Origin of the sequence: Streptomyces sp. NBC_00016 (assembly GCF_045040885.1) — a bacterium.
GTDB classification, from domain to species: domain Bacteria; phylum Actinomycetota; class Actinomycetes; order Streptomycetales; family Streptomycetaceae; genus Streptomyces; species Streptomyces coriariae.
Map to the genome: position 1 here is coordinate 6,924,906 of NZ_CP108304.1, position 56,715 is coordinate 6,981,620.

Sequence of the window (56,715 nt, forward strand, 5' to 3'; positions counted from 1 at the left end):
CGTAGCGACAAGGGCCTGCTTGTGGAAGGAACTCGTACCGAGCCAGGCTTCGACGAGTTGCACCTCTACATCGGGCATGAAACGCATCGAACACACAGCTCGCGCGATGTTTGCGCCAGCCAGACTCGCGGAAGCAATCGCTGCGCGTCCTAGTGTTCCCACGACGCTCATCAGAAGATCGCCGGGCTGGACGATGCTTCTGGCGTATTGCGCTGACAATTCACTCGGAATATTGCGCAACCCATCGGCCCGCCCCTCCAAATCAAGGAGGTCATTTACCCGGATGAACGGGACACCGTCGTCTGTAAAAACCGGGACCAGGACGCCGTAGCGCGGACGCACAGAGAATAGGTATTTGAGCCGAGTCTGAGTCCCGGATCGCGCCTCCCGGAACGAAAGGTCCAGCATCGCCCGTTCACGCTCTGCCAGGAGGCTCAACTGCGCGGACCGAGACGAATCCAAACCATCGATGCGAGAGGTTTCGGCGTCGAGGAAATCGGCGATTCGTTGCTGCTCTTCTCTGGCCGGGAGGGCGACCGGCAGGTTGCCGATATCGACCGCGTTGATGGCCGGATAGCTCACTCCTACTGATCTGGCAACTACTTCATCAATGAAGGTCTGAGATCGGCAGTAATGGGCTAGGAATCGGCTGTCGATCTGTGTACCGGCCTCCAGTACGGCGAACCCGGTTGAGAAGACGAGGGGTGCGGTGGTCTTTGGTACAGCAGCGATAGCGCGTAGGTAGGTGCGAACCGTTGATACAACAACAGCACCGGCTGGCGCAAGTCGGCGAGCTCGTGATGGGGAAGAACTAAAACTCACCTCCTCGTCAGGAATTGTTATGCGTCCGAGACTGTCGACTGCGCCGATATCGACGTAGCGAAATCGGAAGTTCGGCTCCGTGCTTTCGGGGAGCACGTTCCGGTTAATTTGAGCAACATCCTTAATCCTGGGTGAAGTCACTCCGTCACCTCTCCCAGCAGCGCCTGAATCTCGCCCTCCAGAGCCTTCAACTCCGCGTCGATCTCCCCCAACGGCCGCGACGGCTTATACACGTAGAAATGTCGCGTGAACGGAATCTCGTATCCCACCTTCGTCTTACTCTTGTCGATCCACGCGTCCGGGACATGCGGCAACACCTCCCGCCGCAGGTATTCGTCCACGTCCTCCTCCAGCGGCACGTTCTCGTAGTCCCGCAGCTCCGGATCGGGTTCCTTCTCGCCCTTGATGTACTGGACCTCACCCCCCGGATCCCGGACGCCGACAGCCTCCCGCAACGCCTTGCTGAACGGCGCGCCCGTCGGCCACAACCGGCCGGCCGCGACGACCGCGTCCTTGAGGTCGATCCACGCGTCGGACTTCGTCGTCCAGGACTTGCCGACCAGCGGGCGCAGCGCCTCCGCGAATGCCTCCGCATCCGTGGCCCGTGTGATCGGCTTCGACTCGGTGAGGGCCGTCAGCGTCTCCTCCGTCACCTCGAAGCGGAGCTTCAGCGGCCGTTCGACGGTGATCCGGTGGTAGCCGAAGTCCTCGTTGCGGAAGACCTTGATCTTCCCGGCCCGGTCGGCCAGGTCGTGGCCGCCGCCCTTCTTCGCCGCGTCGACGACCGCCAGCGCCTCCGTGTAGAGCCGTGTGATCTCGGAGATGTGCTGATCGCCCAGTTCCTTGCGCTTGTCGCCGAGCGACTTTCGCATCTTGCGCCAGTAGTCGCGCGCGTCCAGCAGGACGACCTTGCCGCGCCGGTCCCTGGACTTGCGGTTGCTGAGCACCCAGAAGTACGTGGAGATACCGGTGTTGTAGAAGAGCTGGTCGGGCAGGGCGACGATGCCCTCCAGCCAGTCGTTCTCCAGGATCCACTGCCGAATCTTGGACTCACCCGACTCCGCCGCCCCCGTGAACAGCGGGGAGCCGTTGAAGACGATCGCGATGCGGCTGCCGCCCGCCCCCGACGCGTCCACCGGCTTCATCTTCGAGATCATGTGCTGGAGGAAGAGCAGCGATCCGTCGTTGATGCGCGGCAGGCCGGCCCCGAACCGCCCACTGTCACCGAGGCGTTCGTGTTCGTCCTCGACCGCGTCCTTGACCTTCTTCCACTCCACGCCGAACGGCGGGTTGGCCAGCAGGTAGTCGAAGGTGGCGCCGGCGTGCCCGTCGTCGCTGAAGGAGTTGCCGAACTTGATGTTCTCCGGGTCCTGGCCCTTGATCATCATGTCCGACCGGCAGATGGCCCAGGACTCGGGGTTGAGTTCCTGGCCGAAGACCTTGACCGTGGCGTCCCGGTTGTGGGCGGTGATGTGCTCCTCGGCCGCGCTGAGCATGCCGCCGGTGCCGCAGGCCGGGTCCATGACCGTGCGGACGGTGCCCGGCAGGGCCAGCGCGTCGGTGTCCGGTGCGACGAGCAGGTTGACCATCAGCCGGATGACTTCCCGCGGTGTGAAGTGCTCACCGGCCGTCTCGTTGGACTGCTCGGCGAAGCGCCGGATCAGTTCCTCGAAGATGTAGCCCATCTGGTGGTTGGTGACGATCTCGATCGGCTTGCCGTTGTCGCCGAGCACGAGTTCGCCGTCTTCGTCCCTCTTCACCGGCCGGAGGTCGAGGTCGGCGAACCGTCCGATCACCTGGTACAGCAGGTCCGCCGCGGCCAGTCGCTTGATCTGCTGGGCGAAGTCGTACCGCTCCAGGACCTCCCGCGCGTTGGGGGAGAAGGCGCCGTAGTACTCGTTGAGGTACTTCGCCGCGTGCGAGGCGTCGCCCGCGATGGCCTTCAGTGTGTAGGTGCTGGTGTTGTAGAAGCTGTGGCCGGACGCCTTGCGCAGGAAGCGGTCGGGGTTGATGTCCTCGTTCGCGTAGCGGGCGGCGACCTCCAGGACCTTGTCCTTGGTCGGAGCCAGGACGCACTCCAGGCGCCGCAGCACGGTGAACGGCAGGATCACCTTGCCGTAGTCGGACTGTTTGTAGTCGCCGCGCAGGAGGTCGGCGACCGACCACGCGTGGTTCGCCAGTTCCGTGTGCTTACTGCTGTTCAACACTGTCCTTCCGGAGTTTCGCCGTCCTCGAAGGACGGAGAGGTCAAGTCTGGCCGCTCACGGCGGCGGGCCGAAGGTTTCACGCCGATCCGTGGCCGTTCGGCAACAGCGCGCCGCCGGTGAGTCCGGTGCCGAGGAGACGTGTGACGTCCTCGGCGGCCTGGTCGGCACGACGTGCGGCGGTGCGCAGTTCGTGCAGGTGGCGGAACGCCGCGCCGTAGCGCTGCTGTTCGGCGAGCGGGAGCAGGGGAACGCGGAGTCGTCGGGGGTCCACCCGAACGATGGATGTACCGGTGGCTGCGGCGTTGACGTTCTGTTCCGCTGCCAGGAACCCGGCCAGGAACCAGGGGTCGAGACGGCGTTGATCCGGACGGAAGAGCAGCAGATGGGGCCCCAGGAAACAGCCTGACTCGTCCGGCTCGACGACCCGGGCCACGGTGCTGTGTCCTACGCGGAGCGTCTCCGTGAGCAGCACGTCTTTTTCCTGAATCGAGGGGAGGGGGGCATCGGCGGGCAGGTCCGCTTTCGTTCCGGAGGCGGGTCGGTTCTTCACGACATCCGTGGCTGTGAGCGTCGGCCTTCCGCCGCGTTCTGGTTCGGGCTGCGACAGCGGTTCGACGCTACGAGTCCGGCGGCTCGCGGGCGCGGTGCGAAGCAGAGTGAGAGCGCCGCCGCGAAGAAGATCCGCGACCGTCGCTGTACGCCAGTCGCGGGGGCGGTCGTCGGCCGGTGGGCAGTCGCCGTCGGCGCTGAGGTCGGTCAGATCCTGCGCGGCTCGGCGGAGTCGGCCGTACGACTCCGATGCCTGCCGGGCCAGCAGGGCAGGGCGTAGAGCTTGCCGGGAAGCCGTTCGGATGTGGCGGGCCGGGGTCAGGTCCACGGCCTCGGTGAGGAGGTCCGTGATCGGCACGGCGCCCGTGATGCCCGGGACGCCTGTGAAGCCGTCCCGGTCGGCGAGGTAAGGCCGCCACGCTGAGAGCACGGTGTTGTGGATGGCCGTCCAGTCGAGGTCCCGGTTCTCGGCGGCGGCGGCGTCGACGAGTAGAACCGTCCCCGGAGGTTCGGCCTGCGGATCCGGCCGTTCGAGCACCCACAGGTGCAGGCCGATGTGGAGCGGGGTGGCCGCGCCTTGGGGAAGTGAGACGACCGCGCGGAGGGCTCCGTCGCGTACGAGCTGCGCCCGGATACGTCGGCCGGCTGTGCGTTCCGCGACGGCGGGCGGCATGAGGAGCACGGCACGGCCGCCGGGCGCGAGGTGCGCCAGGGAGTGCTGGACCCAGGCGAGTTCGGGCTCGCCCTTGGGCGGCACGCCGTACGCCCAGCGTTGGTCGTAGGCCAGATCCTCGTGCCCCCAGTCACGGACGCCGTACGGCGGATTGCACAGGACGGCAGTCGTCGTGAGGCCCTTGAAGGCGTCGGAGCGCAGGCTGTCCCCGGTACGTACGGAGATCACCGCCTCGGGGGCGCTCAGCCGGAGTCTCGCGGCGGCCTGGGCGGCCTGGGCGACCAGGATGTCCTGGCCGCGCAGTTCGGTCGCCCCGGCGGATGCCGCCGCGGCGAGCAGCGAGCCGGTGCCGCACGCGGGATCGAGAACGCTCGCGGGGAAGTCGTCGCCCGTGCTGTTGATCAGAAGCCGGGCCATGAGGTCGGCCAGGGAGCGCGGCGTGCGGTAAGTGCCTGTGCCCCCGGCGTCCTCCAGCAGACGTTCGGCCAGGACGTCCGTCGCCGCCTCGGCACCGTCCGCGGCGACGCTTCGCAGCAAGGCCCTGAGCGGCCCGGCCGCGTCGGCGCCGTATGCGAAGCCTGCGAATCCGGGAACGTCATCCGCCTTGTCGGCCGTCACCGCTCGGGCCCATTGCAGCAGCGCGTCGTCACGCAGTTCGGGGAGGGCTTCGCGTTTCCTCCGTTCCAGTCGGGCGGCTGCGAGCACCGCAGGGAGCAGGTGGAGGGCCAGGTCCGCGTCGCCGGGGTGGGCGCGCAGCGCGGTGCGGAGTTCGTCCGCCGGCGTGTCCTCGGGGAGTTGGCCACGGGCCGAGAGCCAGGCGCGTACGGCGTCGACGTCGTAGGTGGGGCTGGTGTCCGTGCCTCCGGCCGGGGCGGGAAAGTCCGCGTGCCGACGGCGCCAGTTGCTCACCGTGGCGCGGGTGACCCCGGCCAGCCGGGAGATGTCGGCGGCGGTCACGAGGGCACTGGCCTGCTGGTTCATGGGCTCCTGCCGGTGACGTAGGGGCGGGCTGGACGGTCCCACTCTATACCAGCGCCTCACTGTTGCGAGGTGTTTGACAGTGCTTTCAGTTGAAGATGTACTGGGAGTGCTTTCACCCGGCCTCCCGGCTTCCCCGGGACTCCCGGGCATCCCTCTGCCCACAACACCTTCGAACGGATCAGAACCATGGCAACCAGGACCTCCAGTCCCTCCAGCACCTCCAAGCGCACCCTGTACCGGCTCACGGGCGTCGCTCCCACGGTCGACGCGATGTTCGACGTTCTTGACCCCGAGCAGCTTGAAGCTGTCGACGCGGAACTGCAGTTCCCGGAGGAGCACCTGGGGGTTCCGGCACTGTTGGTCTCGGGCAGCTTCGAGCAGTCCGAGGCGAGTTGGTGCGGCGAGATCAACCGCACGACCGGGTGCGAGGTGTCGCGGCCGGTGAACCGGTCGGCGGGGCTGCTGATGCTCGCGGTCGACGGCGAGGTGTACGCCATCGGCTACGACCAGGGGTTCCGCCTGGTGCCCGACAGTGTCAAGGACCGGCGGTTCGGACTGAGCTTCGTGATCCGCAGGGTGGACCCCGCCCAGATCCGCGACCTGGTCGCCCATACGCCGGGCGGCGGCCGGACCGACATCACCCTCGTGCCGGGCGGCACTCCGGTCTGGAGCCTGGGTGTCCAGGAGCACGCGCAGATCGTGCGTCGGCTGGGCGGTCGGCTGGAGCGGATGCAGCTCACGATCGGTCGGGACAACCGTACGAAGGTCTCCAGCGTCGAGGGCGGCACCGGGCTGCGGATGCGGCTCGGCGTCGACCCCGCGGACCTGGTCGCGGACATCAGGGCCATCGCCCGTGTTCTCCGGGAAGAGGACCCGAGTCAGGCACTGGAATTCGTCGAGCACATCGTCCCGGTCAAGGACGGCGACCTCGTCACGCGGCTGGAGGAGCAGCTCGACGACATGCTCGGCGAGCCGCCTGACGGACGTATCGCGGTCGCCGTCCCGTCCGACCACTGGGACGACTACGCCGCCGCCCAGGCGTTCGCCACCAAGGTGCACAGTCCGGAGGTGTACCTCACCGACGACTTCAGCCTGGAGTACGTCCTCAACCGGGCCCGCGTGCAGAGACCCGGAACGCGCTTCGCCGCGCTCCGGGACGGCACGGTCACCCTCCACTCGCACACCCGGGCGGAGAAGGGCGACGCCATCCGGACCTCGCACGTGCTGCGCTGGATCGAAGTGGAGGTGGCGCTCGGCGCCCGTCGGTTCTTCCTACTGGACGGGCAGTGGTACGAGATTGGCGAGGCGTACCTGGCGGCGATCCGTTCGCAGGTCGAGCGGCTCATCACCGATTCGCCCTCGGTCGAACTGCCGGCCTGGGTGCTCGGGGACAAGGAGCGGGACTACAACGAGTCGGTGCCCGACCTGCGGCCCGGTTACGTCTGCTTCGACCGCGACAACGTTCGGACGGCGCTGCACCGGGGCAACGGCGTGGAGATCTGCGACCTCCTGAGCCCGGACAACGTCCTCGTCATGGTGAAGCGGGCCAAGGGGTCCGACGCGCTGAGCCACCTGTTCGGCCAGGCCGTGGTCGCCGTGCAGACCCTGCTGCACTCGCCGGAGGCCATGGACGGGTTCGCTCGCAAGGTGGCTGCGGCCCGACCGGGCAGGGGGTTGCCGGAAGGCTTCCGGCCTTCGAAGGTCACTTTCGCGATCCTGCTGAAGAACGGAACCGACCTCACCGCCGACACGCTCTTCCCGTTCTCTCAGGTCACCCTCGTGCAGACGGCCAAGCTTCTTGAGGCGTGGGGCGTCGTGGTCGAGGTCACCGGGATCCAGGCTGTGACGGCGACTCCAAGCCGGGTGGGAATCCGCCGCCTGGCCGCGTAGCAAGACCGCATACCACATCCATGGGTAACTAAGATCCCCCGCACCCTGTGGCGGACCGACGGTCTTCCTCTACACGAGGACGTACCCCCACCCGCACGAGTCACTTGTCGGCGTGCTGATTGCCTGCATCAACTCCCAGGCACGGCTGGTGTTCAACACCGGACGCGAGGGGCTGCTCCCGTCCTTCTTCGGGTATGCCCATCCCGCACGCCGTACAACGCGATCGTCACCTTCACCGCCCGGTGCTGCCGCTGTACTACCGCAGGTATAGCCCGTAGGAGTGCGCTCGCCGTCCTGGTCCCCCTCTACTACCTTGCGAAGCCCAGCCTGCCCGCCGTACAGCTGGTTCCCGTACGCGGCGGCGACGGCCGCCGGTCGTCGGCGAGCGTGCGGAAGTGCCCCTGCGCGCCCAGGACCCCTCAGGAAACCGCCGCCTCCAGATACTGCCCCAGGTACCGGAACGCCCCGTCTGTCGCTCGGAACTCGAACATCGCGTCGTGGTTGTAGCCGTACCCCTGCTCGTACTTGACCGTCCTGGTGATGCCGGAGTACGTGATCTCGGGCATCCGGCGGGCGATCGCGCCCCGTTCCGTCACCGGCGAGCCGTCCTTGGTGCAGGCCTCGGCCAGGAACATGACGGCGTCGTAGGCCTCCGCCGCGTACCAGCCGGGGGCGGTGCCGTACCGGGTGCGGTAGGCCTTGGTGAAGGCGCGGGCCGAGGGGCGGACCGTCGGGTCGGTGAAGGAGGTGGCGAAGACCCAGTCGGTCGCGGCTGCGCCGGCCGAGGTGAGGAACTGTGGAGCGAAGGCGCGTTCCGTCGCCATCCGGGTGCCGGTGAACCCGGCGGTGCTCAGTGCCGACGCGAGTCCGGCGGTCCGGGCCGCGTCGCCGGTGAAGAGGACGGCGTCCGCGCGGGCGGACATCACCGCGGCGGCGAGCGACGCGTAGTCGATCTTCCCGGCGGCGACACGGGTCACCGTGGCGTCCCGGCCGGCCTGCTCCAGTGCGCTTTTGATCTGTTCGCACAGGGTCCAGGCGAAGTCGCCCTGTGCCCGGTCGTCCACGAGGAACACCTTGCGGGCGTCGACGTGGTTGCTGAGGTAACGGACGCAGGGGACGGCGAGCAGCCCGTCCGTGACGCGCAGCGCCGCATGGGAGTGGAAGAGATTCGTGCCGATCTTCGAGCTCTGGGTGTCGACGCCCACCGAGACGGACACGACGGGCATCACCGCCTTGGTGTACGTGACCTCGCTCGCGAGGAAACAGGCGTCGGTGGTGGGTCCCAGCACGGCGAGCACGTCGGCGTCCTTCGTGAGCCGGACGGCCAGCTCGTCGGCTCGTTTCGTGTCGCCGCCGTCGTCGTACGTCCGCAGTTTCAGTCGGAAGGGGTGGCCGCTCCTGGCGTTGATCTGCTCGACGGCCAGCCGGGCCCCGCCGAGTTCGGCGTTCCCGCGCTCCTTCCGGGCTCCGGTCAGATCGCCGTGGAACGCCACGACCAGTTCGGGACGCGGTCCCGCCCCGGAGGAAGGGGCCGCACCCGTCTTCTGCCGGGTGTTCCACCACCAGGCCCCGCCACCGCCCGCCGCGAGGACTCCCGCCGTCGAGCCGAGGCGCAGGAAGCCGCGGCGGCCGACGGTGCGGGCGGGGGACGGCGTGGCCGTGACGGCCGTCATCGTCGCGGCCTCCGGCGACACCGTCTGCACTGTGCTCGCAGGCGCGGACACCTGGGTCGGCTCGATCGTGCCGAGGGTGAGCACGGCGGCGGCCCGGTCGTTGATCAGCCGGGTGACCGGCGCGGGCAGCCAGTCCGACCGCCCGGCGGCGTCGGCCGCCGTTCCTTCCCCGAGCGCCTCACGCAGTCGGGCGAGGCTCGGGCGGCCGGGCGGATCCTTGTGCAGGCAGGCTCTCAGCAGGGGCGTCAGACCGTCCGGGAGCGCCGCCGGATCCGGCTCCTCGTAGACCGTGCGCAGCAGCATGCCGGCCGCCCCGCCGCCGCCGAACGGCCGCACCCCGGTCGCGGCGAACGCGAGCACGCACCCCAGCGAGAACACATCGCTGGGTGGGCCGATCTCGCCGCCCCGGGCCCGTGCCTGCTCGGGGGAGAGGAAGCCGGGCGAGCCGACGATCACACCGCTGGAGGTGAGCGCCGTGGCCTCCGGCGCGCGGGCGATGCCGAAGTCGATGAGCCGCGGCCCGTCCGGGGCCAGCAGGACGTTCCCCGGCTTCACGTCGCGGTGCACGAGACCGGCCCCGTGCACCGCGTCGAGCGCCTCGGCGAGCCGCACGCCCAGCACCCGCACGGAGGGGAGCGACAGCGGTCCGAAGGTGTCCACCGCCTCGGCGAGCGAGGGCCCCGGCACGTACGAGGTCGCCAGCCACGGTGTCTCCGCGTCGGCGTCCGCGTCCAGCAACGGGACCACCCACGGGCTGCGCACCTGCCGCGCGGCCTCGATCTCGCGGCGGAAACGGGTCCGGAAACCGCTCTCGTCGGCGTACGAGGACCGCACCGTCTTCACCGCGGCGATCGCTCCGCCCGGTGCACGGGCCAGGAAGACCACGCCCATGCCGCCGGCGCCCAGCCGCCGCAGCAGACGGTAGCGGCCGATCCGGGACGAGTCGCCGGTGCGCAGCGGCTCCATCAGACGGTGATCGGCGCGGGGCCGCCGTACACGAAGTCGCCCTGCTCGACCCGCCAGAGGAAGCCGCCGGTGCCGTCGATGACGATCTGACCGGTGTTCTGGAAGGCGAACGCCTTCGTGATGCCCTCGTACGTCCCCGCCCGCACGGCCGCGAGCAGGTTCTCCCGGGTGCGGCTCTTCGACGGCAGCCCCGACAGAGCCTTCAGCAGCATCCCGGTCACGTCGTAGGCCTCCGCCGCGTACCGGGGCGGCGCCTCCTCGAAGCGCTCGCGGTAGGCGGCGGCGAACTTCTTCGCCTCGGGTTTGACGGTGGCGTCGATGACCGGAGCCACCATCACCCAGCCCTCGGCCGCCTCCTGAGCCTCGGTCAGGAACCGCCCGTCGAGCAGCGCCGGGCCGGACACGCGAGCTCCCTGGAAGGCGCGTTCGCGCAGTGTCGCGGCGATCAGCGCCCCCCGGTCGGGCAGACCGGCGAAGAACACGGAGTCGGCGCCGGCGGAGAGCACCGCGTCCACCGCGCTGCCGAAGTCGCGGCGCATCGCGCTGACCACCTCCGGCACGGACGGCTGCTGTGCGTTGCCGAGCATATTGCTGAGGGAAGTGCTCAGATCCGTTCCGTAGTTTCCGGCCGGGCGGTCGACGACGATGCCGATCTTGCGTGATCGCGCGGTGCCGCGCAGGTAGTTGCTGACGTAGACGGGCAGTACCGCGTCGGGCAGCCGTGCGTGCAGGAACGAGCGGAAACCCTGGATGGAGAGGGCGGTAGAGCCGGGGGACACGCCGACGACCGGCAACAGCCCGGCGTCGTACTTCGCGAGCGACGTCTGCGCCGTGGCGTCGGTGGTCGGGCCGACGACGGCGAGGACCGCCGGATCGTCCGTGAGTTCCGCGGCGAGCCGGGCCGAGACCGCCGGATCGCCCCCGTCGTCGACGGCCCTGACCTTCACGTTGAACGGGGCGTCGCCGCGCGCGTTGAACTCCGCGACGGCCAGCCGCAGTCCGCGCTCCTGGGCCCGGCCCGTCTCCGCGTGCGGGCCGCTGAGGTCACCGTGCAGTGCGACGGTGTGCACCGGGCGGCGCGAGGACGCGGCGGCGGCAGGGCTGTCGTCTCCCGAGTCGCCGTCCCGGGCGACTGCCCACCAGGCCCCGCCCGCGCCCGCCGCCAGCGCCACGGCCCCACCGGCGAGCAGGAGGAAACGGCGCCGGCCGGCCGGGCGGGCGTCCTGCGGCTGCGGCGACTCGGACGTCTCACGCGTGTCGGGCTCGGCCGGCCCGGCAGCGGCAGGCGTGTCGGTCGGCGCCAGCGTGTGCTCGATGTCCGGCAGTGCGAGCGCGGCGGCCGAGCGCTCGGCGATCAACCGGGTGACCGGTTCGGGCAGCCACCCGGCCGCCGCCTCGTCCCGCGGAGTGCTGTCGGCCGACAGTTCCCGCACCAGTTCCGCGGCGTCCGGCCGCCGGGCCGGATCCTTTTCCAGGCAGCGGCCCAGCACCTCCAGCAGGCCCGCGGGCACCCCGTCGAGATCCGCCGGATCGTGCACGGCCCGGTACAACAGGGCGCCGACCGCTCCGCTGCCGAACGGCGCCCGGCCGGTCGCCGCGTACGCCAGGACGCACCCGAGGGAGAACACGTCGCTCGCCGGCCCGACGCCGCCGTCCCCACCCCGCCCCTCGGCCTGCTCGGGCGACAGATAGCCGGGCGTGCCGACCACCATCCCGGTAGCCGTGAGTGTCGTGTCCTCCGGCGCCCGGGCTATGCCGAAGTCGATGAGCCGGGGTCCGTCGTGGGCGATCAGCACGTTGCCGGGCTTGAGGTCCCGGTGCACCAGCCCCGCCCGGTGCACCTCGGCCAGCGCCTCGGCCAGCCGGGCGCCGAGCAGCCGCAGCCCGTGCTCCGCCAGGGGGCCGTACGCGGCCACGGCCTCGCCCAGTGACGGGCCGGGTACGAACGCGGTCGCCAGCCACGGTGCCTCGGCGTCCGCGTCGGCGTCCACCAGCGGCACCGCCCAGGGGCTGTCGACCTGCCGGGCGACCTCGACCTCGCGGCGGAACCGCTCCTTGAAGCCCGGCTCCTCGGCGTACTCGGCGAGCAGCACCTTCAGCGCCACCAGGGCTCCGCCCGGCGTGCGGGCCAGGTACACCACGCCCATGCCCCCGGCGCCGAGCCGCCCGAGCAGGCGATGGTCCGCGATACGCGCGGGATCGGACGAACGCAGCGGCTCCATCAGTTCTGCCCTCCCAGCTCGTACTCCACGCGGTTGAGCATCGTGGCGTTGGCGTGCGCCGCGTACGTGTTCAGCTCGGTGTTCGAGTAGCCCTTGGCGCCCTTCACCGACACCGCCACGGTCACCGTGCCGAGCCGGGTGACATACCAGTAGTACGTCTGCTCGCCGGTCCCGTTGACATACGAACCGATCTCCACGACCTGGTCGTCGGCGTAGTTGTTGGTGCCCTGGCCGTACGGAGTGCCGGTCGACATGAGCCCGGATATCCACTCGTCGGTACGGACCTGCTGCTCCCGGCAGCGCAACGGCTCCTCCAGCGTGCTGGCCAGCCGCTCGTCGGCGTCCCTCACCGTGGCGTGCACGGTGACCGCCGCGGTCACCTTGATCTCGCCCTTGCCCGCGGTGCCGGGAAGCTCGCTGTAGCGGGACAGCGAGGCCAGGACGCTCTGAGGGAGCGCCTGCCGTTCCCACCGGCACTGTTCGTCGAGGACGGCGGCGGTGCCGGGGGTGCTCGCGGCCGGCTGCTGGGCCCGGAAGCCCGCGCCCCACGCTTCCGGTTCCAGCGCGACGGCCGCTGCCAGCGCCTCGCCCTGCGGCTTCGTCTTCGGCACCTGAGCGGGGTCCGCCTGGAACGGCGTCAGTGCCGTCGCGTCACCACCCGTCGAGGAGGAGGACGAGGGCGAGCCGGACGCGGCCGGAGCCGCGGACCGAGAGGATGCCGAAGGGCTCGGCTCGGCCGCCTTGCCGTCGTCCCCGGAACCGCAGCCGCCCAGCACCACGGCCACCGCGGCCGCCGACGCCATGACCCGCCACGGCCAAGCCGCCCTGCCTCTACCAGCGTTGTCGTCCATCCACGCCCCTCCGCCTACGGCCCCCGCCTCGCGTGCGGTGATCGTACAGAGGGACGCGGGGAGCGGGCGGGCGGTTCGAAGAACAGGGGAGCTGCCGGAATCAGCGAACGTCGGCCCCGGCGCCCGCGCTTCCCGACGACCGCTCCGCCACCCGCGCCAGATGCCCCGCGAACACCCCCTCCGCCTCCGGCGTCAGCGTGCGCAGCGCCACCAGTGCCGTGATGGCCACGTCGCACAGCTCGCCCTGCACGTCCTCCCACGTGTGGGTGACGCCCTTGCGGGGGTTCTGGCCGGTCGCGCCGATGACCGCCTGCGCGACCTCGCCGACCTCCTCCGACAGTTTCAGCACGCGCAGCAGCAGGCCCTCGTGGCCGCCGTGCGCCGCGTCGGCGTCCAGCCAGCTCCACAGGGCGTCGACGGTCGTCCAGAGATCGGGAGGACCGGCGGATTCGGTGGGCCCGGTGGCCCGGGGCTGAGTGTCCATCAGCGAAGCCTGCCAGGCCACGTCCGCTCCCGGGGCCGTGTCCGGCAGCGGCACCCGGCACCCGGCACCCTGCCCCCGGCACCCGCCTCCCCCGGCACCCGCCTCCCCCCGGGGGGTGGGGGCTACTCCTCGAACAGCGCCTCCTGCTCGCCCTCCTCCTGCCTGCGCAGCCGCTTGTTCCGCATGCCGATGACCACCGCCGTGACCGCCGCCGTCGCGCCGAGCGCCGCCGGGACCATCCAGCCGCGGTCGACCGTGTGGCCGAGGGCGTGGTCGAGGGAGAGGCGGCCCGGGCCGGTGATGGCGAGGCCCGCGGCGGCCAGGCCCAGGGAGGCCGCGTGCTCGTAGCCGCCGCTCATCGCGAAGAAGCCGTTGGGGACGTGCACCGCGGACGCGCCCGCCATCGCGCCGGCCGCTGCCGCGCCCGCCGCCGGGGTGGCCAGGCCCAGCGCCAGCAGTGTGCCGCCGCCGGCCTCCGCCAGGCCCGCCGCCGTCGCACTGGCCTTGCCGGGGGCGTAGCCGACGGACTCCATGAACTGGCCGGTCCCCTCCAGGCCGTGCCCGCCGAACCAGCCGAACAGCTTCTGCGCGCCGTGGGCCGCCAGCACTCCGCCGGTGCCGAGCCGGAGCAGCAGCAGTCCCAGATCACGACGGTCGTAACAGGTCACGGTGACTCCCTGAGCAGAGAACGGCGGACGTGGAAGGTGACGGAGAAGATGAGGAGCGGAAACAGGAGCAGGAGCAGAAACAGCCCCCTCCGCGTTTCCACCGTCGCACCACTCACACCCGTCCGGCCCGTCCTGGGCGCCGTTCGGGTGGCGGGGCCCGGACCGCGATGTGAGGGTGGCCCGTATGGCGATCCAGATCGACAGACTCAGCGACCCGGCCGTGCGGGCCTTCGTCGCCGCCGTCAACGCCCATGACGAGGAGGCGTTCCGCAGCCTGCTCACCCCCGACGCGACCATGGCGGACGACGGCTCCGACCGTGATCTCGTCCAGTGGGCCGACCGGGAGATCTTCTCCTCCCACGGCCACATGGACGTCACCAAGGAGTCGGCCGGGGGGCGCGCCCTCATCGCCGACTACCGCAACGACACCTGGGGCGAGATGCGCACCAGGTGGAGTTTCGTCGTCGAGGACGACGGCCGGATCTCCCGTTTCGAGACCGGTCAGGCCTGAGCCCCGTCCCTGCCGGCGGGCAGGCCGAAGGGCCGTTCACCGCCGGGCGGGCGGTCAACGGCCCTTCGCGTCAAGGGTGTTCACTTGCGGTGGTCACCAGGAGCGGGCGACCGCCTGCTCCGTCAGGGTGAGCTGACCCGCCTTGATGGTGGCCAGGCGCGGGGCCCGGCGGGCGATCGACGAGTCGTGGGTGACCATGATGAACGTCAGCCCGTACTCGTGCCACAGCCCTTCGAGGACCTCCATGATCTCGTCGCGCATGCCCTCGTCGAGGTTGCCGGTGGGCTCGTCGGCGAGCAGCACCTTCGGCTTCTTGACCAGCGCGCGGGCGATCGCCACGCGCTGCTGCTGGCCGCCGGAGAGTTCCGCCGGGGCGTGTGTGAGGCGCTCGCCCAGGCCGACCGAGCGCAGGGCCTCCGCCGCGCGCTCGCGCCGCTCCGCGGGCTTCACCCCGAGCGGGACGAGCGCCGTCTCGACGTTCTCCTGCGCGGTCAGCGTCGGGATGAGGTTGAACGACTGGAAGATGATGCCGATCTTCTCGGCGCGCAGCCGGGTCAGCTTCGCCTCGCTGATCCGCGCGAGGTCGACGCCGTCCAGCTCGACGCTGCCCTCGGTCGGGCGGTCGAGGCCGCCGATCATCTGGAGCAGCGTCGACTTGCCGCCGCCCGTGGGGCCCTGGATGACGAGCTGGTCGCCCTCCGCGATCGTGAGGTCGATGCCGCGCAGCGCCTCGACCGTCTCCTTGCCGCGCGTGTAGCGCTTGGTGACGCCGGTGAGGTTGTACATGGGATCTCCGGGTTCTCCGTGTTCTCCGTGAGGGATGTGACGACTGGTCGGGGCGCGGGTCAGGAGACGCTGCGCAGGGCGTCCGCCGGGCGCATCCGGGAGGCGCGCCAGCCGCCCATCGCGCCGGCGATCAGACCGCCGGCGACCGCCAGGCCCACCGCGAGAGCGATCGTGGTGACGGAGACGGGGGCCGAGAGGGCGATCTCCATCGTGTTCGACGCGGACTGCTGACCGGGACCGCCGCCGCCGGGGCCGCCGCCCATGCCGCCACCGCCACCGCCGCCGGTGTTGCCGAGCTCGGCGGTCAGCTTCGGGCTGATCGCCGTCACGGTGTACGCGGCCGCCAGGCCCAGGCCTATGCCGAGGGCGCCGCCGAGGAGACCGTTGACCATGGACTCGCCGACGACCTGCCGGGTCACCCGGCGGCTCGGCCAGCCGAGCGCCTTCAGGGTGCCGAACTCGCGCACCCGGCGGGACACGGCCGAGGAGGTGAGCAGCGCGGCCACCAGGAACGCGGCGACGAGGACGGCGATCGACAGCCACTTGCCGACGCTGGTCGCCAGGTTGGAGGCGGTGGAGAGGGAACCGGAGACCGTCTCGGCCAGGTCGGCGGAGGTGGTGACCGTCGTACCGGAGATGTTCTTCGTGATCGTCGCCTTGACGGTGTCGATCTGCTTGGAGTCGGTCGCCTTGACGTAGATCGTGGTGACCTGGTCCGCCGCGTCGGCGAGGGTCTGCGCCTGCTTCAGCGGCAGGTAGACGTCCGTGGTGGAGTCACTGCTGTCGGGGGTGGCGATACCGATGATCTTGTACTTGGTGCTGGAGATCGTCAGCGTCGAACCGACCTTGTACGAGTTCTCCTTGGCGTACGACTTGCTGACGACGGCGACCTTGGCGTTCGCCTGCGCCGAGGTGAACGTCACGCCCGAGGAGATCTTCGAGCTCGCCAGCGGGCCGAGGTCCTGGTTGGTGACGTCGACACCGGCCACGGAGTACGAGTTGACGTCGAAGGAGGCGCCGCCGCCCTGGACCTGCGGGGCCGCGGTGGACCCGCCGCCGCTGCCGCCGCCGGGGCCGCCCTGGCCGCCGTTGCCGCTGGTTCCGCTGGAGCTCTGCGCCTTGCCCTGGGTGAAGGAACCGTCGACCTTGGTGACGTTCAGGGTGAGGGCGCCGACCGCGGCCGCCACGCCCTTCTGGTCGGCGACCTGCGTGACGAGCGCGGCCTTCAGGGCCTGACCGCCCTGCGTCGAGACCCGGTCCGAGCTCTGCTGCGTGTCGTCGTCGTCCTCGCCCTTGGCGTCGAACTCGAATCTGGGGCCGCCGGAACTGTTGGCCGTGGGCGCCGTTCGGGCCTTGGTGACGGTCATGTCGGTGCCGAGACCGTACAGCGACTGAAGGACCTTGTCCTGAGCCTGTGTCATGCCGGCCGACACCGAGTTGACGGTGATGACCAGCGCGATTCCGAGCGCCAGACCCAGTGCGATGACCAGGGCGGCCTTCTTGCGCCGGCCCAGTTCACGCTTGAGATAGATGCCAAACATCCCGTTCCCTAAGGTTCTTGGCGCCCTCTGTGGGCGCGGCCACAACCTAGGGAGAAACCTTTGAGTCATCCTGAGTAAAAGATGTGTAAGGACTGAGAATGCGGAGCGCCGGATCAGAATTCCTTGAGACAGCTGATTCCTAGGCTGTGGAGGGGCTTTTCCCAGGTGACAGCGGTTGGCTGGGGATTTCCTTTTTCCTCGAATCCCCTTGTACGGTCCCGCAGTGCACGCATTCTCGCGCCCTTCCCCGCGCCTGTCCCGGCGCTCCCTGCTGGCCCTCGCGGCCACCGCGGCCACCGCGCCACTGACCGCCGCACCGCTCGCGGCGACACCGGCCGCGGCCGCCTCCGACGTGGTGGTCGGCGGCGCGCGGCTCGTCGCCGACGGTGTTCAGGTGAACGGGGGCGGCGCCCTGCCGAAGAAGCTCACCGCCCGGGCCTGGCTGCTCGCCGACCAGGACAGCGGCGAGGTGCTCGCCTCCTATCGCGCGCATCTGCGGGTCGCGCCCGCCTCCACGCTGAAGATGCTGTTCGCGGACACCCTGCTGGACAGGTTCGAGCGCACCGAGCGCTACCGGGTGACCGACGCGGACCTGGCCGGCATCCCGTCCGGCTCCAGCCTCGTCGGCGTCGAGGCCGGGGTCACCTACACCGTCGAGCAGTTGTGGCAGGGCGTGTTCCTGCGCTCGGGCAACGACGCCGTGCAGGTGCTCGCCCGGATGAACGGCGGGGTCGCGAAGACGGTCGCCGAGATGCAGGCGAGAGCGGTCGACCTCCAGGCGCTGGACACCCATGTCGTCAGCCCCGACGGCTACGACCACGACGGCCAGCTGTCCTCCGCCTACGACCTCGCCCTCTTCGCCCGGCACGGGCTGCGCGGCGCCGACTTCCGCGCCTACTGCGGCACCAGGACCGCCGAGTTCCCGGCCGGCGGCGGGAAGACCCTCCGGATCGAGAACACCGACCGGCTGCTGTCGGGCACGTACGGGGTGACGCCGTATCCGGGCCTGATCGGCGTGAAGAACGGCTTCACCAGCAACGCCGGCAACACTTTCACCGGCGCCGCGACCCGCGCGGGGCGCACCCTCGTCGTCACCGTGCTGCATCCGAAGAGCGGCCACAACGCCGTCTACGAGGAGACCGCCGCGCTGCTCGACTGGGGCTTCGCACAAGGGAGTTCGGCGCGGGCGGTGGGGACGCTGGTCGAGGCGTTGAGCGAGGGCGGGACCAGGGCGGGCGGGTCGTCCGCGGGTAAGGCGCCGCATGCCGGGGCGCAGGCCTCGTCGGCGGAGGGCGGCGGCCCGGACGGCTGGGGCGCGCTCGGCGGCGCCGGGGGAGCGGTGGCGCTGCTGGCGGGCGGGGCGTACGCGCTGCGCCGGCGTCGGCGCCGTTCCGGCGAGGCGCCGCCGGCGAGTTGATGGTGCGGCAGCCGTCCCACGGCGCCGGTGCGTACCTCGCGGTCCCGGCGAGGTCCACCCCCACCCGGTGCCCTGGGACGGCTGCCCCTCCCCCCTCGGTGTGGCTTGTGGTGGTACGGGGCGGAACTGTCGTACTTCAAGTGTGAAGTTCTCGTGGAGAAGAGTTGAGCATAGGTCCGCCACCGGCCGCAATGGTGCGGACGGAGAAACTCCGCTTGTGCAGGTTGACGAGTTGACGACCTGTGGGCGGCCGGCGCGCCGACCACGGCCCGCCCTCGGCGAGTGCCCTCAGCCCCGTCCCACGTACGGCATCGCCGTCGCCAGCACCGTCGCGAACTGCACGTTCGCCTCCAGCGGCAGCTCCGCCATGTGCCGCACCGTGCGCGCCACGTCGGCGACGTCCATCACCGGTTCCGGCGCGGTCTCGCCGTTCGCCTGCAACGCGCCCGTCTGCATCCGCGCCGTCATGTCGGTGGCCGCGTTGCCGATGTCGATCTGGCCCACCGCGATGCCGTACGCCCGGCCGTCCAGCGAAAGGGACTTCGTCAGGCCGGTGAGGGCGTGCTTGGTCGCCGTGTAGGGCGCCGACAGCGGGCGGGGCGTGTGTGCCGAGACGGACCCGTTGTTGATGATCCGGCCGCCCCGCGGATCCTGCTCCTTCATCTGCCGGTACGCCCCCTGCGCGCACAGGAACGCCCCGTTGAGGTTGGTGTCCACCACGTGCCGCCAGGCGTCGTAGGGGAGTTCCTCGAACGGCACGCCGCCAGGACCGAAGGTGCCGGCGTTGTTGAACAGCAGGTCCAGCCGCCCGAAGCGGTCTCGCACGGCGTCGAAGAGGGCCGCCACCTCCTCCGGGCGTGAGACGTCCGTCCGTACGGCGAGATGCGTGCCCTCGGGTACCAGCGCGGCCGTCGCCTCCAGGGTCTCGGCGCGCCGCCCGGCCAGTGCCACCGACCAGCCCGCGCGCAGCAGTTCCACGGACACCGCCCGTCCGATCCCGGAACCGGCGCCGGTGACGATCGCGATCTTCGGTGGCCCGGCAGTGAGGTTCGCATCCATGGCCCCGCAGCGTACGTGAGCCCCGCCGCCGGAACCCGGCATGCGGAACGCACGCGTCCGACATCCGACTGTTGTGTACGCGCCAACCCGATGATGCCCCCGAGCCGTCTCCGGCCACTCCAATGCCTTCTGCCGCCACTTTTCAGGGGAGGACCGGAATGACACCCGCAGCCCACCAGTCCCAGCACGCCCCCGAACTCCGCGCCACCGCCCGCCACTTGGGACGCCGCCGCTTCCTCACCGGTACCGCGGCCGCGGCCGCGCTCGCCTTCACGGTGAACCTGCCCGCCGCCGGTACCGCGGCCGCCGCCGAGCTCGACCCGGCGCGGCTCACCGACGACCCCTTCACCCTCGGCGTCGCCTCCGGCGACCCGCTGCCCGGCTCCGTCCTTCTCTGGACCCGCCTCGCGCCCGTCCCGTACCGGGCGGACGGCGGACTGCCCGCCCAGCGGATCACCGTGCACTGGGAACTGGCCCGTGACGAGACCTTCCGCCGGCCCGTCAGACGCGGCACCACCCTCGCGCACCCGGAGTTCGGCCACAGCGTGCACGTCCAGGTCGACGGCCTCGAGAACGACCGGGTGTACTACTACCGCTTCAAGGCGGGCACCTGGATCAGCCGCACCGGCCGCACCCGGACCGCCCCCGCCCCCGGCGCGAAGGCGGCCGCCCTCACCGTCGGCGTGGTCTCCTGCCAGCGCTACGACCAGGGTTACTTCACCGCGTACAAGCACCTCGCCGAGGACGACGTGGACCTCGTCCTGCACCTCGGCGACTACCTCTACGAGTACGCCGTCAGCGGTGTCGGCGGCGCCCGCGCCTACCCCGCCGGGACCGTGCCCGCCGTCTACGGCCACGAGATGGTGACGCTGGACGACTACCGCCTCAAGTACGCGCTGTACAAGTCCGACCCGGACCTGCTGGCCGCGCACGCCGCCCACCCGTTCGTCGTCACCTGGGACGACCACGAGACCGAGAACAACTACGCGGGCGCGGTGTCGGAGAACGACGACCCCGCCGAGGAGTTCCTCATCCGCCGGGCCGCCGCCTACCGCGCCTACTGGGAGAACCAGCCGCTGCGCCGCCCGCAGCTCCCCGACGGCCCCGACCTCAGGCTCTACCGGCGGCTGCACTGGGGCCGGCTCGCCCAGTTCGACGTCCTCGACACCCGCCAGTACCGCTCCGACCAGGCGTACGGCGACGGCTGGAAGGTGCCGGGACCCGAGTCCGAGGACCCGGCCCGCACCCTCACCGGTGACACCCAGGAGCGGTGGCTGATCGACGGCTGGCACCGCTCGCGCGCCCTGTGGAACGTGGTCCCGCAGCAGGTCACCTTCGCCCGGCGGTACAACTCCACCACCGCGCCCTCCCAGGTCTCCATGGACTCCTGGGACGGCTACCCGGCCTCCCGCGAGCGGATCCTGGCGGGCGCGCAGGCATCGGGTGTGGAGAACCTGATGGTCCTCACGGGTGACGTCCATGTGCACTACGGCTTCGACATCAAGAAGGACTTCGACGACCAGGCGTCGAAGACCCTCGGCACGGAGATCGTCACCTCGTCGATCTCCAGCGGCGGCAACGGCTCGGCGAAGCCCGCCAACTGGGCCACCTTCATGGCCGCCAACCCGCACCTGAAGTTCTACAACGGCCTGCGCGGCTACGCGACCGTCTCGCTCGGCCGCGACCTCGCCCGCGCCGACTTCAAGACCGTCCCGTACGTCACCACGCAGGGCGCCCCCCTCACCACGGCCGCCTCCTTCGTGACCGAGGTCGGCGACCAGGGGCTCAAGCCCGCCTGAGCAGCCTGAGCCGCCTGCGCCACGACGCTCACGGGGCCGGCGGCCAGGCGTCGCCCCAGTCGGCGTCCCGGGCCGCCCGGTACAGGTCGCCGTGCTTCTTCGTCACCGTCGTACGGCTCAGCCGCTCCTCGGCCTCGCACAGGTCGAGGAGCACCTGCCCCTTGCGGATCTGCGGCCGCCGGACCACCCGGGAGGAGACGGGGGAGACGGGGAAACGGGCCGCGGCGACATAGCTGAACTTCTCGTCCTCGTAGGGCAGCGAGCCGCCCTTGACCTGCCGGTGCAGGGAGGAGCGGCTGACCCGCGCCGAGAAGTGGCACCAGTCCGTGCCGGGCACGATCGGACAGGCCGCGCTGTGCGGGCAGGGCGCGGCGACCCGGAACCCGGCGGCGATCAGCCGGTCGCGGGCCTCGATCACCCGGGCGTAACCGTCCGGCGTGCCCGGCTCGACGATCACCACGGCCTGCGCGGCCGACGCGGCGGCGTCCACCAGCACGGCCCGGTCGGGGGCGGCCAGCTCGTTGAGGACGTAGGAGACGGTGACCAGGTCCGTGGGGTCCAGGGCGAGGGCCGTGCCGATGCGGGCGCGCTGCCAGCGGGCGCCGCGCAGCGCCGGGTGCGCCGCGGCGACCTCGCGGCCGAGGGCCAAAGCGGGCTCCGCCCAGTCGAGCACGGTCACCGGGCGCGTCCCGTCCCAGGTGGAACTCACCGCCCAGGTCGCCGCACCCGTGCCGCCGCCCACGTCCACATGACTGGCCGGCGACCACTGCGGCACGGCGTCCGCGAACGCCTCCAGCGCCGACCGCACCGCCTCGAAGGTCGCCGGCATCCGGTACGCGGCGTACGCGACCACGTCCGCCCGGTCGCGCAGGATGGGGGCGTCGGTGGGGGTGGCGCCCCGGTAGTTGGCGATGAGCCGCTCGACGGCCTGTCCGGCCTGCTTGGGCGGCAGCCCGTCGAGCAGGTCCGTCAGGGCACCGCGGAGGGTCTCGGAAACGGATACGGAGACGTTCACCCCCGGATTTTCTCAGGTCCGGGCCACTGCCCTCACCGCACCGGCCGTCACCGCACCGGCCGTCACCGCACCGGCCGTCACCGCACCGGCCGTCACCGCACCGGCCGTCACCGCACCGCCATCGCCAGCCGCGTCCCCACCAGAGCCCGCGGCCCGCTGTCCGGCACCCGTCGCCTCGGATGCACCGTGTTCGCCAGCAGCACCACGAACGTGTCCGTCGCCGGATCCAGCACCAGCGAGGTCCCGGTGAACCCCGTGTGCCCCGCCGCGCCCTCGCCCGCCAGCTCGCCCATGAACCACGACTGGTCCACCGCGAAGCCCAGCCCCGGCGGGGTCAGCAGGAGTTCCACGAAGTCGGGGCCCAGGATCCGGGCGGTACCGTACGAACCGCCCGACAGCAGGGTGCGGCAGAACACCGCGAGATCGTGGCCCGTGGAGAACAGCCCCGCGTGACCGGCCACCCCGCCCAGCGCCCAGGCGTTCTCGTCGTGCACCACGCCCCGCAGCATCCCCCGGTCCGCCTTCGCCCACGGCCGCCGCTGGTCCTCGGTCGCCGCCGCGCCGGGGCACGGGCCGAAGTCGGTCGAGGTCATGCCCAGCGGACGGGTGATCCCCTCCCGCACGAGGACGTCGAGGGTGCGGCCGGTCAGCCGCTCCAGGAGCTGCTGGAGCAGCAGCATGTTCAGGTCCGAGTACATGTACGTGCCCGGTGCGCCGACCGGCGTCTCCGCGCGTAGCAGCGCCCACCGCCGGGTGTCGTCCGCGCAGTCGTACAGGGGCAGCTCGGGGCGCAGCCCGGAGGTGTGGGTGAGGAGCTGGCGGACGGTGATGCCGTGGGCGGCGGCCGCGTGGAAGTCCGGCAGATAGGCGCCCACCCGGGCATCGATGCCGAGCGTGCCGCGCTCGATCTGCTGCACCGCCGCGACCGAGGTGAACAGCTTGGTGAGGGACGCCAGGTCGAAAGGGGTGTCGACGGTCATCGGGATCCGCGCCCCGGCCGGGAGCTCCACCCCGGCGTCGGCCGCCGGGTCGTACGCCGAGTACCGCACCGCCCAGCCCACCGCCTCCCGCACGGCGATCACCGGGCCGCGCCCGGCGACCACGACGGCGCCCGCCGCCCAGGGCCGGTCGCCGGTGGTGAGGTCCACGACGTCGCGGACGAGGAGCCGCGTCTCCGCCGGGTCAAGCCCGGCCCGTTCCGGTGTGTCGACGCGCAGTCTCGGTGCGCTCAGCTCACTGCTCCTTCCGCGCCCGCCTTCGTCCAGGGACGGCACATTCCCACGAAGCAGGCCACCGCCACCAGTGCGGCAGCCAACTGGACGACGGCCATCGGGACGGCCGTGTGCTCGCCGGCGATCCCGACGAGCGGCGAGGCGATCGCGCCGATGAGGAAGGAGGACGTACCGAGGAGCGCGGAGGCGGACCCGGCGGAGTGCCGGACCCGCATCAGGGCGAGGGTCTGCGCGTTGGGCAGCGTGACGCCCATCGCGGACATCAGGACGAACAACGCGGCGGCCACCGGCGCCAGCCCGACCTCGCCGAACACACCCGTCGTCATCAGCAGCAGGGCGGTCGCGGCCAGCACGATCACCGCAAGACCGACGGCCAGGACCCGGTCCAGGCGGACGCGGCCCACCAGCACCCTGCCGTTGACCTGGCCGATCAGCACCAGCCCGACCGAGTTCACGCCGAACAGCAGGCCGAACGTCTGCGGGGAGGCGCCGTAGATCTCCTGGACCACGAACGGCGAGGCGCTGATGTACGCGAACAGCGCGGCGAAGGTGAAACCGCCCGTGAGCATGTACCCGGTGAAGGGCAGGTCGCCGAGGAGCCGGCGCATCGAGCGCAGGGCCTCGCCGACCCCGCCCGCGTGGCGCTCGGCGGCGGGCAGCGTCTCCGGCAGCCGGGTCCACACCACCACGGCCAGCAGCAGCCCCACCCCTGTCAGGAGCACGAACACGCCCCGCCAGTCCGTCGCCCGCAGGATCTGCGCGCCGATCAGCGGCGCCACGACCGGGGCGACCCCGGAGATCAGCATCAGGGTGGAGAAGAACCGGGCCATCGCCACGCCGTCGTACAGATCGCGTACGACGGCCCGCGCGATCACGATCCCGGCCGCGCCCGCGAGCCCCTGCAGCAGCCGGCAGGCGACCAGCAGCTCCACGGTGGGCGCCAGGGCGCACAGGGCGGTCGCCACGACGTAGACGACGAGTCCGGCCAGCAGCGGGCGCCTGCGCCCCCACCGGTCGCTCATCGGGCCGACCACCAGCTGCCCCAGCGCCATACCGGCCAGGCATGCGGTCAGCGTGAGCTGCACGGTCGCGGCGGGCGCGTGCAGGGAGCGGGTCACCTCCGGCAGCGCCGGGAGGTACATGTCCATCGAGAGCGGGGGAGTGGCGGTCAGCCCGCCCAGCACGAGCGTGACGAGCAGCCCCGCCCGGCGCCGGGCGGACAGCGTCGGCCCCGCTCCCTCGCCCGTGCGCGTACCCCGGTCCGTCACGGCCTTCGGCGCCGCGTCAGGTATGGCCCCACCCTCCGGCATCCGGCCGCCCCTCCCTTTCCGACATCTGTGCCACCTATGCTCTCAGCTCGAACACACTGCTGGGACGGCACGAGGACGGGGCAGGGTATGACGACGGACACGGTGCGGTGGGGCATCCTGGCGACCGGCGGGATCGCCGCCGCGTTCACGGCGGATCTGATCGACCTGCCCGACGCCGAGGTCGTCGCGGTCGCCTCGCGCTCCGAGGTCTCCGCGAAGGCGTTCGCCGACCGGTTCGGCATACCCCGGGCCTACGGCGACTGGGCCGCGCTCGCCGCCGACGAGGACATCGATGTCGTCTACGTCGCCACCCCGCACGCCGCCCACCGCGCCGCCGCCGGACTCTGCCTGGAGGCCGGGCGGAACGTGCTGTGCGAGAAGGCGTTCACGCTGAACCTGCGCGAGGCCGAAGAGCTGGTCGCGCTGGCCAGGGAGCACGACCGCTTCCTCATGGAAGCCATGTGGATGTACTGCAACCCGGTGATCCGCCGCCTCAAGGCCCTCGTCGACGACGGCGCGATCGGCGAGGTCCGCACCGTGCAGGCCGACTTCGGCCTCGAAGGCCCCTTCCCGCCCTCGCACCGGCTGCGCGACCCCGCCCAGGGCGGCGGCGCCCTCCTCGACCTCGGCGTCTACCCGGTCTCCTTCGCCCACCTCCTGCTCGGCGCGCCCTCGGGCATCGCCGCCCAGGCCGTCCTGTCCGCCGAGGGCGTCGACCTGCAGACGGCGCTGGCCCTGTCCTGGGACTCCGGCGCGCTCGCCGCCCTGCACTGCTCCCTGACCGGCGGTACGGGCACCACCGCCTCCGTCACCGGCTCACGCGGCCGGATCGACATCCCGTCCGGCTTCTTCCACCCCGACCGCCTCGTCCTGCACCGCGCCGGGCGTGACCCCGAGGAGTTCGCCGCCGACCCGGCCGACGGACCCCGGACGACGCTCCGGCACGAGGCCCGCGAGGTCATGCGCGCGCTGCGGGCCGGCGAGACCGAGTCCCCGCTGGTCCCGCTCGACGGCAGCCTCGCGGTCATGCGGACCCTCGACACGGTCCGCGAGCGGATCGGCGTGCGCTACCCCGGCGAGGACGCGTGACAGTTCGCGAGACGTCCCGTCTCACCCGCTTGGTACCGTCGACCCATGGTCACCCAGTCCGGTAAGCCGGCCCCCGACACCACCCGCCGCAGCGAGCGGTCCCGGCGCGCCATCTACGACGCCGCGCTCGCCCTCGTCGCGGAGACCGGCTACGCGAAGACCACCATCGAGGGAATCGCCGCCCGCGCGGGCGTCGGCAAGCAGACCATCTACCGCTGGTGGGGGTCGAAGGCCGACGTCCTGCTGGAGGCCTTCCTCGACCTCAGCGAACAGGCGGCGCGGGACGCGGGGGCCTCGGCGGAGGAGCCGTACGTCATCCCCGACACCGGCGACCTGGCCGCCGACATCAAGGCCGTCCTGCGGGCCACCGTCGACCAGCTCACGGACCCCAGGTTCGAGGCGCCCTCCCGGGCCCTGGCCGCCGAGGGCGTGGTCAACGAACAGGTCGGCCGCGAGTTCACGGCCAAGCTGATGGAACCGTCCATCCAGCTGTACGTCGACCGGCTGCGCGCCGCGCAGGAGGCCGGCCAGGTCCGCGCCGACCTCGACCCGCGCATCGCCCTGGAGTTCTTCATCTCCCCGCTCGCCCAGCGCTGGCTCCAGTACACGGGCCCGATCTCCTACGAGTACACCGACGCCCTCGTCGACTACGCCCTGCACGGTCTCGCGCCCCGGTGAGCGTGCCGCACATAGGCCACTCTGGCCCCACCCGTCCCACCTGCCCCGATTCACGGCTACGGCCCCCCGATGCGCAGGATGGTGGGACCATGAGGCATGCTGTCCGCACCACAGCGAGGCGAGGGGACAGATGAGCGCGGAGTTCGGCGGCCGGACCGGCCTGTGGGGCAAGATCTCGGAGTGGCTGCGCACGAGCGGCCCGACGGAGGCCGCCGACGACGGCGACCGTGAGGCCCTGCTGCTGGCCGCTGCCGGAGCGGGCTTCCCGCTCGCACCCGCCGCGCACCCGGCTCCCGGCTACGGCTGCTCCTGCGACCGGGTCGGCTGTCCGACCCCCGCCCGGCACCCGGTGTCCTTCGCCTGGCAGACGCAGTCCACGACCGACCGCGCGCAGATCGAGCGCTGGGCCCGCCACCAGCCGCAGGCCAACTTCATCACCGCCACCGGCATGACGCACGACGTCCTCGACGTGCCGCTGGAGGCGGGCCGGCAGGCCCTGGAGCGGCTGCTCGACTCCGGCGTCGAGGTCGGCCCGGTCGCCGAGAGCGACGACGGCCGCATGCTGTTCTTCACCCTCACCCGCGGCACCCCCGAGGACGAGGACGAGTGGTGGCCGTGCGCCCTGGACTGCCACCCCGAGACCATGGACGAGCACCCCGGCCTGCGCTGGCACTGCCGTGGCTCCTACGTCCTGGTACCGCCGGCCCGGCTCCCCGGCGACGACGGCCGTCGCGTGCACTGGCTGCGCGGACCCGAGCACGCGCTGCCCGACCCGCTGACCCTCCTCGAAACCCTCACGGACGCCTGCGCCCGCCACGCCGGCCAGGAGCCCGACCACGCGAACACGGCCTGGCCCTCACGCCACTGACGCGCCCCGAAAGGGGCGCGGGGAACTGCGCCACCGGCCACGACGCACCCGCGGGTGGACGACGCACCCGCGGGCGGTTCGCCGGACTTCCCAGCGGAGCGCTCACGCGCCCTTCGCCGCCGTCAGTCCCTCCAGGCGGCTGAGCATCGACACCTTGCCGTTGCCCGCGCCCTTCGCGGGGGCCAGGGCGACGTCGTTGGCGACGAACTCCATCGTCAGGGACTGCTTGACCTCACCGGTCGTCAGCGCGGCCACGTTCTTGTTCGGCGTGGGCACGGCGGCGCCCGCCGCGGCCGTCTGCTTCATGTAGTGGTGCGTGGTGAAGAAGACCAGCGCCCCGCCGTCCGCGGTGCGCAGCGCCAGCGGCGCGTAGTCACCGCCGGTCAGCGGCTCGTCGATGTACTGCGTGGCCAGGCCCGGCTTGGTGGCGTTCTTCGCCCGGGTCGAGCGCAGCGCAGCGGTGTACGCGCCGTCCGCGAAGGCACCCTTGCCGCTCTGCAGGTACGCCGCGTAGTCCTTGCTCAAGTCCTTGGGGGCGACGGCCAGTTCGGCGGAGTCGGCGGGTACGGCCTCGGCGTGGCCGTCCTTGCCCGCCTGCTTGAACTCCGGTACCGAGCCCGGCGCCACCAGCGTCAGATAGGTCGCCTGCCACGGCTCCGCCCGCTCGCCCCGGCTGAACACCATCAACCAGCGTGCGTCGCCGCCCTTGTTGCCCTTCGCGTCGGCGACGAACCAGCGCGGCCAGCCCGCCTTCTCGACGATCGTGTACTTCACGTCCGACAGCACCAGCGGTGTGTGCTGCGGGTTGCCGTCCGGGTTGTTGACGCGGCCCGCCTTCAGTCGCGCCTCGTCGATGATCCCGAGGGCACCGGTGGTGTAGTCGGCGTCCAGGGAACTGTCGTACGCCGCGTCGGCCTTGTTGTAGGCGGACGTGAACTGCTCGACCGCTTTCACGGCTTCCGCCTTCGTGGCGGCCGGGAGCAGTTCGAGCTCCCCGTGGACGACCACGCAGCCGCTCGCCGTGAGCGAGACGGCGGTGAGCGATGCCGCTAGGAGTGCGTACCGGTCACGTGCGCGGAGCCTTCGACTGCGCGGAACCCCGGTCGTCAGGCTGCGTTCCCTGCTCATCAGGCGACTTCACCTTCCCCTTCCCGGAGGCGAACCCTACCGGGGCGAGGAACAGCGCGAGCGTCGGGACCAGGTACAGCAGCCACACCGTGACCTGGAGGACCGTCGGATCGGGCTGGAAGTTGAACACGCCCTTCAGCAGCGTGCCGTACCAGCTGTCCGGCGGAACGGTGCCGGTGATGTCGAAGGCCAGGCTGTTCAGGCCCGGGACCAGGTCGGCCTCCTGGAGGTCGTGGACGCCGTACGCCAGCACGCCCGCGGCCACCACGACGAGCATGCCGCCGGTCCAGGTGAAGAACTTGGCGAGGTTGATCTTCAGCGCGCCGCGGTAGAACAGCCAGCCCAGCAGGACGGCCGTCGCCAGGCCCAGGGCCACGCCGATCAGCGGGCGCGGGGTGCCGTCGCCGGCCGCGTGCACCGACGCCCACACGAACAGGGCGGTCTCCAGGCCCTCCCGGCCGACCGCGAGGAAGGCGGTGGCGACCAGGGCGCCGGTGCCCATCGCGAGGGCCGCGTCCAGCTTGCCGTGCAGCTCCGACTTCAGATGCCGGGCGGTGCGCCGCATCCAGAACACCATCCACGTCACCAGGCCGACCGCGAGGATCGACAGGGAGCCGCCGAGCGCCTCCTGCGCCTGGAACGTCAGTTCCTGGGAGCCGAATTCGAGGACGCAGCCGAAGCCGAGCGCGAGCACGACGGCGACGCCGATGCCGATCCAGATCGGCTTGAGGGCGTCCCTGCGGTCCGTCTTCACCAGGTAGGCGATGAGGATGCAGACGACGAGGCTGGCCTCCAGGCCCTCGCGCAGTCCGATCAGATAGTTGGAGAACACGGGCTCAGGCCTCCTTGGAGAACAGCGTCCGGCCCCACCAGTCGTCCTTGTCGCGGACGCCCGGCGGGACGGCGAAGACGGCCGAACCCACGTGCTGGATGTACTCGTTGAGCGCGTCGGACGCGAGGTTGCGCTGGACGCGGACGAAGCCCTCGCGCACATCGCGCTGGTAGGCGAGGAAGAACAGACCGGCCTCGAGCCGGCCGAGGCCGTCGGTGCCGTCGGTGAAGGAGTAGCCGCGGCGCAGGAGCGTCGCCCCGTGGTTGGAGTCCGGGTGCGCGAGCCGTACGTGCGCGTCGGGCTTCATCGCCTTCAGGAACGGCTCGTCGCGCTCCTTGGCCTTGCCGACCGGGGCGCCCTCGCCCTTGTCTCGGCCGAAGATGTCCTCCTGCTCCTGGAGCGAGGTGCGGTCCCAGGTCTCGATGTGCATCCGGATCCGGCGGGCGACGAGATAGGAACCGCCCACCATCCAGGCCGAGTTCTCCTTGACGTCCTTCTCGCCGACCCAGACGAACTTCTCCAGCCGGTCGGTCTCGGTGCCCGCGATGTTGCGGGTGCCGTCCTTGAAGCCCATCAGGTTGCGCGGGGTCTGCGCGTCGGGCGTCGTGGACGAGGTCTTGCCGAAGCCGAGCTGCGACCAGCGGATGACGACCTTGCCCATGCCGAGCCGGGCCAGGTTGCGGATCGCGTGCACGGCGACCTGCGGATCGTCGGCGCAGGCCTGGATGCACAGGTCGCCGTTGCTGCGGGCCGCGTCGAGCGCGTCCCCGGCGAACGTGGGCAGGTCGATCAGGGCGTCGGGCCGCCGGTCGGCGAGGCCGAGCTTCTTGAACAGCGACGGCCCGAAGCCGACCGTCAGGGTCAGCCGGGACGGCTTGAGCCCCAGGGCCTCGCCGGTGTCGTCCGGCGGCGCCTCGGCGAGACCGCCGAAGGCGCCCTCGCCGACCGCCTTCCCGGCCGTCATCCGGCGGGCCGCCTCCGTCCAGTCCTTCAGCAGCTGGACGAACTCGGCGCGGTCCGTGGTCGTCACGTCGAACGCGGCGAAGTGCAGCCGGTCCTGCACGGGCGTGGCGATGCCCGCCTGGACGCGGCCGTGGAAGCCGATCGCGGCGCCCGCCTCGGCGGCCGCCGGATCGACGTCTTCGCCGGTGCGGGTCATCGCGACCGCGCCGCCGGCCGCGGCGGCACCGAGCGCGAGCCCGGCACCGCCCCAGCCGATCAGCGACCGTCGGGACGGCACGCTGCCCTGGGTCTCGGTCATGTCCTGGCCCCTCGGTTACTTCGCCACGGCGGCGGCGAGCTTGGACAGCGGCTCGGCGAGCGCGTTGACCGCGTCGGACAGTTCCTTGCGGTCGGCGGCTGCGACCTTGTCGTACGCGGTGAACGCGTACGAGGACGTGTTCGGGCGGTACTTGTCCAGCAGCGTGTTCAGCGCGGCGAACTGCTTGTCCAGCTCGGTGACCAGGGCCGCGTCGTTCTCCTTGGCGACCGGCTTGAGCAGCTCGTAGGACTTCTGGGCGCCCTCGACGTTGGCCTTGAAGTCGACGAGGTCGGTGTGCGAGTAGCGCTCCTCCTCGCCGGTGACCTTGCCGGTGGCGACCTCGTCGAGGAGCTCCTTGGCACCGTTGGCCATGGAGGTCGGGGTGATCTCGGCCTTGCCGACCCGCTTCTGCCAGTCGGTCAGGTCGGTGGTGAGCTGGTCGGCGAGGGTCTTCTCCGCGGCGGTGATCTTCTTGTCCTGCCAGAGCGCCTTCTCCAGCCGGTGCCAGCCGGTCCAGGTCTGACCGGCCTCCAGGCCGTCCGCGCGGACGTCGACCTTCGGGTCGATGTCGCCGAAGGACTCCGCGACCGGCTCGGTGCGCTCCCAGCCGATACGGGAGGGCGCGTAGGCCGCCTTGGCCGCTTCGAGGTCGCCGGCCTTGACCGCCTTCACGAAGGTCGCGACGAGCGGCAGCGTGGCGTCGGCCTGCTCCTGTGCGTACTCGCGGTAGGCGGCGACGGCCTTGTCCAGACGCGGGTCACGCTTGGCTACCGAGCCACCGGTGACCTTGAGGTCCTGGCGGATGCCGGTGCCCTTCATGCCGGGCTTGCAGGCGATCTGGTAGTTGCCGGCCTTCACCTCGGCGGTGACCCGCTGCTTGGTGCCGGGGCCGATGTTCTCCCGCTCGCTGACGATCCGGTCGTCCGGGAAGAGGATGTAGACCTCGGTGACCTTGGAACCCTTGTTCTCGATGGCGAGCTCGACGTGTCCGGCGGAGATCTCCTTCTTGGAGGTCACGCACTTGGCGTCGGTGGCGGTCACGCCGATGACGCGGTCACCGTCCTTGGCGTCGCTCTTGGAGGTGCAGCCGGTGACGGCGGTCAGTGCGGTCACGGCGGTGACGGCGGTGACGACGGACAGTCTGGCGGCTCGCATTCGGGCTCCCAGCGATGGCTGAATATGGGCGTGACGCGGCTCACAAGGGTTGGTGAGCCTCGCCTAACTTATCCAAGGCTTACCTGCGTAATACCCGCCCGTGCAGTGATTCACCTCTCATAGACGCCGTATGAGCACGAGGCGATCACGGTGACTCAAAACGGACCCCAAGGGATGGTCAAAGGAGATTCAAAGATTCCGCTTCGGGGTCACCAGTACGGCTCCGGTCCGGGGGTGCGGAAGCACCTCGACCGGCTGGTCGTAGACATCCGAAAGCAGCCGCTCGGTGAACACCTCGCCCGGCGGGCCGTCCGCCGCCACCCGCCCGGCGCACAGGATCGCGACCCGGTGCGCGTAGGCGGCGGCGAGCCCCAGATCGTGCAGCACCACGACCACCGCGTCCCCCTCGCGCGCCCTTTCCCGGCACAGCCGCAGCACCAGCTCCTGGTGTTTCAGGTCCAGGGCGGCGGTCGGCTCGTCGAGCAGCAGCAGGGGCGCGCGCTGCGCCAGCACCCGGGCCAGCGCGACCCGGGCCCGCTCGCCGCCGCTCAGCGCGGAGAAGGGCCGCGCGGCGAACCCGCTCACCTCGGTGGCGGCCATCGCCGAAGCGACCGTGCGGTCGTCCTCGGCGGGGGAGGAGGCGTGCGGGGCGCGCCCCATCCGGACGACCTCCTCCACGGTGAACGGAAAGGAGAGCGCCGCCGCCTGGGGCAGCACGGCCCGCCGCAGGGCCAGCTCCGGCGCGGTCCATTCGGTGGCCGGTCGGCCCAGGATCCGCACGACACCCCGCGCGGCCGGCAGGTCGGCGGCCAGCGCACCGAGCAGCGTCGACTTCCCGGCCCCGTTGGGCCCGACCAGCGCGAGCACCTCACCGGCCCGCACCTCGACACCCACCCCCCGAAGTACCTCCCGCCCCCCGAGCCGCACATGAAGCCCCACGACCTCGGCAAGCAGATCACCGGGCACAACACCCTCGGGAGGCGAGAACCGACGGCGAAGAAGTCTCATGGACGATCCCTCGAAAGGCGACGACGAACGCCGAACGGACAGGCGGATGGGGTTGCTTCGGGTTGCTCTGGGCGGCCGGCGGCCGGGTGGGGGGCAGGGCGTGGCCCGCCCCCCCCAGGGGCGCGGGGAGCTGCGCGACCAGCCACAGCCGACCGGCACGCGCCCGACCACACCCCCCCCAACGGCGCATCCGCGCACACCGGACGGCCGACGGCCGGCGGCGGAGCCCCGGGAGCGGGTGGGTGGGCATCAAGCCCAACCCCCCTGTCGGCGCCGCGTCCTGCGCAACAGCCAGAAGAAGAACGGACTCCCGAGCAGAGCCGTCAGAACACCGAGCGGAAGCTCCGCCGGCACGGCGACCGTGCGAGCCGCGAGATCCGCGGCAAGCAACACCACCGCTCCCAGCAACGCACTGCCCGGCACCAGAAACCGGTGCCCCGGCCCCGCCGCCATGCGCAGCAGATGCGGGACCACCAGCCCGACGAAGCTGATGATCCCGGAGACGCTCACCGCGGCCGCCGTCAGCAACGCCACCACCAGGATCAGCACGATCCGCAGCCGCTCGACGTCCACGCCCAGATGCCGGGCGGGCCGCTCGCCGAGCGCCAGCAGGTCCAGCCGACGCGAGGACAGGGGCGCGAGCGCGAGCCCGAGCGCCGCACAGGGGAGCACGGCGAGCACCTTCGGCCAGGTCGCCTGGGACAGCGAGCCGAGCTGCCAGAAGGTGATCTGCTGGATCGCCGCCGTGTCCGCGAAGAAGAGACACAGCCCGATCAGCGCGCCCGCGAAGGCGTTCACGGCGATCCCGGTGAGGATCAGCGTCACCACCTCGGTGCGGCCGCCGGAGCGCGACATCACGTACACCAGCAGGACCGTGCCGAGCCCGGCGGCGAACGCGAACGCCGACACCGTCCAGTTGCCGAGGAAGTTCAGGCCGAACGCGATCGAGGCGACCGCGCCGACCGCCGCGCCGGAGGAGATCCCGATGACGCCCGGCTCGGCGAGGGGGTTGCCGAACACGCCCTGCATCAGCGCGCCCGCGCACCCGAGCGAGGCGCCGACGAGCAGCGCGAGCACGATGCGCGGGAACCGTACGTTCCACAGCACCGACTCGGCGACCCGGTCCAACTCGTGGCCCCCGAGGCCGGTTCGGTGCTGCACGGAGGAGAGCACGTCCCCGACCGGGACCGGATAGGCGCCGAGCCCGCCGGCCACCGGCACGAGCACCACGAGCGCCAGAATCAGCCCGGCGGTCAGCAGCCGGGCGGTGCCGTGTCGCGTCCGGCCGGCCGGGGGAGCCAGGACGGCGGCGGGGGCGGCGTTCTCGGCGGAGCCGCCGGTGTCGGCGGGCTTGTCCAGGACGGTCATGGCCGAAGCTTAGGTTAGCCTAACCTTCACCCGCCATGGCCCGGCCGCCCCGGCCGGCCGACGGTGCTTCAATTCCCCGGTGACTGATTACGACGTGCTCCGCGTCTTCTGTGCGCCGAACGGCGGCTACGGCAACGAACTGGGCGTGGTCCGCGAAGGTTCGGTGCTGCCGGACCGCGAGGACCGGCAGGACCTCGCGGCCAAACTCGGCTTCGGCGAGACGGTGTTCGTCGACGACCCCGAGCGCGGGATCATCGACGTCTACACGCCCACCCGCCGCCTGTCCTTCGCGGACCACTCGTGCGTGGGCGTCGCCTGGCTGCTCGACGTGCCCGAACTCGTCACGCCGGCCGGCGCCGTGGGCACCCGTCTGGACGGCGAGTTCACCTGGATCGAGGCGCGCGCGGAGTGGGCCCCGCCGTGCGTGTTCCACCGGTACGCCACCGCCGCCGAGGTCGACGACCTCCCCGTGCCGCCGGCCGGCGACTGGATCTACGCCTGGGCCTGGGAGGACGAGCCGGCCGGCCGGATCCGCGCCCGCGGCTTCCCCGGCCGCGGTGACGGCGTCGACGAGATCGAGGCGACGGGCGCGCCGGCGCTGCTGCTCACCGAGCGGCTCGGCCGTGCGCTGAACATCACCCAGGGCGCGGGCTCCCAGATTCTGACGGCCCCGCAGCCGTACGGGTGGGTGGAGATCGGCGGGCGGGTGTTCCTGGAGCGCTGAACCCTAGGGCCGGTCGCGGGCACCCGCGTACTTTTACGCGGCCGTACGAGTGGTCTGGCGTGTGCGGAAGGAGGCGAACGGGGACCTCTGGGCGTGACACCCGAGCCCCGTGAGAGGAACGCCATGCGTATCCGTTCAGTTCTGGCCGCCACCGTCCTGGGCATCGCCCTCGCCGCCACCGGTGCGTCGACCGCCACCGCCGACGAGGGTCCCCGCCAGCACCACGAGGAGCCCCGCGAGCACCACGAGGAGTCGCGCGAGCACCACCACTTCGGCGGGTACGAGGGTGTCTGCAGCCCGTACATCGGCGCGGTCGACACGTCCTCGGCCGACATCTTCTGGGCCGGCAAGCACTGCGACCGTTTCTGATCAGGCGCCGGGCCCCCTCACCGTGAGTGCGGCGAGGGGGCCCGCTCCGTTTCCGCCCGTGAAGCCGGCTCACGCCGAGAGCGAGAACTCCTCGCCCAGGGCCCGGAAGACATCGGTGTTCAGCGCGAAGGCGCGCTTGCACTCGCTCACGATCCGCTGCTTCTCCAGGTCGTCCGCGCGCACCCCGTCCAGCAGTTCCCGGTAACCCCGCTTGAAGGCCGCCGGGTTGCCGATCTCCTCGAAGACGTAGAAGCGGACGCCGTCGCCCTTGCGCTCGAAGCCCCAGGTCCGTTCCGCCTTGTCGCGGATGATCTGCCCGCCGGAGAGATCGCCCAGGTAGCGCGTGTAGTGGTGGGCGATGTACCCGGCCGGCCAGCGCTCGGCACACTCCCGCACCCGCGCCGCGTACGCCGCCGTCGTCGGCAGGGCCGACGCACCCGACCGCCATCCGGCGCCCCGCAGATGCGCGAGATCCCGCTCCAGCGCCGGCAGCCGGAACAGCTCCGGCCGGATGAAGGGCCCGGCCACCGGGTCCGAGGCCAGTCGCTCGGCGCCGGCCTCCAGCGCCTCGTAGACGAACCAGAGCTGCTCGGTGTAGCGCGCGTACGCCTCGACGCCGAGCCTGCCGCCGAGGAGGTCACTCATGAACGTCGAGGTCTCGGCTTCCACGTGCTGCTCGTGGGAGGCCGTGCGGATGAGTGTCGAGAACGAGTCCATGCCCACATCCTTTAAGGTAAGGCTTACCTAAGTCAATGGGTTTGCCGACGCCTTGTCGGTAAAAGCGTACAAGAAAAGACCCGCCCCCAGCAGGGGCGGGCCTTCGGTCGCGTTACGGCAGCGTGAGGATCTCCGCGCCCGTCTCGGTCACCACCAGCGTGTGCTCGAACTGGGCCGTCCGCTTGCGGTCCTTGGTCACCACCGTCCAGCCGTCGTCCCACATGTCGTACTCGTGGGTGCCGAGGGTCAGCATCGGCTCGATCGTGAACGTCATCCCGGGCTGGATGACGGTCGTCGCGTGCGGGCTGTCGTAGTGCGGGACGATCAGCCCGGAGTGGAACGAGGAGTTGATCCCGTGCCCGGTGAAGTCCCGCACCACGCCGTACCCGAACCGCTTGGCGTACGACTCGATGACCCGCCCGATGATGTTGATCTGCCGGCCGGGCCGGACCGCCTTGATCGCCCGCTCGAGGGACTCCCGGGTCCGCTCCACCAGCAGCCGCGACTCCTCGTCGACGTCCCCGACCAGGTACGTGGCGTTGTTGTCGCCGTGCACCCCGCCGATGTACGCCGTCACGTCGAGGTTGACGATGTCGCCGTCGCGCAGGACCGTCGAGTCCGGGATGCCGTGGCAGATGACCTCGTTGACGCTCGTGCACAGGGACTTGGGGAAGCCGCGGTAGCCCAGCGTCGACGGATAGGCGCCGTGGTCGCACATGTACTCGTGCGCCACCCGGTCCAGTTCGTCGGTGGTGACCCCCGGCGAGATCAGCTTCGAGGCCTCCGCCATCGCCTGCGCGGCGATCCGGCCGGCCCGGCGCATCGCCTCGATGGTCTCGGGTGTCTGCACCTCCGGCCCGGTGTAGGGCGTCGGCGCGGGCTTGCCGACGTACTCGGGGCGGCGGATGTTTCCGGGCACCGAACGGAGGGGGGACAGCTCCCCGGGGACGAGCAGCGACTGGCCAGACATGCCAGTGAGTCTAACGAGCGGCCATGGGGGAACATGTCGATGGCGAAAGGAGCCGTCATGCCCCTGTTCAAGAAGTCGACCGCCGGCAAGCCGGGCGAGTGGTACTACTGCCTGGAGCACAAGAAGGTCGAGGAGGGGCCGGAGTGCCCGGCCAAGGACCGATTCGGCCCGTACGCCAACCGCGCGGAGGCCGAGCACGCGATGCAGACCGCCCGCGAGCGCAACCTCCAGTGGGAGAACGACCCCAAGTGGCACGACGCCCCGGCGGGCGGCGCCACCGACGACGACTGATCCCCCGACCGGTCACACGTCCACCGCCGGTGCGGCCGCCGACCGCTTGGCGCGCAGCCGCGCGGCGTGTTCGTTCGCGCACGCAGACCGGAGGGAGCGGGAGGCGCGGCGGCGGGGACATCGTTGTCGGTCACGAGGGGCCATGCTCGGGCGGGAGCGGAGCGAGGGGCAACCGCTTTTCGGCGAGACCGGCGGGCGGACCCTGACAGGCGGGGCGGACAGGCGGGACGGACAGGCGGCGCGGGCAGGCGGCGCGGGCCGGTCACCAGGGGGGAGGCGGCGGTGCCGTCAGGCGTTCGGCCAGGTGGGAGAGGCGGTCGGCGAGGCGTCGGCGCCCTCTCGTCGGGGGCAGCGTCTCGCCGGCGGCCGCGCTCACCAGGTGCTGCACGGTGTCCAGGTCCAGCTCGGAGCCGTCCGGCACGGCCAGCGTCTCGTGGGCCAGGGCCGTCAGCTCTTTCTCGCCCGGGCCGAGGGCCAGGATCATCACGCCGGTCCGCCGGGCGTCCGACACCCGCTCCAGGAGCGGTGCGTCCCCCGACGGCGACGCCACCAGCAGCGTCTCGCCCCGCCGGGCCGCCTCGATCCGGCCCAGGCCGACCGCGAGATGCGCCGGGTCGGAAGGGCGCGCGGCATGCCGGACGAGGGTCGGCGCCAGCTCCGGCGTACCCGACCACGCGGCCTCGTCCACCAGATGCGCCGCGAGATGCCAGGGCTCGTACGCCGCCGTGCCCACCAGCAGCAGCCCGCCCCCGTACGAGACGACCGACCCGCGCAGCACCCCGGCGAACCTCCGGGTGGCCCCCAGCCACTCGGTCCCGGCGAGCACCTCACGCAGCAGCGCGACCCTTACGGCGTCCATGCGGCCGCATCGTGCCGCAACCGGCCGCCGCCCGCCCGGGGTTCGCCCCTCGTTCACCCGACATGACGAAGGGCCGCTCGGCACGCCCACGTAAAGTCGGCCCATGACCTCTACCGACAGTGCACAGAACGCCGCCGCGGCCGCCCCGGCGAAGGCCCCCGCCAAGGACCCGTGGGACCTCCCCGACGTCTCCGGACTGGTCGTCGGGGTGCTCGGTGGGACCGGCCCGCAGGGCAAGGGTCTCGCCTACCGGCTCGCCAAGGCCGGCCAGAAGGTGATCATCGGCTCGCGGGCCGCCGACCGTGCCCAGGCCGCCGCCGACGAGCTCGGGCACGGTGTCGAGGGCGCCGACAACGCCGAGACCGCGCGCCGCAGCGACATCGTGATCGTCGCCGTACCGTGGGACGGCCACGGCAAGACCCTGGAGTCCCTGCGCGAGGAGCTGGCCGGGAAGCTGGTCGTCGACTGCGTCAACCCGCTCGGCTTCGACAAGAAGGGCGCCTACGCGCTGAAGCCGGAGGAGGGCAGCGCCGCCGAGCAGGCCGCCGCCCTGCTGCCGGACTCCCGGGTCGCCGCCGCCTTCCACCACCTCTCGGCGGTCCTCCTCCAGGACCCGGAGATCGACGAGATCGACACCGATGTGATGGTGCTGGGCGAGGAGCGCGCCGACGTGGAGCTCGTACAGGCGCTGGCCGGCCGGATCCCCGGCATGCGGGGTGTCTTCGCCGGGCGGCTGCGCAACGCCCACCAGGTGGAGTCCCTGGTCGCCAACCTGATCTCCGTCAACCGCCGCTACAAGGCCCACGCCGGGCTGCGCGTCACGGACGTGTGAGCGTATGGGGGACACTGGACGGAGCAGCCCAGCAGTGTCCCCCGACAGGAGAAACCGGACCCATGTCCCCCCTTCCCTCGGCCGGCCCGACCCGGCGACTCGCCCTCTACACGCTCGTCGTCTGCGTACTCGCCGTGGCCGCGGCGGTCGTCTCCTTCGTCCAGGGCAGTCTGCTGGGCATCGTGTGGGTGCTGCTCGCGGGCCTGTCCTCCAACATGACCTGGTACTACGTGAGGCGGGACAAGCTGCGCGGGGCCGCGGGGGCCGACGTCAGCCGCTGACCGCGCAGAACTCGTTGGTGTCCTTCCAGAAGCGGTACAGCGACTGACCGCAGTACGTCTCGACGTCGCCGATCCCGAGAGCGCGCAGCACCGCGTCGACCATGTCGAAGAAGACTCCGTTGACGGCCGGCACCCACAGCAGCGCGAACACGAACAGCAGTCCGAACGGCGCGAACGGCTCCACCTGCCGCTTGACGTTGTACGACAGCCAGGGCTCGATGACCCCGTAGCCGTCCAGACCGGGTACCGGAAGGAAGTTCAGGATCGCCGCCGTGACCTGGAGCAGGGCGAGGAAGGCGAGCGCGAACCGGAAGTCGGCCGGCACGCCGTCCAGCGCGTCCAGCCAGAACGGCGCCGTGCACACCACCGCGAACAGCACGTTCGTCAGCGGACCGGCCGCCGAGATCAGACTGTGCCGCCACCGCCCCCGGATCCGCGCGCGCTCGATGAAGACCGCACCACCCGGCAGACCGATCCCGCCCATGATCACGAACAGCACCGGCAGCACCACACTGAGCAGGGCGTGGGTGTACTTCAGCGGGTTGAGCGTGAGATACCCCTTCGCGCCGACCGAGATGTCACCGCTGTGCAGGGCGGTACGCGCGTGTGCGTACTCGTGCAGACACAGGGACACGATCCAGGCGGCCGTCACGAACAGGAACACCGCCACGCCCGGCTGCTCGGCGAAGCCCGTCCAGGTCGCCCAGCCGGTGACCGCCGTCACGGCCAGGATGCCGAGGAAGACGGGACTGATCCTCCGCTCGGCACTGCGGGTGGTGGCGGTGGTCATGGGGCCCCCTGAGCTCGTACGCGTGTGTGGAACTGCCCGACCGTACCCGGCCCGGGCATACCGGGAAAACGTCCCGTGGCCGGCGCCCGGTTCCTGGGACCCGAAACGTGCGGGCAACCGGCTCGCGCCACCCCGCCGGAACCCCGTGACCGACGTCGATCCCACCGGAGAGAATGGACCCCGTGCGCTATCGCATCCTCGGCACCACCCAGGCACTCCGTCCGGACGGCGTCCCCGTCGCCGTCGGCGGAGCGCGGCTGCGCGCCCTGCTGGCCGTGCTGGCGCTGCGGGCCGGGCGGAGCGTTCCCCCCGGGCTGCTGGTGGAGGAGGTGTGGGCCGGTGACCCGCCCGCCGACGCGCCGGGCGCGCTCCAGGCGCTGGTCGGCCGGCTGCGCCGGGCCCTCGGGGCGGGCGCGATCGACTCCGCCGAGGGCGGCTACCGGCTGGCCGCCGCCCCGGACGACGTCGACCTGCACCGCTTCGAGCGGCTGACCGGCGACGGCATCCGCGCGCTCACCGACGGCGACCCCGCCAAGGCGGCCGTCGTCCTCGACGACGCCCTCGCCCTGTGGCAGGGGCCGGCCCTCGCCGACCTGCCCGACCGCGCCGCCGAGGCGGCCCGCTGGGAGGCCCGCCGCCTCGACGCGCTGCGCGCCCGGCACACCGCCGCGATCGCCCTCGGCCAGGCCGAGCGGTCGCTGCCCGAACTCACCGCCCTGTGCGACGCCCACCCGCTGGACGAGCCCCTCCAGGTCCTGCGGCTGCGCGCCCTGCGCGAGGCGGGCCGCACCGCTCAGGCGCTGGCCGCGTACGACGAGGTCCGCCGGCTGCTGGCGGACCGCCTCGGTACCGACCCCGGCCCCGAACTGCGCGCCCTGCACACGGAGCTGCTCGCCCCCGGAGATCCGGGAAGCCCCGGCGATCCGGGAGGTCTCGGCGCTCCGGGAGGTCTCGGCGCTCCGGGAGGTCTCGGCGCTCCGGGAGGCGCCGGGAAAGCGTCCCGTCCCGTCGGGCCCGCGGGCCCGAACGGGGCTCCGTCCGCACCGGCTTCCTCCGCCCTGCCACCCCCGCCCCTCGGCAACCTCCGCGCCCGCCTCACCTCCTTCGTCGGCCGGGAGGCCGACATCGCCGCCATCCGGGGGGACCTCGCGAGCGGACGGCTCGTCACCCTGCTCGGGCCCGGCGGGGCCGGCAAGACCCGGCTGTCGCAGGAGGCCGCCGAGACCGTACGGGACACCGCGCGCGACGGCGTCTGGCTGGCCGAACTCGCGCCCGTCGCCGGCCCGGACGCCGTGCCGCAGGCCGTCCTCACCGCCGTGGGAGCCCGCGAGACCGTGCTGTACGGCGCCGGCGCCGAGGAGATGAGGGTCGCCGCCGAGCGCCACGACGACCCCCTGGAGCGTCTGGTCGAGCACTGCGCCCGCCGCCGCATGCTGATCGTCCTCGACAACTGCGAGCACGTGGTCGAGGCCGCCGCCCGGCTCGTCGAGGAGTTGCTGGCGCGCTGCCCCGAGGTGACGGTGCTGGCGACCAGCCGTGAGCCGCTCGGTGTGCCCGGGGAGGTGCTGCGCCCACTGGCTCCGCTGCCGGAGCGGGTGGCGCTGCGGCTGCTCGCCGACCGGGGCGCGGCCGCCCGCCCCGGATTCCGGCCCGACGCCGACGACGACACCGCGGCGGCCTGTGCGGAGATCTGCCGTCGGCTCGACGGCCTGCCGCTCGCCATCGAGCTCGCCGCCGCCCGGCTGCGGATGCTGACGCCCCGCCAGATCGCGGACCGGCTCGACGACCGCTTCCGCCTCCTGACCTCCGGCAGCCGCACCGTCCTGCCCCGCCAGCAGACCCTGCGGGCCGTCGTCGACTGGTCCTGGGACCTGCTCGACGAGGACGAACGCGACGTCCTGGCCCGCCTGTCGGTCTTCGCCCGAGGCTGCGACCTCGCCGCCGTCGAGGCGGTGTGCGGCCCGGCCGCCGCCTCCCGCACGGGCCACGACTCCCTCGCCTCGCTCGATCTGCTCGCCTCGCTCGTCGACAAGTCGCTGGTCGTCGCCGCTCCCGATCCCCGGGGTGACATGCGCTACCGACTGCTGGAGACCGTCGCCGAGTACGCGGGCGAGCGACTGGACGAGTCGGGGCGGCGGGCGGCGGCCGAGCGGGCGCATCTGACGTACTACCGCGAACTCGCCCGCACCACCGAGCCGTTGCTGCGCGGTCCCGGGCAGCGGGACGCCATCGACCGCTTCCAGCTGGAGTACGAGAACCTGCGCACCGCGCTGGGCCGCGCCGTCGCGGCCCGGGACGAGCAGGAGGCGCTCTGCCTGACCCTGTCACTCGTCTGGTACTGGCAGATGCGCGATCTGCGCATCGAGGCCCGTACCTGGTGCGTCGAGGCCATGGCCCTGAGCCCCGACCCGTTCGCCGAACCGCTGCGCCCGGCCGCGCCGGTGTGGAAGTCCTGCATCGACGCCCCGCCGCCGATGACCGGCGAGGTCCTCGCGGAGGCCCGGCGCGGGGTCCACCTGGCCCATCTGGCCTGTATGGACACCGAGATGGAGGCCTGGCAGACCGCGACGTCGCAGGCCAAGCTGCGGCTGATCGCCGAGACCTACGAGCCCGGCCTGCCGCAGACCTGCCGCGCACCCGGCCTGCTCTGGTTCTTCGCCGTGATGATGACCGGCGCCCCGGACCGCATCCGCGCCATCATCGACGCCAACGTCGACACCTGCCGCCGGACGCCCGGCTACGAGTGGGAGCTGGCCTCCTGCCTCCAGTTGCGCGCCAACATCCTCGCCAACCGCGCCGACTGGGCGGGGAGCGCGTTCCAGGACGCGGCCGAGGCCCTGGAGATCTTCCAGCGCCTGGGCGACGTCTGGGGCACCGCCGAGGCCCTCTCGGCCCGCGCCGAGGCCCACGAACGCCTGGGCGCGTACCTCGAGGCCGCCGCCGACTACGAGGGTGCCATCGAGCAGGCCGAACGGCTCGGCGCCCGCTCCCAGTCCGCGGTCCTCGCCGCCCGGCTGGGCAGCGCGCTGCTGGAGGCGGGTGACGAGGAGCGGGGCGAACGCGTGCTGCGCGAGGTGATCGCCGGCGAGGAGCGCGCGGTCAACGAGGCCATGCACATCGCCCGCCTCTTCCTCGCCGGCTGGCTGGCCGCCACCGGCCGCCGCACCGAAGCCCGCGAGCAACTGAACCTGCTGCGGGAGGAGTTCGACTTCGGTCACTTCGCGGTCTTCCAGTCCTTCATCCTGGGCGCGGAGGCCTGGCTGGACGCGGTCGACGGCCGGTCCGCGCAGGCCCTGACCGGCATCCGGGCCGCACTGGAACGGGCCACGGATCCGCTGTCCGTGGCCATCGCCCCGCAGATGCGCTCCTTCTATCTCTTCATCGCCGCGACCGCCCTCGTCGGCGTGGACGGCGGCGGCCGCGCCGCGGACGCCGCCCGCTGCCTGGGCTCCGCCGACACCCTGCTGCCGCCGCGCCACGTACCCCCGCGGGTGGAGCGCGAGGCGCGCGACCTGGCCATGGCCCGGACGCGCGGCGCGCTCGGCGACGCGGAGTTCGAGAGCGCGTACGCCGAGGGCGGTGGCCTCTCCTACGAGGAGGCCACCGCCCTGGTGTGAATCGCCCTGATGCATCCCGACGCGTACTGCCGCGTCCCGACGCGTGTCACCGCGTCCCGACGTGACCCGTTCGGCGTCCGGCTCAGGTCTTCGTGCGGAACTTGTGGATCGCGACCGGTGCCATCACCGCGGTGAGCCCTATCGACCAGGCCAGCGTCACCCACAGTCCGTGCGCGACCGGCCCGCCCACCATCAGTCCGCGCGCCGCGTCGGCGAGCGAGGACAGCGGGTTGTACTCGGTGAAGTTCTGGAGCCAGCCCGGCATCGACTGGGTGGGGGCGAAGATCGACGAGCCGAACTGAAGCGGCATCAGCACCAGGAAGCCCATCGCCTGCACGGACTGCGCGCTCTTCATCATCACGCCGAGGGTGAGGAACACCCACATCAGTGCCGAACCGAACACCGTGGCCAGCCCCACGGCGGCGAACAGACCGGGCCAGTTGGTGATGTCGAAGCCCACCAGCACGGCCACCACCACGAGGATCACGCACGCGACCAGCATGCGCATCAGCTCCACGACGATCTTGGCGAAGAGCACCGAGCCGCGTCCGATGGGCAGCGACCGGAAGCGGTCCATGACCCCGGAGTTGAAGTCCGTGTTGAAGCCGGTGCCCACGCCCTGCGCCATGTTCATCCCCATCATGGCCAGCAGCCCGGGGATGACGTACTGCACGTACGCCTCCTGCCCGCCGCCCAGCGACTGCCCGATCGAGCCGCCGAAGACGTACACGAACAGCAGCGTGAAGATCACCGGGAAGAGGACCGCGTCGAACATCGACTCCGGGTCCTGCCGGATCCACAGCAGGTTGCGGCGGATCAGCGCGCCGGTGTGCCGGAGGTGGCTGCGCAACGGGATGCGCGCGTCGGTCGTCGTGCTGATGTCGATCGTGGCCGCGCTCATACGGCGACCTCCTCGCGGGTCTCGGTGGGCTGGGCGTCCTGCGGGGCACTCGCCCGGTGGCCGGTGAGGGACAGGAAGACCTCGTCCAGGCTGGGCAGTTCGGTGGTGAGGGAGGTGAGCGTGATGCCGCGCGCGCTGACCGCGCCGATCACGGCGGTCAGCTGCTCGTCGCTGAGCACCGGCACCAGGACGGAACCGCGCTCGGCGTCCACGACGGTGGTGGCGAGCCCGGTGATGCCGAGCTCGTCGAGCCAGCTCGCCAGCGGCCGCAGCTGAAGCGGGTCGGCGGGCCGTACCCGCAGCGTCCGCCCGCCGACCCGGGCCTTCAGCTCCTCGATGCCGCCGCCGGCGATGACCTTGCCCCGGTCGACGACGGTCAGCTCGGAGGCGAGCTGCTCGGCCTCCTCCATGTACTGGGTGGTCAGGAGCACGGTGACCCCGTCCCCGACCATCGCCTTGACCTCGGTCCACACCTCGTTGCGGGTGCGCGGGTCGAGCCCGGTGGTCGGCTCGTCCAGGAACAGCACCTGCGGCCGGCCGATCATCGACGCGGCGAGGTCGAGCCGGCGCCGCATACCGCCGGAGTACGTGCTGGCGGGCCGCTTGGCGGCGTCCGTCAGCGAGAACCGCTCCAGCAGCTCGTCGGCCCGGATCCGGGCCTCCTTGCGGGGCAGGTCGAGCAGCCGCCCTATGAGGTACAGGTTTTCCCACCCGGGGAGCTTCTCGTCCACGGAGGCGTACTGGCCGGTGAGCCCGATCACCCGGCGCAGCTGCCGGGGCTGGCGTGCGACGTCGTAGCCGGCGACGGTCGCCTGCCCGTCGTCGGCGGCCAGCAGGGTGGACAGGATCCGCACGAGGGTCGTCTTCCCGGCGCCGTTCGGCCCGAGCACCCCCATCACGGTTCCGGCCCGTACATCGAGGTCGACGCCGTCCAGTGCCTTGGTCTCGCCGTAGTGCTTGACCAACCCCCGAACGGTTACAGCGCTTCCCGCGCCACTGGGGTTCTTGTCGATTCGCGTCATGACAGGAACTCTGCCGACCCCCACCGACAAACCACCGACAGGACGCCGACAGCACCGACATCCTCCCGACAGTCACCGGCGCGAAAGAGCGCAGCCCGCCGACGGGGGAAGATCGGCGGGCTGCGGTGGTGCGGAAATGGCTCAGTGGACGCTGTGCTCGTCCAGCGGGAACGTTCCGCCGACGACGTCCTCGGCGAAGGCCTTCGCCGCGTCGCCCATGACCTCACGCAGGTTCGCGTACTGCTTGACGAACTTCGGCACCCGGCCTCCGGTCAGCCCGAGCATGTCGGTCCACACCAGTACCTGGGCGTCGGTCTCCGGCCCCGCGCCGATGCCGACGGTCGGGATGTGCAGCACCCGGGTGACCTCGGCGGCCAGCTCGGCCGGAACCAGCTCCAGCACCACCGCGAAAGCGCCCGCGTCCTGCACGGCCTTCGCGTCCCGCAGCAGCTGCTGGGCCGCCTCCTCGCCGCGTCCCTGCACGCGGTAGCCCATCGCGTTCACGGACTGCGGAGTCAGGCCGATGTGCGCCATGACCGGGATGCCGGACTCGACGAGGAGCTCGATCTGGCGGTGCGAGCGCTCACCGCCCTCCAGCTTCACGGCCCCGACCCCGGCCTCCTTGACCAGACGGGTCGCCGAGCGCAGTGCCTGCACCGGTCCCTCCTGGTAGGAGCCGAACGGCAGGTCGCCGACGATCAGCGCACGGCTGGTGCCCCGTACGACCGCCGCCGACAGCATGGTCATCTCGTCGAGGGTGACGGGCACGGTCGTCTCGTACCCCAGATGGCAGTTGCCCGCCGAGTCGCCCACCAGCATCACCGGGATCCCGGCCTCGTCGAAGACGGAGGCGGTCATCGCGTCGTAGGCGGTGAGCATGGGCCACTTCTCGCCGCGCTCCTTGGCGAGGCCGATGTCGCGAACGGTGATGCGGCGTGTGCCCTTGCCTCCGTACAGCGCCTTGCTGCCGTCGGGGGCATTCGTGTGGGCAGCCGAAAGCTGCGTCATTGCAACGGCTCCTTACGTCATCTCGAGGCGCCCTCACGGCGTCCCCGGACCACCACCCATGGTGGCACTTCGTGCCAGGGAGGGCCAGAGCGCCCCCTGTGGGTAAAGCCTCAGTAAGAAAAACGGTAAGAGGAATCGATACGAGACGGTCTCGTATCGGAAGTGTCCTACGCTCGACGCCATGACTACTCCTGCCGTCCCCACCGCTCCGCGGATACCGGAAGCGGTGCACCGGCGTCGTTGGGCGATCCTCGGTGTCCTGATGCTGAGCCTGCTGATCGTGGTGCTCGACAACTCGATCCTGAACGTCGCGATCAAGACGATCTCGACACCCGCCCCGACCGGCCTCGGCGCCACCCAGAGCGAGCTGGAGTGGGCGATCAACTCCTACACGCTCGTCTTCGCGGGACTGCTGTTCACCGCCGGTCTCCTCGGTGACCGGCTGGGCCGCAAGAAGGTCCTGCTCGGCGGGCTCGCCGTCTTCGGGATCGGCTCCGCGCTCGCCGCGGAATCCGGCTCGCCGGCCCAGCTCATCGCGTTCCGCGCGCTGATGGCCGTCGGCGCCGCCTTCGTGATGCCCGCGACCCTCGCCGTCCTGATGAACGTCTTCGAGCGTGAGGAGCAGCCCAAGGCGATCGGCATCTGGGCGGGCGGTGTCGGGCTCGCGATCGCCATCGGCCCCATCACCGGCGGCCTGCTGCTCGACCACTTCTGGTGGGGCTCGGTCTTCCTCATCAACGTGCCGATCGTGCTGATCGCGTTCGGGCTGATGCTGTGGCTGGTGCCCGAGTCGCGTGACCCGAACCCCGGCCGCGTCGACCTCGTCGGCGTCGTCCTGTCGGTCGTCGGCCTGGTCCTGCTCGTCTACGGCATCATCAAGGGCGGCGAACTGGCCGACTTCACGGACCCGACCGTGCTGGCGACCATAGCGGCCGGCCTGCTCGTCCTCGTCGCGTTCGTGGTGTACGAGAAGCGCAGCGACCATCCGTCCGTCGACATGGACTACTTCAAGAACAAGGTGTTCTCGGCCGCGATGGCCGTCATCACGCTGGTCTTCTTCGCGCTGATGGGCGTCACCTTCTTCTCGGTCTTCTACACCCAGAGCGTGCGCGGCTACTCGCCGCTGCAGTCCGGTCTGCTCCTGCTGCCGCTGGCCGCCGCCCAGCTGATCTTCGCGCCGCGTGCCCGGCTGGTCGTCGACCGTTTCGGGGTCCGGGTCACGACCACCGGGGCGATGGTCGTCCTCGCGGCGACCCTGGTCGCCTTCGCCACGCTGGACGCCGACACCCCGATCTGGCTCCTGGAGATCGTCTTCTTCTGCATGGGCGCCGGAATGGCCCACGTCATGACCCCCACCAGCGTCGTCATCATGCAGGCGCTGCCCCGGGAGAAGGCCGGCTCCGCCTCCGCGCTCAGCAACACCTTCCGTCAGCTCGGCGGCGCGCTCGGCATCGCCGTACTCGGCTCGGTGCTGTCGGCGTCGTACCGCAACGGCATCGAGGGGCACCTCGGCACGCTGCCGGCGGCCCTGCGCGACACCGCGGGCGAGTCCATCGAGGCGACGCTCGGGATCGCCGCGAAACTCGGCGACCAGGGCAAGGTGCTGGTGGCCCCCGCCAACGACGCCTTCCTGCACGCCATGCACATCACCGCCCTGTGCGGGGCCGGGGTCGCGGCCGTGGGCGCGGTCGTGGTGGCCGTGTTCCTGCCGGGCAGGCCGAAGCCCGCGCCGCAGGACGCGGCGGAGGAGGGGGAGTTGATGCGGACGAAGCCGTAGGGGACGGTGGTCGGGGCGGCCGGGAACAGTCGCCCCACCCGCTCTCTGGGCGACAATTCCCCCACTGCGACGAAAGGATCGAACACGTGAGCCTCGGCGACAGGGGGACCACCGTCACGGCGACCGGCGTGAGCGGGGAGCAGCCCGTCCGGGGGCGGCCCCGCAGCGAGGCCGTCGAACGGGCCATCATCGAGGGCACGATGAAGCTGCTGGAGGACGGGGTCTCGCTCGCCGAGATCTCCATCGAGCGCATCGCCCGTACCGCCGGCGTCGGCAAGGCCGCCATCTACCGCCGGTGGAGCGGCAAGGAGGAACTCTTCGTCGACGTGCTGCGCGCCGCCGAACCGCAGGACCCCGAACTCCCCGGCACCTCCATGCGCGACGACCTGGTCGTGCTTCTCGAGGCGCTGCGGCGGCGGGGTCTCGCCAACCGTTCCTCGGCGATCCTGCACAACGTCCACGCCCAGATGAAGAGCAGCCCGAAGATCTGGGCGGCGTATCACAACACGGCGATAGAACCCCGGCGCAGGATGGCCGTCGAGGTCCTGCGCCGGGGTCAGGAGAACGGCGAACTGCGCGCCGACCTGGATGTGGAACTGGTGAACGACATCTTCGTGGGCCCCATGCTCGTCCGCGCGATCATGCGTCCCGACGCCGACCTCCCCGACGACCTCCCCGCGCGCATCGTCGACACGCTGCTCGCCGGGCTACGCCCCGTCAGTTCCTCGACGCGGTAGCCCCAATGTGCGCGTTTCGTCACAGACCGGGCCCTGTCGCCCGGGGCCGGAACCCGCGGGACCGCACCGGTCGTCCTCGTGCCCGTACGGCCGTCACGGGACGGCGAGATCAAAGCCGATCATCCCCTAGGGTCGTACCCGGGGGAACGGACGGTGTGCAAGGCAGGCAGTGAGGCGACGGTATGGCGCAGCAGGCGTACATGACGGAGACGGACGACAACGGAGGCTCGGGTCCCGAGCCTCGGGGCGTTCGGCTCCGGCGCCTGATCGGCACCCTGTTCGGTCGGATCGGCGCGGGCTGGCGAGGTGATCCGCGCATCTGGCGGCGGGGTCTGGTCCTCACCGGGTTCGCGCTGGCGTTCTCCCTGGTGATGGGGCTGCATTCGCGCATCCCCAACCGCTACGGCAACCTCGGCAGTCTCACGGAGACGTTCCTGCCCTGGATCGGTGTGTTCGTGCCGGTGCTGCTGGTGCTGGCGCTGGTGCGCAAGTCGGCGATCGCGTTGATCGCCGTCGTCCTTCCGGCCGTGGTCTGGCTGAACCTCTTCGGCGGACTTCTCGTCGACCGGACCGGCAGCGGCGGCGACCTCACCGTCGCCACCCACAACGTCAACGCCGACAACCCGGACCCGGCCGGCACCGCCCGTGACGTGGCCGCGTCCGAGGCCGATGTGCTGGCCCTGGAGGAGCTGACCGCCACGGCGGTGCCGGTGTACGAGAAGGCGCTGGCGGCGACGTACAAGTACCACTCGGTGCAGGGCACGGTCGGCCTGTGGAGCAGGTACCCGCTGAGCGCGGTGAAGCCGGTCGACATCAAGCTGGGCTGGACGCGCGCGATGCGGGCGACGGTCACGGCGCCGGAAGGACAGGTCGCCGTCTACGTCGCCCACCTGCCGTCGGTGCGGGTGAAGCTCCAGGCCGGGTTCACCGCCCGCCAGCGCGACAAGAGCGCTGACGCGCTGGGCGAGGCGATCGCCGACGAGAAGCTGACCCGGGTGGTCCTGCTCGGCGACCTCAACGGCACCATGAACGACCGCTCGCTCAACGCCGTGACCTCCCAGATGCGCTCCACGCAGGGTGCGGCGGGCAGCGGCTTCGGCTTCAGCTGGCCCGCGTCGTTCCCGATGGCGCGGATCGACCAGATCATGGTGAAGGGCGTGGAGCCGGTCACCTCCTGGACGCTGCCGCAGACGGGCAGCGACCATCTGCCGGTGGCGGCGCGTGTGAAGGTCACCACACCTTAATCAGGGGGTCACCCGTTGGAATAGCGGGCCGGGGAGACTTTGTTCCGTAGTTGAACATACGACACGTATGCTGAACGGAACCCACTCTCCCTGAAAGGCAAGTTCTCCATGCCCCTGGCCCTGCTCGCCCTGGCCGTGGGTGCCTTCGGAATCGGCACCACGGAGTTCGTGATGATGGGCCTGCTGCCCGATGTCGCGGACGACCTGCATGTCTCGATCCCGACGGCCGGACATCTGGTCTCGTCGTACGCGCTCGGCGTCGTCATCGGCGCGCCGCTGCTGGCCGCGGTCACGGCACGGATGTCCCGCCGGACCGTCCTGATCTCCCTGATGGGCCTGTTCGTCGTGGGCAACGCCCTGTCGGCCTTCGCCCCCGGCTACGACTCGCTGCTGGCCGCCCGCTTCCTCAGCGGCCTCCCGCACGGCGCGTTCTTCGGCGTCGGCGCGGTGGTGGCCACCAACATGGTCGCCCCGGAACGCAAGGCCCGCTCGGTGTCGCTGATGTTCCTCGGTCTGACCGTCGCCAACATCGCGGGTGTCCCCGTCGCCACCCTCATGGGCCAGCAACTCGGCTGGCGCGCGACCTTCCTCGGCGTCAGCGTGATCGGCCTGGCGGCGATCGCCTCCCTGGCCCTGCTGATCCCGCGCGACCACGCCCACGCGCCCGCCGTCGGGCTGCGCCGCGAGCTGGCGGCCCTGCGCTCGCTGCCGGTGTGGCTGGCCCTCGGCACGACGGTGGCCGGCTTCGGCGCCCTGTTCTCCGCCTACAGCTACATCACCCCGATGCTGACGGACTCCGCCGGCTACGCCGACTCCAGCGTGACGCTGCTGCTCGCGCTGTTCGGTGTCGGCGCGACGATCGGCAACCTGCTGGGCGGGCGGCTCGCCGACCACGCGATGCGCCCGACCCTGTTCGGCGGCCTGACCTCCCTGGTGATCGTCCTGGCCCTGTTCCCGCTGCTGATGACGACCGCGTGGGGCGGCGCGCTGGCCGTGGTCCTGCTGGGCGTGGCGGCCTTCGTGACCGGTTCGCCGCTCAACCTGATGGTGATGGAGAAGGCGGCCGCGGGCCCGTCGCTGGCCTCCTCCGCCAACCAGGCCGCGTTCAACATGGCCAACGCCGGCGGCGCCTGGCTCGGCGGCCTGGCCCTCACGGCCGGCCTCGGCGTGACCTCGCCCGCGCTGGCGGGAGCGGTACTGGCGGCCCTGGGCCTGGTCGTGGCAGGCGTCGCGGCCGCGGTCGACGCCCGCCGGGCCCCGCAGACCACCGGCCGAGAGCGCGTCGTCGCGACACACGTGCCGCGGACCGTCGAGGCGGGGGTCCGTCACTGACGTCCCTCCGGGGGTGAGAGGCGGTGGCCCGCGACGCGCGGGCCACCGCCTCTCAGGTTTCCGGCCGGGCCAGGCGGCCGAGCAGGGCCGTCACGTCGTCGCGGGACACCGGCTGGAAGAACAGCGCGTCGGCCTGCTCGACCGCGGCGATCGCGCGCGGGGCCAGGTCGGCGCCCGTGTCGGTGACGCGCAGCCGCTTGGCGCGGGTGTCGGCCGGGTCGACCTCACGCTCGATGAGCCCTTTGTGTTCCAGGGTGCGCAGCACCTGGGAGGTCATCTTGACGTCCGTGCCGGCCTGCCGCGCGAGGGTCAGCTGGTTGGGGCGCTCGCCCTGCGCGTTGAGCCACCAGGCGCAGGCGAGCAGCACGAACTGCACGTGGGTGAGATCCAGTGGGGCCAGGGCGGCGGCGATCTCGCGCTGCCAGCGCAGGGTGGTGTGCCACAGCAGGAATCCGGGGCTTTCGCCGGGGCTGAGGGCCATCAGCGCTGAGCCAGTCCGACCAGCGTGGCCATGGTGTCGGGCCAGTCGGCGGTGACGGCCGGGCCGATCTGCGGGCCGGCCTCCGCCGCGCCGGTGCCGGTGATCTCCATCCGGTACACCACCCGGACCCGGCTCGGGTCGATCCGGTCGATCCGGTGGACGGTGCGCAGCAGCAGGTCGCCGAAGCGGGCCTCGTCGACGAACCGGTCGCCTTCGACGGCCTCGGCGACGCGCAGCACGATCGCGTCGTCCCCGGGCGGCGTCATGGTGATCTGCGCGCCCGCCGCGAACGGGCCGTCGATCTCGATCTTCTCGATCTCCGCGTTCCAGATCCCCCAGTTCGGCACATCGGCCCAGAGCCGCCAGATCGCCTCGGGCGTGGCGCCGGTCTCGATGCTGTGCTCGTACTCCCACATGCGGGCCCCCTCGTCCAGATGATGTATCCGTAGATTATCTGCGCGCAGACTAAATGTCGAGTGGGCGGCGACGATCGCCCCGGTGGGTGCCCGCGCGGAGGGGCCCTGGCGGGTGGCCTGGTGGGTGCCCTTGTGGGTGACGGGGTGGTCGGCGGGGCCGCCGGAGTACGTACGTCGCCGCGCAGGACACGCGCCTGCCGACCGGCGGCGGCCACGAGCTCGGGGTCACGCCGCCGGCCCGGCACCGGCAGTGGCGGCCGGGACCCGAGCGCGCCTGCCGCTTGGCGTCGGCCACAAGCTCGGGTCGACGCCGTCCGCCCGCCCGGCGGCGGCCGGAACCCGGGCGGACGGCGTGACGGCCGTTCGCCCGCCCGGCAGCGGCGGTCGGAACCCGGGCTGACGATCGCCCGCCCCGCGCCGCCTCGCCCCGCCCCGCCCCGCCCCGCGCCGCGCCGCCCCGCCCCGCCCCGCCCTGCCTCGCCTCGCCTCGCCTCGCCTCGCCTCGCCTCGCCTCGCCTCGCCCCGCGCCGCGTACGTCAGGACGGTCGGCCGGTGTCACACCTGATGCGGGCGGCGATCGCTCGCGCGCAGTCCAGGGACTCGGTGTGGGTGGTGTCCACCTCCAGGTCGTAATCGACGCCCTGGTGGACCAGGTCCGCCTGGGAGGCGGCCATGCCCGGGACCCGGTCCCCGCGGGCGAGTTCGCGGCCCGCGGCGACCGCGCTCTCGCATCTGACGCCCACCCAGAGCACGTCCAGTCCGGCGAGGGCCCGCCGCCACTCCTGCCGGGACGCGGCTCCGCCGAGGAAGACGTCGTCGATGACGACCCGGGCGCCCGCGCGGACGGTCGCGGCGACCCCCTCCCGCCACGCCGTCTGGAGCGTCCGGAACTCCGGCCCGACACTCACCCCGCCGTCCGCGGTGAACGCGATGCCCGCGGCCGAGGTCCGCAGGGACGCGGGCATGGCTTCGAGCAGCGCGTCGACCCCGACGGCGAGCCACGGATCCGGCAGGACCGCCTGGAGACACCGGACGATCCCGGACTTGCCCGAGCTGGAGCCGCCGTTCAGCACGATCACCTGAGTTGTCACCGCGCCACAGTAGGGGCGCCGCGCACCTGGGCCGAAACGTATTTCGGAGCGCGGGGAGGGGCGGCCGTCAGACCGACTCGCGCCAGCCGTTCGTGATCGGCAGACGGCGGTCCTTGCCGAAGCCCTTCGCCGAGATCTTCGTGCCCGGCGGGTACTGGCGCCGCTTGTACTCGGCGGTGTCCACCATGCGGAGGGTCTTGACGACCAGCTCACGGTCGTAGCCCGCCGCGACGATCGCGTCCGCGCCCTGGTCCCGGTCGACGTACAGCTCGAGGATCGCGTCCAGGACGGGGTAGTCCGGGAGCGAGTCGGTGTCGACCTGGCCGGGGCGCAGCTCCGCGCTCGGCGGCTTGGAGATCGAGTTCTCGGGGATCGGCGGGGTCTGGCCCCGCTCCGCCGCGGCGCGGTTGCGCCACTCCGCGAGCCGGAAGATCCACGTCTTGTAGACGTCCTTGATGGGGCCGTACGCGCCGACCGAGTCGCCGTACAGGGTCGAGTAGCCGACCGCCAGCTCCGACTTGTTGCCGGGGGCGAGGACGATGTGGCCCTCCTGGTTGGAGACGGCCATCAACAGGGTTCCGCGCAGCCGCGACTGGAGGTTCTCCTCCGCCAGGCCCGTCAGGCCGAGCGAGCCCATGTACGCGTCGAACATCGGCTCGATCGGGACCGTGCGGAAGTTCAGGCCGGTCCGGCGCGCCAGCTCCGCCGCGTCGCCCTTCGAGTGCTCGGAGGAGTACTTCGACGGCATCGACACGCCGTACACGTTCTGTGCGCCCACCGCGTCGCACGCGATCGCCGCGACGAGCGCCGAGTCGATACCGCCGGACAGACCGATGAGCACCGACCGGAAGCCGTTCTTCGCGACGTACGCCCGCAGGCCCACGACCAGCGCCGAGTAGATCTCCTCGGCGTCGTCCAGCCGCTCCGCGTACCCGCCGCTCAGCTCGGGCTCGTACGCCGGGACGGGGTCCTGCGACACCACGACGCGGTCGATGCGCAGACCGTCGTCCACGACACCCGTCGGAGCGTCGGCGGAGGCCGCGGGCAGGTCGAGGTCCAGGACCACGCACCCTTCGGAGAACTGCGGCGCCCGCGCCACGACCTCGCCGTCGCGGTCGACGACGATCGAGTCGCCGTCGAAGACCAGTTCGTCCTGGCCGCCGATCATCGCGAGGTAGGCGGTGGTGCAGCCGGCCTCCTGGGCCCGCTTGCGGACCAGCTCCAGACGGGTGTCGTCCTTGTCGCGCTCGTAGGGGGAGGCGTTGATGGACAGCAGCAGACCGGCCTCGGCGGAGCGCGCCGCGGGGACCCGGCCGCCGTCCTGCCAGAGGTCCTCGCAGATCGCGAGGGCCACGTCGACGCCACGCACCCGCAGCACCGGCATGGTGTCGCCCGGCACGAAGTAGCGGAACTCGTCGAAGACGCCGTAGTTCGGGAGGTGGTGCTTGGCGAAGGTCAGGATCACCTCGCCGTTGTGCAGCACCGCGGCCGCGTTGCGCGGCGAGCCGGCCGGGCGGCCGAACTTCGGCCGGCCGCCCTCGGACCGGTCGAGGTAGCCGACGACCACCGGCAGTTCGCCGAAGCCCTCGTCGGCGAGGCGGACGGCGAGTTCGCGCAGGGCCGTGCGGGAGGCCTCGACGAACGAGGAGCGCAGGGCGAGGTCCTCGACGGGGTACCCGGTGAGCGCCATCTCCGGGAACGCCACGAGATGCGCTCCCTGCTCGGCGGAGTGCCGGGTCCAGCGGAGGATCGTTTCGGTGTTGCCGACGAGGTCGCCGACGCGCGAGTCGATCTGGTTCAGAGCGAGACGAAGTTGAGGCACGCGCATCAGTGTAATCGTCAATGCGACGCGATGGGGGGCGCGGGGTGTCGGATACCCCACGCCCCCCACGCCCCCTCCGCGTCCGGCGGGCGCACGGCACGCGGACGACCTGCTCAGCGTCGGCGGTACGACTCCACGTAACCGTTTGCGGGCGTACCCACGCCGGTGACGTCGTCGTAGCCCTTCACGGCGGACAGCGAGCTGTCCTTGCCGAGGCTGCGGACGGAGGTCAGCAGCCCGTCCGTCGCGTCGTAGCTGTTGGCGAAGTCGACGCGCGCGACCGCGAGCCCGGACCCGGTCGGGTTGTCCGTGACGTCGTGGTAGACCCGCGAGCCGTACTTGGAGTAGATCGTCGGGTTGGCGAAGCCGATCGCCTTGCCGCCGCGCGCCTCCTGGCCCAGGGCCTGCACGGCCGCGATGACCGGCGCGGCCAGCGAGGTGCCGCCGATGCGGTACTCGCTGTACTGCTCGGTCCCGTCCGGGAAGGTCTGGGTCTGGCCCACCCTGAAGCCGGTGTTCGGGTCGGCGATCGCCGAGATGTCCGGGACGACGCGGTTGCCGGCGGCGCTGTTGGCCGTGGCGAGCGCCTTCGGGACGACACCCTTCTGGTAGTACGGCTCGGCGACGGTCTTGCTCGTGCCGCCGCCCGCACCCGAGGTGTACGCGCCCGGGAAGTCCGTCCAGCTCTTGCCGTCGGCCGACAGCGAGGCCTTGTCGGTGCCCCAGCCGGTCTCCCACAGGTACTTGTCGTTCTTGCCGACCGCCAGCGAGGTACCGCCGACCGCCGTCACCCACGCGGAGTTGGCCGGGGTGTCGACCTGCTTCGTGCCGGTGTTGGCGACCTCGTCGCCGTTGTCGCCGGAGGAGAAGTAGAAACCGATTCCCTCGACCGCGCCGAACTGGAAGACCTGGTCGTAGGCGGCCGCGAGGTCCGGCGTCTGGTTGGCCTCGATGTCGCCCCACGAGTTGGAGACGATGTCGGCCAGGTGGTTGTCGACGATCTTGCTGAGCGAGTCGAGCAGATCGTCGTCGTAGCAGGACGCGGCGCCCACGTACGTGACGTTCGCGGCCGGTGCGACCGCGTGCACGGCCTCGACGTCGAGGGTCTCCTCGCCGTACCAGCCGGCCGCCCCGCACTCCTCGGTCCGGGTGTAGTCCGACGGCAGCACCTGGGTCAGCTGCCCGGTCTTCCAGCGCGCGTCGCCGTGCGCCTTCGCGTAGGTGGCCGCGTCGTAGGCGATCGTCGGCGAGGCGTACGCGTCGGTGATGGCGATGCGCACCCCCTTGCCGGTGTAGCCGCCCGCGCCGTACGCGGCCCGCAGCTGCTTGCCGGTGTACCCCTGCACGGCGTACGGGATCTTCTTGCCGTACGCCGAGGGAAGGGTGCTCGC

General features: G+C 71.6%; 49 protein-coding genes (2 of these 49 running past the window's edge). 17 read left to right on the forward strand and 32 right to left on the reverse strand.

The features are described from left to right. The 3 genes from OG933_RS30595 to OG933_RS30605 form a co-directional block, all read right to left on the reverse strand. Nucleotides 1-963 carry the 5' portion of a restriction endonuclease subunit S gene (locus OG933_RS30595; protein ID WP_405629984.1) on the reverse strand. It extends 255 nt beyond the left edge of the window, so only the first 963 of its 1,218 coding nucleotides appear in the window; the start codon lies at nt 961-963; the stop codon falls past the left edge of the window. Next, entirely contained in the window at nt 960-3,026 is a 2,067-nt protein-coding gene (locus OG933_RS30600; protein ID WP_405629986.1) for an N-6 DNA methylase, read from the reverse strand. Before OG933_RS30600 ends, OG933_RS30595 begins: the two co-directional genes overlap by 4 nt. Before the next feature lie 79 nt (nt 3,027-3,105). Further along, on the reverse strand, nt 3,106-5,232 hold the full coding sequence (locus OG933_RS30605; RefSeq protein ID WP_405629988.1) for an N-6 DNA methylase: 2,127 nt from the start codon (nt 5,230-5,232) through the stop codon (nt 3,106-3,108). 186 nt (nt 5,233-5,418) lie between these two features. On the opposite strand from OG933_RS30605, the gene OG933_RS30610 reads away from it, so the two are divergent. Continuing rightward, on the forward strand, nt 5,419-7,122 hold the full coding sequence (locus tag OG933_RS30610) for a TIGR04141 family sporadically distributed protein (RefSeq protein WP_405629991.1): 1,704 nt from the start codon (nt 5,419-5,421) through the stop codon (nt 7,120-7,122). 419 nt (nt 7,123-7,541) lie between these two features. Here the strand turns inward: OG933_RS30610 and OG933_RS30615 are convergent, their stop codons facing one another. From OG933_RS30615 to OG933_RS30635, 5 genes are all read right to left on the reverse strand, one after another. After that, nucleotides 7,542-9,761 carry a bifunctional serine/threonine-protein kinase/ABC transporter substrate-binding protein gene (locus OG933_RS30615; RefSeq protein ID WP_405629993.1) on the reverse strand — a complete coding sequence of 740 codons (2,220 nt, stop codon included), beginning with the start codon at nt 9,759-9,761 and terminating at the stop codon, nt 7,542-7,544. Beyond that, nucleotides 9,761-11,983 carry a bifunctional serine/threonine-protein kinase/ABC transporter substrate-binding protein gene (locus OG933_RS30620; protein ID WP_405629995.1) on the reverse strand — a complete coding sequence of 741 codons (2,223 nt, stop codon included), beginning with the start codon at nt 11,981-11,983 and terminating at the stop codon, nt 9,761-9,763. Before OG933_RS30620 ends, OG933_RS30615 begins: the two co-directional genes overlap by 1 nt. Next, nucleotides 11,983-12,834 carry a hypothetical protein gene (locus OG933_RS30625; protein ID WP_362523960.1) on the reverse strand — a complete coding sequence of 284 codons (852 nt, stop codon included), beginning with the start codon at nt 12,832-12,834 and terminating at the stop codon, nt 11,983-11,985. Before OG933_RS30625 ends, OG933_RS30620 begins: the two co-directional genes overlap by 1 nt. A gap of 100 nt (nt 12,835-12,934) precedes the next feature. Then, on the reverse strand, nt 12,935-13,318 hold the full coding sequence (locus OG933_RS30630) for a MazG-like family protein (protein ID WP_405629999.1): 384 nt from the start codon (nt 13,316-13,318) through the stop codon (nt 12,935-12,937). A gap of 122 nt (nt 13,319-13,440) precedes the next feature. Beyond that, the gene (locus tag OG933_RS30635) at nt 13,441-13,986 is read right to left on the reverse strand and encodes a DoxX family membrane protein (protein ID WP_362523956.1); all 546 of its coding nucleotides are present in this window, start codon (nt 13,984-13,986) and stop codon (nt 13,441-13,443) included. 184 nt (nt 13,987-14,170) lie between these two features. Here OG933_RS30635 and OG933_RS30640 point away from each other — a divergent pair, with 184 nt between their 5' ends. Continuing rightward, complete coding sequence (locus OG933_RS30640; protein WP_383477190.1) at nt 14,171-14,497, forward strand: nuclear transport factor 2 family protein; 327 nt, start codon at nt 14,171-14,173, stop codon at nt 14,495-14,497. Between the two features lie 93 nt (nt 14,498-14,590). Here the strand turns inward: OG933_RS30640 and OG933_RS30645 are convergent, their stop codons facing one another. Then, complete coding sequence (locus OG933_RS30645; protein WP_020126803.1) at nt 14,591-15,283, reverse strand: ABC transporter ATP-binding protein; 693 nt, start codon at nt 15,281-15,283, stop codon at nt 14,591-14,593. Nucleotides 15,284-15,342: 59 nt separating this feature from the next. Then, nucleotides 15,343-16,824, reverse strand: coding sequence for an ABC transporter permease (locus OG933_RS30650; RefSeq protein WP_405630003.1), 1,482 nt, complete (start codon nt 16,822-16,824; stop codon nt 15,343-15,345). Between the two features lie 223 nt (nt 16,825-17,047). Here OG933_RS30650 and OG933_RS30655 point away from each other — a divergent pair, with 223 nt between their 5' ends. Next, nucleotides 17,048-18,241, forward strand: a complete 1,194-nt coding sequence (locus OG933_RS30655) for a D-alanyl-D-alanine carboxypeptidase family protein (protein ID WP_405630006.1) — start codon at nt 17,048-17,050, stop codon at nt 18,239-18,241. 288 nt (nt 18,242-18,529) lie between these two features. On the opposite strand, the gene OG933_RS30660 is transcribed toward OG933_RS30655, so the two are convergent. Further along, entirely contained in the window at nt 18,530-19,300 is a 771-nt protein-coding gene (locus OG933_RS30660; protein ID WP_405630008.1) for an SDR family oxidoreductase, read from the reverse strand. 158 nt (nt 19,301-19,458) lie between these two features. Between OG933_RS30660 and OG933_RS30665 the strand changes: the two genes are divergently transcribed. After that, nucleotides 19,459-21,099, forward strand: a complete 1,641-nt coding sequence (locus OG933_RS30665; RefSeq protein ID WP_405630010.1) for an alkaline phosphatase D family protein — start codon at nt 19,459-19,461, stop codon at nt 21,097-21,099. Between the two features lie 28 nt (nt 21,100-21,127). Here OG933_RS30665 and OG933_RS30670 read toward each other — a convergent pair whose 3' ends face one another. The 3 genes from OG933_RS30670 to OG933_RS30680 form a co-directional block, all read right to left on the reverse strand. Beyond that, nucleotides 21,128-22,114: a small ribosomal subunit Rsm22 family protein gene (locus tag OG933_RS30670; protein ID WP_362523946.1), complete on the reverse strand. Its 987-nt coding sequence runs from the start codon at nt 22,112-22,114 to the stop codon at nt 21,128-21,130. 107 nt (nt 22,115-22,221) lie between these two features. Beyond that, nucleotides 22,222-23,388, reverse strand: coding sequence for a serine hydrolase domain-containing protein (locus OG933_RS30675; protein WP_405630013.1), 1,167 nt, complete (start codon nt 23,386-23,388; stop codon nt 22,222-22,224). Beyond that, on the reverse strand, nt 23,343-24,656 hold the full coding sequence (locus tag OG933_RS30680) for a multidrug effflux MFS transporter (RefSeq protein ID WP_405630014.1): 1,314 nt from the start codon (nt 24,654-24,656) through the stop codon (nt 23,343-23,345). Before OG933_RS30680 ends, OG933_RS30675 begins: the two co-directional genes overlap by 46 nt. Before the next feature lie 87 nt (nt 24,657-24,743). On the opposite strand from OG933_RS30680, the gene OG933_RS30685 reads away from it, so the two are divergent. From OG933_RS30685 to OG933_RS30695, 3 genes are all read left to right on the forward strand, one after another. Further along, complete coding sequence (locus OG933_RS30685; protein WP_362523940.1) at nt 24,744-25,745, forward strand: Gfo/Idh/MocA family oxidoreductase; 1,002 nt, start codon at nt 24,744-24,746, stop codon at nt 25,743-25,745. Between the two features lie 45 nt (nt 25,746-25,790). Further along, nucleotides 25,791-26,423: a TetR/AcrR family transcriptional regulator gene (locus tag OG933_RS30690; protein WP_020126794.1), complete on the forward strand. Its 633-nt coding sequence runs from the start codon at nt 25,791-25,793 to the stop codon at nt 26,421-26,423. 130 nt (nt 26,424-26,553) lie between these two features. Continuing rightward, nucleotides 26,554-27,291, forward strand: coding sequence for a bifunctional DNA primase/polymerase (locus OG933_RS30695; protein ID WP_054238023.1), 738 nt, complete (start codon nt 26,554-26,556; stop codon nt 27,289-27,291). Nucleotides 27,292-27,393: 102 nt separating this feature from the next. Here the strand turns inward: OG933_RS30695 and OG933_RS30700 are convergent, their stop codons facing one another. From OG933_RS30700 to OG933_RS30725, 6 genes are all read right to left on the reverse strand, one after another. Beyond that, the gene (locus OG933_RS30700; protein ID WP_362523937.1) at nt 27,394-28,419 is read right to left on the reverse strand and encodes a hypothetical protein; all 1,026 of its coding nucleotides are present in this window, start codon (nt 28,417-28,419) and stop codon (nt 27,394-27,396) included. Next, nucleotides 28,358-29,251, reverse strand: a complete 894-nt coding sequence (efeU, locus tag OG933_RS30705) for an iron uptake transporter permease EfeU (RefSeq protein ID WP_362523935.1) — start codon at nt 29,249-29,251, stop codon at nt 28,358-28,360. Before efeU ends, OG933_RS30700 begins: the two co-directional genes overlap by 62 nt. A gap of 4 nt (nt 29,252-29,255) precedes the next feature. Next, nucleotides 29,256-30,512, reverse strand: a complete 1,257-nt coding sequence (gene efeB, locus OG933_RS30710; RefSeq protein WP_362523933.1) for an iron uptake transporter deferrochelatase/peroxidase subunit — start codon at nt 30,510-30,512, stop codon at nt 29,256-29,258. A 15-nt stretch (nt 30,513-30,527) separates the two neighbouring features. Beyond that, nucleotides 30,528-31,667 carry an iron uptake system protein EfeO gene (gene efeO / locus OG933_RS30715; protein WP_405630021.1) on the reverse strand — a complete coding sequence of 380 codons (1,140 nt, stop codon included), beginning with the start codon at nt 31,665-31,667 and terminating at the stop codon, nt 30,528-30,530. Between the two features lie 189 nt (nt 31,668-31,856). After that, entirely contained in the window at nt 31,857-32,675 is an 819-nt protein-coding gene (locus OG933_RS30720) for a heme ABC transporter ATP-binding protein (RefSeq protein ID WP_362523929.1), read from the reverse strand. A gap of 249 nt (nt 32,676-32,924) precedes the next feature. After that, the gene (locus OG933_RS30725) at nt 32,925-34,043 is read right to left on the reverse strand and encodes a FecCD family ABC transporter permease (protein ID WP_405630024.1); all 1,119 of its coding nucleotides are present in this window, start codon (nt 34,041-34,043) and stop codon (nt 32,925-32,927) included. A 79-nt stretch (nt 34,044-34,122) separates the two neighbouring features. Here OG933_RS30725 and OG933_RS30730 point away from each other — a divergent pair, with 79 nt between their 5' ends. Continuing rightward, nucleotides 34,123-34,767, forward strand: coding sequence for a PhzF family phenazine biosynthesis protein (locus OG933_RS30730; RefSeq protein WP_057599727.1), 645 nt, complete (start codon nt 34,123-34,125; stop codon nt 34,765-34,767). A gap of 123 nt (nt 34,768-34,890) precedes the next feature. Next, nucleotides 34,891-35,136: a hypothetical protein gene (locus OG933_RS30735; RefSeq protein WP_405630027.1), complete on the forward strand. Its 246-nt coding sequence runs from the start codon at nt 34,891-34,893 to the stop codon at nt 35,134-35,136. Between the two features lie 69 nt (nt 35,137-35,205). On the opposite strand, the gene OG933_RS30740 is transcribed toward OG933_RS30735, so the two are convergent. Both OG933_RS30740 and map read right to left on the reverse strand, forming a co-directional pair. Next, nucleotides 35,206-35,853 carry a heme oxygenase (biliverdin-producing) gene (locus tag OG933_RS30740; RefSeq protein ID WP_405630029.1) on the reverse strand — a complete coding sequence of 216 codons (648 nt, stop codon included), beginning with the start codon at nt 35,851-35,853 and terminating at the stop codon, nt 35,206-35,208. 112 nt (nt 35,854-35,965) lie between these two features. Beyond that, the gene (map, locus tag OG933_RS30745; protein ID WP_362523922.1) at nt 35,966-36,823 is read right to left on the reverse strand and encodes a type I methionyl aminopeptidase; all 858 of its coding nucleotides are present in this window, start codon (nt 36,821-36,823) and stop codon (nt 35,966-35,968) included. A gap of 57 nt (nt 36,824-36,880) precedes the next feature. Between map and OG933_RS30750 the strand changes: the two genes are divergently transcribed. Further along, nucleotides 36,881-37,114, forward strand: coding sequence for a hypothetical protein (locus tag OG933_RS30750; RefSeq protein ID WP_020126782.1), 234 nt, complete (start codon nt 36,881-36,883; stop codon nt 37,112-37,114). A gap of 262 nt (nt 37,115-37,376) precedes the next feature. Here the strand turns inward: OG933_RS30750 and OG933_RS30755 are convergent, their stop codons facing one another. Further along, a complete protein-coding gene (locus OG933_RS30755; RefSeq protein ID WP_405630031.1) occupies nt 37,377-37,973 on the reverse strand; it encodes a hypothetical protein in 597 nt (198 codons plus the stop codon). 103 nt (nt 37,974-38,076) lie between these two features. Between OG933_RS30755 and npdG the strand changes: the two genes are divergently transcribed. Together npdG and OG933_RS30765 are read left to right on the forward strand one after the other, a co-directional pair. Next, the gene (gene npdG, locus OG933_RS30760; protein WP_362265040.1) at nt 38,077-38,805 is read left to right on the forward strand and encodes an NADPH-dependent F420 reductase; all 729 of its coding nucleotides are present in this window, start codon (nt 38,077-38,079) and stop codon (nt 38,803-38,805) included. Between the two features lie 62 nt (nt 38,806-38,867). Then, nucleotides 38,868-39,086 carry a hypothetical protein gene (locus tag OG933_RS30765; protein WP_362523920.1) on the forward strand — a complete coding sequence of 73 codons (219 nt, stop codon included), beginning with the start codon at nt 38,868-38,870 and terminating at the stop codon, nt 39,084-39,086. Here OG933_RS30765 and OG933_RS30770 read toward each other — a convergent pair. Further along, nucleotides 39,076-39,876, reverse strand: a complete 801-nt coding sequence (locus OG933_RS30770; protein ID WP_362523918.1) for a site-2 protease family protein — start codon at nt 39,874-39,876, stop codon at nt 39,076-39,078. The two genes, OG933_RS30765 and OG933_RS30770, sit on opposite strands and share 11 nt — an antisense overlap. A 173-nt stretch (nt 39,877-40,049) precedes the next feature. Here OG933_RS30770 and OG933_RS30775 point away from each other — a divergent pair, with 173 nt between their 5' ends. Continuing rightward, nucleotides 40,050-43,493, forward strand: coding sequence for an AfsR/SARP family transcriptional regulator (locus OG933_RS30775; protein ID WP_405630034.1), 3,444 nt, complete (start codon nt 40,050-40,052; stop codon nt 43,491-43,493). Nucleotides 43,494-43,575: 82 nt separating this feature from the next. Here OG933_RS30775 and OG933_RS30780 read toward each other — a convergent pair whose 3' ends face one another. The 3 genes from OG933_RS30780 to panB all read right to left on the reverse strand — a co-directional run bounded on the left by OG933_RS30780 (nt 43,576) and on the right by panB (nt 46,424). After that, entirely contained in the window at nt 43,576-44,394 is an 819-nt protein-coding gene (locus tag OG933_RS30780; protein ID WP_020126776.1) for an ABC transporter permease, read from the reverse strand. Next, entirely contained in the window at nt 44,391-45,416 is a 1,026-nt protein-coding gene (locus OG933_RS30785; RefSeq protein ID WP_405630036.1) for an ATP-binding cassette domain-containing protein, read from the reverse strand. The genes OG933_RS30780 and OG933_RS30785 overlap by 4 nt, the downstream gene beginning before the upstream one ends. A 141-nt stretch (nt 45,417-45,557) precedes the next feature. Further along, nucleotides 45,558-46,424: a 3-methyl-2-oxobutanoate hydroxymethyltransferase gene (panB, locus tag OG933_RS30790; RefSeq protein ID WP_314224063.1), complete on the reverse strand. Its 867-nt coding sequence runs from the start codon at nt 46,422-46,424 to the stop codon at nt 45,558-45,560. A gap of 181 nt (nt 46,425-46,605) precedes the next feature. On the opposite strand from panB, the gene OG933_RS30795 reads away from it, so the two are divergent. The 4 genes from OG933_RS30795 (at nt 46,606) to OG933_RS30810 (ending at nt 51,514) form a co-directional block, all read left to right on the forward strand. After that, nucleotides 46,606-48,201, forward strand: a complete 1,596-nt coding sequence (locus OG933_RS30795; protein WP_405630039.1) for an MFS transporter — start codon at nt 46,606-46,608, stop codon at nt 48,199-48,201. An 86-nt stretch (nt 48,202-48,287) separates the two neighbouring features. Further along, nucleotides 48,288-48,938, forward strand: coding sequence for a TetR/AcrR family transcriptional regulator (locus OG933_RS30800; RefSeq protein ID WP_405630042.1), 651 nt, complete (start codon nt 48,288-48,290; stop codon nt 48,936-48,938). Between the two features lie 182 nt (nt 48,939-49,120). Then, nucleotides 49,121-50,182: an endonuclease/exonuclease/phosphatase family protein gene (locus OG933_RS30805; protein ID WP_267020275.1), complete on the forward strand. Its 1,062-nt coding sequence runs from the start codon at nt 49,121-49,123 to the stop codon at nt 50,180-50,182. Between the two features lie 108 nt (nt 50,183-50,290). Continuing rightward, complete coding sequence (locus OG933_RS30810; protein WP_405630043.1) at nt 50,291-51,514, forward strand: MFS transporter; 1,224 nt, start codon at nt 50,291-50,293, stop codon at nt 51,512-51,514. 52 nt (nt 51,515-51,566) lie between these two features. Here OG933_RS30810 and OG933_RS30815 read toward each other — a convergent pair whose 3' ends face one another. The 5 genes from OG933_RS30815 to OG933_RS30835 all read right to left on the reverse strand — a co-directional run. Beyond that, nucleotides 51,567-51,995 (reverse strand): MarR family winged helix-turn-helix transcriptional regulator, encoded by a 429-nt coding sequence (locus OG933_RS30815; RefSeq protein ID WP_405630044.1) that lies wholly within the window; start codon nt 51,993-51,995, stop codon nt 51,567-51,569. Continuing rightward, the gene (locus OG933_RS30820) at nt 51,995-52,411 is read right to left on the reverse strand and encodes a polyketide cyclase (RefSeq protein WP_405630047.1); all 417 of its coding nucleotides are present in this window, start codon (nt 52,409-52,411) and stop codon (nt 51,995-51,997) included. Before OG933_RS30820 ends, OG933_RS30815 begins: the two co-directional genes overlap by 1 nt. Before the next feature lie 536 nt (nt 52,412-52,947). After that, a complete protein-coding gene (gene cpt / locus OG933_RS30825) occupies nt 52,948-53,502 on the reverse strand; it encodes a chloramphenicol phosphotransferase CPT (RefSeq protein ID WP_405630048.1) in 555 nt (184 codons plus the stop codon). A 67-nt stretch (nt 53,503-53,569) separates the two neighbouring features. Continuing rightward, a complete protein-coding gene (locus OG933_RS30830; RefSeq protein ID WP_362272291.1) occupies nt 53,570-55,324 on the reverse strand; it encodes an NAD+ synthase in 1,755 nt (584 codons plus the stop codon). Nucleotides 55,325-55,437: 113 nt separating this feature from the next. After that, nucleotides 55,438-56,715: the 3' portion of a S53 family peptidase gene (locus OG933_RS30835; protein ID WP_362535792.1), read on the reverse strand. It continues 663 nt past the right edge of the window; the window shows 1,278 of its 1,941 coding nt (coding positions 664-1,941); its start codon lies off the right edge, out of view; the stop codon is at nt 55,438-55,440.

Excerpts from the sequence above, each read along its gene's own strand:
- OG933_RS30605 (WP_405629988.1), bottom strand. The coding sequence starts at position 5,232 with ATGAACCAGCAGGCCAGTGCCCTCGTGACCGCCGCCGACATCTCCCGG.
- OG933_RS30610 (WP_405629991.1), top strand. The coding sequence starts at position 5,419 with ATGGCAACCAGGACCTCCAGTCCCTCCAGCACCTCCAAGCGCACCCTG.
- OG933_RS30615 (WP_405629993.1), bottom strand. The coding sequence starts at position 9,761 with ATGGAGCCGCTGCGCACCGGCGACTCGTCCCGGATCGGCCGCTACCGT.
- OG933_RS30620 (WP_405629995.1), bottom strand. The coding sequence starts at position 11,983 with ATGGAGCCGCTGCGTTCGTCCGATCCCGCGCGTATCGCGGACCATCGC.
- OG933_RS30625 (WP_362523960.1), bottom strand. The coding sequence starts at position 12,834 with ATGGACGACAACGCTGGTAGAGGCAGGGCGGCTTGGCCGTGGCGGGTC.
- OG933_RS30630 (WP_405629999.1), bottom strand. The coding sequence starts at position 13,318 with ATGGACACTCAGCCCCGGGCCACCGGGCCCACCGAATCCGCCGGTCCT.
- OG933_RS30640 (WP_383477190.1), top strand. The coding sequence starts at position 14,171 with ATGGCGATCCAGATCGACAGACTCAGCGACCCGGCCGTGCGGGCCTTC.
- OG933_RS30645 (WP_020126803.1), bottom strand. The coding sequence starts at position 15,283 with ATGTACAACCTCACCGGCGTCACCAAGCGCTACACGCGCGGCAAGGAG.
- OG933_RS30650 (WP_405630003.1), bottom strand. The coding sequence starts at position 16,824 with ATGTTTGGCATCTATCTCAAGCGTGAACTGGGCCGGCGCAAGAAGGCC.
- OG933_RS30660 (WP_405630008.1), bottom strand. The coding sequence starts at position 19,300 with ATGGATGCGAACCTCACTGCCGGGCCACCGAAGATCGCGATCGTCACC.
- OG933_RS30665 (WP_405630010.1), top strand. The coding sequence starts at position 19,459 with ATGACACCCGCAGCCCACCAGTCCCAGCACGCCCCCGAACTCCGCGCC.
- OG933_RS30680 (WP_405630014.1), bottom strand. The coding sequence starts at position 24,656 with ATGCCGGAGGGTGGGGCCATACCTGACGCGGCGCCGAAGGCCGTGACG.
- OG933_RS30685 (WP_362523940.1), top strand. The coding sequence starts at position 24,744 with ATGACGACGGACACGGTGCGGTGGGGCATCCTGGCGACCGGCGGGATC.
- OG933_RS30690 (WP_020126794.1), top strand. The coding sequence starts at position 25,791 with ATGGTCACCCAGTCCGGTAAGCCGGCCCCCGACACCACCCGCCGCAGC.
- OG933_RS30695 (WP_054238023.1), top strand. The coding sequence starts at position 26,554 with ATGAGCGCGGAGTTCGGCGGCCGGACCGGCCTGTGGGGCAAGATCTCG.
- OG933_RS30700 (WP_362523937.1), bottom strand. The coding sequence starts at position 28,419 with ATGAGCAGGGAACGCAGCCTGACGACCGGGGTTCCGCGCAGTCGAAGG.
- efeB (WP_362523933.1), bottom strand. The coding sequence starts at position 30,512 with ATGACCGAGACCCAGGGCAGCGTGCCGTCCCGACGGTCGCTGATCGGC.
- efeO (WP_405630021.1), bottom strand. The coding sequence starts at position 31,667 with ATGCGAGCCGCCAGACTGTCCGTCGTCACCGCCGTCACCGCCGTGACC.
- OG933_RS30720 (WP_362523929.1), bottom strand. The coding sequence starts at position 32,675 with ATGAGACTTCTTCGCCGTCGGTTCTCGCCTCCCGAGGGTGTTGTGCCC.
- OG933_RS30725 (WP_405630024.1), bottom strand. The coding sequence starts at position 34,043 with ATGACCGTCCTGGACAAGCCCGCCGACACCGGCGGCTCCGCCGAGAAC.
- OG933_RS30735 (WP_405630027.1), top strand. The coding sequence starts at position 34,891 with ATGCGTATCCGTTCAGTTCTGGCCGCCACCGTCCTGGGCATCGCCCTC.
- OG933_RS30740 (WP_405630029.1), bottom strand. The coding sequence starts at position 35,853 with ATGGACTCGTTCTCGACACTCATCCGCACGGCCTCCCACGAGCAGCAC.
- map (WP_362523922.1), bottom strand. The coding sequence starts at position 36,823 with ATGTCTGGCCAGTCGCTGCTCGTCCCCGGGGAGCTGTCCCCCCTCCGT.
- OG933_RS30750 (WP_020126782.1), top strand. The coding sequence starts at position 36,881 with ATGCCCCTGTTCAAGAAGTCGACCGCCGGCAAGCCGGGCGAGTGGTAC.
- OG933_RS30755 (WP_405630031.1), bottom strand. The coding sequence starts at position 37,973 with ATGGACGCCGTAAGGGTCGCGCTGCTGCGTGAGGTGCTCGCCGGGACC.
- npdG (WP_362265040.1), top strand. The coding sequence starts at position 38,077 with ATGACCTCTACCGACAGTGCACAGAACGCCGCCGCGGCCGCCCCGGCG.
- OG933_RS30765 (WP_362523920.1), top strand. The coding sequence starts at position 38,868 with ATGTCCCCCCTTCCCTCGGCCGGCCCGACCCGGCGACTCGCCCTCTAC.
- OG933_RS30770 (WP_362523918.1), bottom strand. The coding sequence starts at position 39,876 with ATGACCACCGCCACCACCCGCAGTGCCGAGCGGAGGATCAGTCCCGTC.
- OG933_RS30775 (WP_405630034.1), top strand. The coding sequence starts at position 40,050 with ATGGACCCCGTGCGCTATCGCATCCTCGGCACCACCCAGGCACTCCGT.
- OG933_RS30780 (WP_020126776.1), bottom strand. The coding sequence starts at position 44,394 with ATGAGCGCGGCCACGATCGACATCAGCACGACGACCGACGCGCGCATC.
- OG933_RS30785 (WP_405630036.1), bottom strand. The coding sequence starts at position 45,416 with ATGACGCGAATCGACAAGAACCCCAGTGGCGCGGGAAGCGCTGTAACC.
- panB (WP_314224063.1), bottom strand. The coding sequence starts at position 46,424 with ATGACGCAGCTTTCGGCTGCCCACACGAATGCCCCCGACGGCAGCAAG.
- OG933_RS30795 (WP_405630039.1), top strand. The coding sequence starts at position 46,606 with ATGACTACTCCTGCCGTCCCCACCGCTCCGCGGATACCGGAAGCGGTG.
- OG933_RS30805 (WP_267020275.1), top strand. The coding sequence starts at position 49,121 with ATGGCGCAGCAGGCGTACATGACGGAGACGGACGACAACGGAGGCTCG.
- OG933_RS30810 (WP_405630043.1), top strand. The coding sequence starts at position 50,291 with ATGCCCCTGGCCCTGCTCGCCCTGGCCGTGGGTGCCTTCGGAATCGGC.
- OG933_RS30815 (WP_405630044.1), bottom strand. The coding sequence starts at position 51,995 with ATGGCCCTCAGCCCCGGCGAAAGCCCCGGATTCCTGCTGTGGCACACC.
- OG933_RS30820 (WP_405630047.1), bottom strand. The coding sequence starts at position 52,411 with ATGTGGGAGTACGAGCACAGCATCGAGACCGGCGCCACGCCCGAGGCG.